Origin of the sequence: Grimontia marina (assembly GCF_900060185.1) — a bacterium.
In the GTDB taxonomy this organism is placed as follows: domain Bacteria; phylum Pseudomonadota; class Gammaproteobacteria; order Enterobacterales; family Vibrionaceae; genus Enterovibrio; species Enterovibrio marinus.
Map to the genome: position 1 here is coordinate 1 of NZ_FIZY01000016.1, position 57,671 is coordinate 57,671.

50 protein-coding genes, 1 tRNA gene, 2 pseudogenes and 1 riboswitch (1 of these 54 running past the window's edge) are annotated in these 57,671 nt (G+C 45.8%); of the genes and pseudogenes, 25 read left to right on the top strand and 28 right to left on the bottom strand.

The genetic code is table 11. The annotated features are described in order from the left end of the window. Nucleotides 1–1,349: pseudogene (locus tag GMA8713_RS27685) on the top strand (hypothetical protein); the annotation flags it as partial. 458 nt (nt 1,350–1,807) lie between these two features. Here GMA8713_RS27685 and GMA8713_RS10135 read toward each other — a convergent pair. The 3 genes from GMA8713_RS10135 to GMA8713_RS10145 form a co-directional block, all read right to left on the bottom strand. Then, the gene (locus tag GMA8713_RS10135; RefSeq protein ID WP_062708815.1) at nt 1,808–2,050 is read right to left on the bottom strand and encodes a hypothetical protein; all 243 of its coding nucleotides are present in this window, start codon (nt 2,048–2,050) and stop codon (nt 1,808–1,810) included. A 684-nt stretch (nt 2,051–2,734) separates the two neighbouring features. Further along, the gene (locus GMA8713_RS10140; protein ID WP_062708817.1) at nt 2,735–3,889 is read right to left on the bottom strand and encodes an amidase family protein; all 1,155 of its coding nucleotides are present in this window, start codon (nt 3,887–3,889) and stop codon (nt 2,735–2,737) included. Between the two features lie 62 nt (nt 3,890–3,951). Further along, nucleotides 3,952–5,079 carry a hypothetical protein gene (locus tag GMA8713_RS10145; RefSeq protein WP_062708820.1) on the bottom strand — a complete coding sequence of 376 codons (1,128 nt, stop codon included), beginning with the start codon at nt 5,077–5,079 and terminating at the stop codon, nt 3,952–3,954. Between the two features lie 386 nt (nt 5,080–5,465). Beyond that, nucleotides 5,466–5,578, top strand: a riboswitch (glycine riboswitch). A 129-nt stretch (nt 5,579–5,707) separates the two neighbouring features. Here GMA8713_RS10145 and GMA8713_RS10150 point away from each other — a divergent pair. Then, nucleotides 5,708–7,096, top strand: coding sequence for an alanine/glycine:cation symporter family protein (locus GMA8713_RS10150; RefSeq protein WP_062708822.1), 1,389 nt, complete (start codon nt 5,708–5,710; stop codon nt 7,094–7,096). A 58-nt stretch (nt 7,097–7,154) separates the two neighbouring features. On the opposite strand, the gene GMA8713_RS10155 is transcribed toward GMA8713_RS10150, so the two are convergent. From GMA8713_RS10155 to GMA8713_RS27305, 3 genes are all read right to left on the bottom strand, one after another. Next, on the bottom strand, nt 7,155–7,835 hold the full coding sequence (locus tag GMA8713_RS10155) for an HAD family hydrolase (protein WP_062708825.1): 681 nt from the start codon (nt 7,833–7,835) through the stop codon (nt 7,155–7,157). A gap of 270 nt (nt 7,836–8,105) precedes the next feature. Beyond that, the gene (locus GMA8713_RS10160; protein ID WP_062708828.1) at nt 8,106–8,363 is read right to left on the bottom strand and encodes a DUF6482 family protein; all 258 of its coding nucleotides are present in this window, start codon (nt 8,361–8,363) and stop codon (nt 8,106–8,108) included. A 116-nt stretch (nt 8,364–8,479) separates the two neighbouring features. Next, a tRNA-Cys gene (locus GMA8713_RS27305) sits at nt 8,480–8,549 on the bottom strand. A 348-nt stretch (nt 8,550–8,897) separates the two neighbouring features. Here GMA8713_RS27305 and GMA8713_RS10165 point away from each other — a divergent pair. The 4 genes and pseudogenes from GMA8713_RS10165 to GMA8713_RS10175 all read left to right on the top strand — a co-directional run bounded on the left by GMA8713_RS10165 (nt 8,898) and on the right by GMA8713_RS10175 (nt 12,968). Next, a complete protein-coding gene (locus GMA8713_RS10165; RefSeq protein ID WP_062708829.1) occupies nt 8,898–11,054 on the top strand; it encodes an adenosylcobalamin-dependent ribonucleoside-diphosphate reductase in 2,157 nt (718 codons plus the stop codon). A gap of 64 nt (nt 11,055–11,118) precedes the next feature. Further along, nucleotides 11,119–11,817 carry a TSCPD domain-containing protein gene (locus GMA8713_RS10170; RefSeq protein WP_062708833.1) on the top strand — a complete coding sequence of 233 codons (699 nt, stop codon included), beginning with the start codon at nt 11,119–11,121 and terminating at the stop codon, nt 11,815–11,817. Between the two features lie 170 nt (nt 11,818–11,987). After that, nucleotides 11,988–12,230 (top strand): annotated as a pseudogene (locus GMA8713_RS26735) (NAD(P)H-dependent oxidoreductase); the annotation flags it as partial. 261 nt (nt 12,231–12,491) lie between these two features. Next, nucleotides 12,492–12,968, top strand: a complete 477-nt coding sequence (locus GMA8713_RS10175; protein WP_062708837.1) for a hypothetical protein — start codon at nt 12,492–12,494, stop codon at nt 12,966–12,968. A 103-nt stretch (nt 12,969–13,071) separates the two neighbouring features. Here the strand turns inward: GMA8713_RS10175 and GMA8713_RS10180 are convergent, their stop codons facing one another. Both GMA8713_RS10180 and GMA8713_RS10185 read right to left on the bottom strand, forming a co-directional pair. Continuing rightward, complete coding sequence (locus GMA8713_RS10180) at nt 13,072–14,427, bottom strand: MipA/OmpV family protein (RefSeq protein WP_157515561.1); 1,356 nt, start codon at nt 14,425–14,427, stop codon at nt 13,072–13,074. A gap of 159 nt (nt 14,428–14,586) precedes the next feature. Next, a complete protein-coding gene (locus tag GMA8713_RS10185) occupies nt 14,587–15,222 on the bottom strand; it encodes a 2OG-Fe dioxygenase family protein (protein WP_062708840.1) in 636 nt (211 codons plus the stop codon). A gap of 337 nt (nt 15,223–15,559) precedes the next feature. On the opposite strand from GMA8713_RS10185, the gene GMA8713_RS10190 reads away from it, so the two are divergent. Continuing rightward, complete coding sequence (locus GMA8713_RS10190) at nt 15,560–16,318, top strand: nucleotidyltransferase family protein (RefSeq protein WP_062708843.1); 759 nt, start codon at nt 15,560–15,562, stop codon at nt 16,316–16,318. Nucleotides 16,319–16,348: 30 nt separating this feature from the next. On the opposite strand, the gene GMA8713_RS10195 is transcribed toward GMA8713_RS10190, so the two are convergent. From GMA8713_RS10195 to GMA8713_RS10230, 8 genes are all read right to left on the bottom strand, one after another. Continuing rightward, on the bottom strand, nt 16,349–17,119 hold the full coding sequence (locus GMA8713_RS10195; protein ID WP_062708848.1) for a class II glutamine amidotransferase: 771 nt from the start codon (nt 17,117–17,119) through the stop codon (nt 16,349–16,351). Nucleotides 17,120–17,211: 92 nt separating this feature from the next. Next, nucleotides 17,212–18,399 (bottom strand): NnrS family protein, encoded by a 1,188-nt coding sequence (locus tag GMA8713_RS10200; RefSeq protein ID WP_062709031.1) that lies wholly within the window; start codon nt 18,397–18,399, stop codon nt 17,212–17,214. 151 nt (nt 18,400–18,550) lie between these two features. Further along, entirely contained in the window at nt 18,551–19,492 is a 942-nt protein-coding gene (locus GMA8713_RS10205) for an ABC transporter permease (protein ID WP_062708851.1), read from the bottom strand. A gap of 2 nt (nt 19,493–19,494) precedes the next feature. Beyond that, on the bottom strand, nt 19,495–20,457 hold the full coding sequence (locus GMA8713_RS10210) for an ABC transporter permease (RefSeq protein ID WP_002540561.1): 963 nt from the start codon (nt 20,455–20,457) through the stop codon (nt 19,495–19,497). Continuing rightward, nucleotides 20,454–21,470 (bottom strand): ABC transporter ATP-binding protein, encoded by a 1,017-nt coding sequence (locus GMA8713_RS10215; protein WP_062708854.1) that lies wholly within the window; start codon nt 21,468–21,470, stop codon nt 20,454–20,456. The genes GMA8713_RS10210 and GMA8713_RS10215 overlap by 4 nt, the downstream gene beginning before the upstream one ends. Nucleotides 21,471–21,480: 10 nt before the next feature. Beyond that, nucleotides 21,481–22,428 carry an ABC transporter ATP-binding protein gene (locus GMA8713_RS10220; RefSeq protein WP_062708857.1) on the bottom strand — a complete coding sequence of 316 codons (948 nt, stop codon included), beginning with the start codon at nt 22,426–22,428 and terminating at the stop codon, nt 21,481–21,483. An 8-nt stretch (nt 22,429–22,436) separates the two neighbouring features. Then, on the bottom strand, nt 22,437–24,095 hold the full coding sequence (locus GMA8713_RS10225) for a peptide ABC transporter substrate-binding protein (protein ID WP_062708860.1): 1,659 nt from the start codon (nt 24,093–24,095) through the stop codon (nt 22,437–22,439). Nucleotides 24,096–24,909: 814 nt separating this feature from the next. Then, nucleotides 24,910–25,752: a TauD/TfdA dioxygenase family protein gene (locus tag GMA8713_RS10230; RefSeq protein WP_062708862.1), complete on the bottom strand. Its 843-nt coding sequence runs from the start codon at nt 25,750–25,752 to the stop codon at nt 24,910–24,912. Between the two features lie 419 nt (nt 25,753–26,171). Between GMA8713_RS10230 and GMA8713_RS10235 the strand changes: the two genes are divergently transcribed. The 9 genes from GMA8713_RS10235 to purT all read left to right on the top strand — a co-directional run bounded on the left by GMA8713_RS10235 (nt 26,172) and on the right by purT (nt 36,226). Continuing rightward, nucleotides 26,172–27,440 carry a GGDEF domain-containing protein gene (locus GMA8713_RS10235; RefSeq protein ID WP_232314408.1) on the top strand — a complete coding sequence of 423 codons (1,269 nt, stop codon included), beginning with the start codon at nt 26,172–26,174 and terminating at the stop codon, nt 27,438–27,440. Between the two features lie 104 nt (nt 27,441–27,544). Continuing rightward, nucleotides 27,545–29,500 (top strand): sensor domain-containing phosphodiesterase, encoded by a 1,956-nt coding sequence (locus GMA8713_RS10240; protein WP_062708865.1) that lies wholly within the window; start codon nt 27,545–27,547, stop codon nt 29,498–29,500. A 108-nt stretch (nt 29,501–29,608) separates the two neighbouring features. Next, nucleotides 29,609–31,033, top strand: a complete 1,425-nt coding sequence (gene sbcB, locus GMA8713_RS10245; RefSeq protein WP_062708868.1) for an exodeoxyribonuclease I — start codon at nt 29,609–29,611, stop codon at nt 31,031–31,033. A 121-nt stretch (nt 31,034–31,154) separates the two neighbouring features. Then, nucleotides 31,155–31,664: a winged helix-turn-helix domain-containing protein gene (locus GMA8713_RS10250; RefSeq protein WP_157515564.1), complete on the top strand. Its 510-nt coding sequence runs from the start codon at nt 31,155–31,157 to the stop codon at nt 31,662–31,664. A gap of 136 nt (nt 31,665–31,800) precedes the next feature. Continuing rightward, nucleotides 31,801–32,145, top strand: coding sequence for a CidA/LrgA family protein (locus GMA8713_RS10255; RefSeq protein WP_062708875.1), 345 nt, complete (start codon nt 31,801–31,803; stop codon nt 32,143–32,145). A 3-nt stretch (nt 32,146–32,148) separates the two neighbouring features. Further along, the gene (locus GMA8713_RS10260) at nt 32,149–32,838 is read left to right on the top strand and encodes an LrgB family protein (RefSeq protein ID WP_062708878.1); all 690 of its coding nucleotides are present in this window, start codon (nt 32,149–32,151) and stop codon (nt 32,836–32,838) included. Between the two features lie 149 nt (nt 32,839–32,987). Continuing rightward, nucleotides 32,988–33,875 carry a cytidine deaminase gene (gene cdd / locus GMA8713_RS10265; protein WP_062708881.1) on the top strand — a complete coding sequence of 296 codons (888 nt, stop codon included), beginning with the start codon at nt 32,988–32,990 and terminating at the stop codon, nt 33,873–33,875. Nucleotides 33,876–33,996: 121 nt separating this feature from the next. Then, nucleotides 33,997–34,881 carry a DMT family transporter gene (locus GMA8713_RS10270; protein WP_062709037.1) on the top strand — a complete coding sequence of 295 codons (885 nt, stop codon included), beginning with the start codon at nt 33,997–33,999 and terminating at the stop codon, nt 34,879–34,881. A gap of 169 nt (nt 34,882–35,050) precedes the next feature. After that, nucleotides 35,051–36,226, top strand: a complete 1,176-nt coding sequence (gene purT, locus GMA8713_RS10275; RefSeq protein ID WP_062708884.1) for a formate-dependent phosphoribosylglycinamide formyltransferase — start codon at nt 35,051–35,053, stop codon at nt 36,224–36,226. 62 nt (nt 36,227–36,288) lie between these two features. Here the strand turns inward: purT and GMA8713_RS10280 are convergent, their stop codons facing one another. Next, on the bottom strand, nt 36,289–36,930 hold the full coding sequence (locus GMA8713_RS10280) for a thiopurine S-methyltransferase (RefSeq protein WP_062709040.1): 642 nt from the start codon (nt 36,928–36,930) through the stop codon (nt 36,289–36,291). Nucleotides 36,931–37,131: 201 nt separating this feature from the next. On the opposite strand from GMA8713_RS10280, the gene GMA8713_RS10285 reads away from it, so the two are divergent. Both GMA8713_RS10285 and GMA8713_RS10290 read left to right on the top strand, forming a co-directional pair. After that, a complete protein-coding gene (locus GMA8713_RS10285; protein WP_062708887.1) occupies nt 37,132–37,632 on the top strand; it encodes a hypothetical protein in 501 nt (166 codons plus the stop codon). Nucleotides 37,633–38,105: 473 nt separating this feature from the next. After that, complete coding sequence (locus GMA8713_RS10290) at nt 38,106–39,515, top strand: basic amino acid/polyamine antiporter (RefSeq protein ID WP_062708890.1); 1,410 nt, start codon at nt 38,106–38,108, stop codon at nt 39,513–39,515. Between the two features lie 31 nt (nt 39,516–39,546). Here GMA8713_RS10290 and GMA8713_RS10295 read toward each other — a convergent pair whose 3' ends face one another. Continuing rightward, the gene (locus GMA8713_RS10295; protein ID WP_062708893.1) at nt 39,547–39,948 is read right to left on the bottom strand and encodes a hypothetical protein; all 402 of its coding nucleotides are present in this window, start codon (nt 39,946–39,948) and stop codon (nt 39,547–39,549) included. Between the two features lie 355 nt (nt 39,949–40,303). Beyond that, nucleotides 40,304–40,681 (bottom strand): hypothetical protein, encoded by a 378-nt coding sequence (locus GMA8713_RS10300; protein ID WP_062708896.1) that lies wholly within the window; start codon nt 40,679–40,681, stop codon nt 40,304–40,306. 392 nt (nt 40,682–41,073) lie between these two features. Here GMA8713_RS10300 and GMA8713_RS10305 point away from each other — a divergent pair, with 392 nt between their 5' ends. Continuing rightward, nucleotides 41,074–41,763 carry a DUF2982 domain-containing protein gene (locus tag GMA8713_RS10305; RefSeq protein WP_062708899.1) on the top strand — a complete coding sequence of 230 codons (690 nt, stop codon included), beginning with the start codon at nt 41,074–41,076 and terminating at the stop codon, nt 41,761–41,763. 18 nt (nt 41,764–41,781) lie between these two features. Here GMA8713_RS10305 and GMA8713_RS10310 read toward each other — a convergent pair whose 3' ends face one another. Next, nucleotides 41,782–42,435 (bottom strand): MBL fold metallo-hydrolase, encoded by a 654-nt coding sequence (locus GMA8713_RS10310; protein WP_062708901.1) that lies wholly within the window; start codon nt 42,433–42,435, stop codon nt 41,782–41,784. A gap of 279 nt (nt 42,436–42,714) precedes the next feature. On the opposite strand from GMA8713_RS10310, the gene GMA8713_RS10315 reads away from it, so the two are divergent. After that, nucleotides 42,715–43,539, top strand: a complete 825-nt coding sequence (locus GMA8713_RS10315) for a UDP-2,3-diacylglucosamine diphosphatase (RefSeq protein WP_062708904.1) — start codon at nt 42,715–42,717, stop codon at nt 43,537–43,539. 37 nt (nt 43,540–43,576) lie between these two features. Further along, entirely contained in the window at nt 43,577–45,313 is a 1,737-nt protein-coding gene (gene olsF / locus GMA8713_RS10320) for a bifunctional ornithine lipid synthase OlsF (protein ID WP_062708907.1), read from the top strand. A gap of 57 nt (nt 45,314–45,370) precedes the next feature. On the opposite strand, the gene mepK is transcribed toward olsF, so the two are convergent. The 6 genes from mepK to GMA8713_RS10350 all read right to left on the bottom strand — a co-directional run bounded on the left by mepK (nt 45,371) and on the right by GMA8713_RS10350 (nt 53,065). Then, entirely contained in the window at nt 45,371–45,925 is a 555-nt protein-coding gene (gene mepK, locus GMA8713_RS10325; protein WP_062708909.1) for a peptidoglycan L,D-endopeptidase MepK, read from the bottom strand. Between the two features lie 567 nt (nt 45,926–46,492). Further along, nucleotides 46,493–48,130: a L,D-transpeptidase family protein gene (locus GMA8713_RS10330; protein ID WP_062708913.1), complete on the bottom strand. Its 1,638-nt coding sequence runs from the start codon at nt 48,128–48,130 to the stop codon at nt 46,493–46,495. 101 nt (nt 48,131–48,231) lie between these two features. Then, nucleotides 48,232–49,320: a DUF1513 domain-containing protein gene (locus tag GMA8713_RS10335; protein ID WP_198159485.1), complete on the bottom strand. Its 1,089-nt coding sequence runs from the start codon at nt 49,318–49,320 to the stop codon at nt 48,232–48,234. A gap of 3 nt (nt 49,321–49,323) precedes the next feature. Further along, a complete protein-coding gene (locus tag GMA8713_RS10340; RefSeq protein WP_062708917.1) occupies nt 49,324–50,337 on the bottom strand; it encodes an imelysin family protein in 1,014 nt (337 codons plus the stop codon). Nucleotides 50,338–50,348: 11 nt separating this feature from the next. Further along, nucleotides 50,349–51,725 carry a di-heme oxidoreductase family protein gene (locus GMA8713_RS10345; protein WP_062708920.1) on the bottom strand — a complete coding sequence of 459 codons (1,377 nt, stop codon included), beginning with the start codon at nt 51,723–51,725 and terminating at the stop codon, nt 50,349–50,351. 83 nt (nt 51,726–51,808) lie between these two features. Further along, complete coding sequence (locus GMA8713_RS10350; RefSeq protein WP_062708923.1) at nt 51,809–53,065, bottom strand: imelysin family protein; 1,257 nt, start codon at nt 53,063–53,065, stop codon at nt 51,809–51,811. A gap of 448 nt (nt 53,066–53,513) precedes the next feature. Between GMA8713_RS10350 and GMA8713_RS10355 the strand changes: the two genes are divergently transcribed. Continuing rightward, on the top strand, nt 53,514–54,005 hold the full coding sequence (locus GMA8713_RS10355; protein WP_062708925.1) for a MarR family winged helix-turn-helix transcriptional regulator: 492 nt from the start codon (nt 53,514–53,516) through the stop codon (nt 54,003–54,005). 39 nt (nt 54,006–54,044) lie between these two features. Here GMA8713_RS10355 and GMA8713_RS28070 read toward each other — a convergent pair whose 3' ends face one another. Next, nucleotides 54,045–54,398, bottom strand: a complete 354-nt coding sequence (locus GMA8713_RS28070; protein ID WP_232314409.1) for an EamA family transporter — start codon at nt 54,396–54,398, stop codon at nt 54,045–54,047. Beyond that, entirely contained in the window at nt 54,313–54,936 is a 624-nt protein-coding gene (locus tag GMA8713_RS10360) for a DMT family transporter (protein ID WP_232314410.1), read from the bottom strand. Before GMA8713_RS10360 ends, GMA8713_RS28070 begins: the two co-directional genes overlap by 86 nt. Nucleotides 54,937–55,239: 303 nt before the next feature. Here GMA8713_RS10360 and GMA8713_RS10365 point away from each other — a divergent pair, with 303 nt between their 5' ends. The 3 genes from GMA8713_RS10365 to GMA8713_RS10375 all read left to right on the top strand — a co-directional run. Beyond that, nucleotides 55,240–56,466, top strand: coding sequence for an EAL domain-containing response regulator (locus tag GMA8713_RS10365; protein WP_062708928.1), 1,227 nt, complete (start codon nt 55,240–55,242; stop codon nt 56,464–56,466). A gap of 422 nt (nt 56,467–56,888) precedes the next feature. After that, on the top strand, nt 56,889–57,584 hold the full coding sequence (locus tag GMA8713_RS10370; RefSeq protein WP_062708931.1) for an aspartate/glutamate racemase family protein: 696 nt from the start codon (nt 56,889–56,891) through the stop codon (nt 57,582–57,584). Between the two features lie 9 nt (nt 57,585–57,593). After that, nucleotides 57,594–57,671, top strand: partial view of a GNAT family N-acetyltransferase gene (locus tag GMA8713_RS10375; RefSeq protein WP_062708933.1) — the beginning only. Its footprint extends 420 nt past the window's final position; the window shows 78 of its 498 coding nt (coding positions 1–78); the start codon lies at nt 57,594–57,596; its stop codon lies beyond the right edge, outside the window.

The window sequence follows — 57,671 nt, forward strand, 5'->3', positions numbered from 1 at the left end:
GCGACCTGAAAGTGGACTCAGTAAATCTCCAAGGCACTGTCGACCCTGCCCCGGATTCCGACGGTGACGGCATCCCGGACTACCTTGATTTGGAAAGCCAGAACGCCGCCAATGACGGCACGGCCTTCGACATGCATGGCTATGACTTTGCTGCATTCGACTCGAACGGCGATGGCAAACTCGATAGCAATGATGAACTTGGCGGTAACGATGTCAACGGCAACGGTATCGATGATCGTGCGGAAGATGCGGACGGCGATGGCTTATCAAATCCAAACGATGATGACGACGATAACGACGGCACACTTGATATCTACGATGCGTTCCCATTTGATTCGAATGAAGATACTGATACAGACGGTGATGGTGTAGGTGATAATAGCGATGCATTCCCAACGGATGCTTCTGAAACCACAGATACTGATGGCGATGGACTGGGCAACAACCGAGATATGGATAGAGACAACGATGGTATTTCTAACAATCTCGAATCCAATATCAATATGAATGTCTCCAGTTGGCCACTTCTAACGGGTAACACCAGTTTTACCCAAGGCTCACTAACCGGAAACGGCGGATACTGGCAGTCTCAGGCAAACTCTGAGCGTTTTTCTGAGTATGGTTTCCGCTCACACTATCAGTTGAGCTTTGTCATAGACAGCCTCGGCACCTACAACATGATTGGACTGGGCAAGGAAGAATCCTCTGCCAGCTATGGCGATATAGATTACGCCTTCTATATCGTAAGCAGCACGTTGTATATCTATGAAAGTGGAGCATCTAAAGGCACATTTGGACGTATCTCTGTTGGAGATACCCTCTCCATTCAAATTGCCGACCGGGTGATTGCCTATTTCCGAAACAACGAATTGTTGCGCACCATTGTTTATGAGGGGGAGACGCCGGACTTCTATATCGACTCCAGCTTCTATAGTGGCGTGATTGAAATCAGCCGTTTCTTACTGTCTCCATTGCCGGGTACGCAGTTTGTTGCCGACTCAGACAACGACGGCATCCCGAATGATTTAGATCTGGACAGTGACAACGACTTAGTCCCGGACATTATTGAAGCGGGCTTTAAAGATGTAGATAGCAACTTCATGATGGATAACATTGATATTGGTAAATCAATTGCGACTATTCCGGACTCTGACGATGATGGTATTCCTGATTTTGTTGACTCAGAAAGCCATAACTCAGGTAACGATGGATCTGATTACGATATTGCAGACACCAACTTTGCAAACTTCGACACTAACGGTGACGGAACGCTAAACCAGTTGGACGAATTTGGTGGTTATGATACCAATTACAATGGAGTTGATGACCTGATTGAAGCGCTCGAATAACACCAAGCCAGACTGAGAGACATCAGTCTGGCTCGCTTTTTGTAACCCACCACTAATAATGAAATATTGGGATTGAATGGGATCGTTTGGGATTTCGTGGGGCAGCCCTTTTATAGCGCGGGCTAATCAGAATCTGGAGAGCTAGCGCTGCAATCGCCGAATGTGGGACAAATCTAGCGAAAGACTATGTACGCATTCATTTGAGGAGAAATAAGGTCGTCACAGCCTTTTCGGCTCGTACCATTACCTACTTTGACTTGAAAGCTTTCTCTTGTGACAAATTTCCAAGTTATCCGCTTTGCGAATCGGATCTGATCTCATACCCTGTTTGCAACACTACCAGTGTTTAAACATACCAACATAAGTAAATTGAGAAGAGCCAATTACACAAGACCTAGGTGATTTAAAATCACTAGAATCTCCTACAGTTATGTGTGTGGCACACAATAAATGAGGTTTCAAGGCATCAAGTATTGGTTTTGATTTTCCTCAGGAATACCTGCACTTAGGAAAAAGTCATCAATGCCATGAGAAAGGCCTTCAATATAGAAAAAGTCATGGTCGTAAAACAGTTCATCTTGTTGGCGAGCAAACTCATTGATTGGAGAGTCATCGTCACTATATGTCTCTTCGAAAATCACGCTGATATCGTTGAGGCTTGTTTTTGCCACCCAGAAATGCGCGTTTTGTAATTCTGACATGACACGTAACCTATTTTGAGTTCGCTTAAACCTAAGTTAGCTCTCTACTTAAAATCCTTCCCAAGCCACACTACCCGGTCCAGGACTTCGATGTTCTGCATCTTTTCAGGCCCAACGTCTTTGCACAGAGAAGCCGCTTAAAATGGGATGCCAGACACTTTTCAAAATAAACGGTTTCATTTTTCAGTTTTCCCGGCGGGCTACAAAATATCGGTTGGTTTTAAAACAATTTAAAACCCAGAGGTTAAAAAGATAGTAACAAACCTCATTCACAGCTATACGCCGAAATCCAAATCGACCTAAGAGAAGAAATTTAACCTTATATTTCATTGAGTTAATTTTTTCATCGCCCAACTAATTCACCTAGTTATCCACAGATTCTGTTGATAGGTTCATCACAGGTCAATAGGTAATTTTTCCTTTATTATCTTATAGTTACTATGAAATTAAAGAAAAAATAAATTTTTCTTGACCTAATGTTTAAAAATGAAGTCGAAACGAGTGGTTGAAGTTCGTCAAAAATAGTTCGTTAGATGACGAATAAACTGTTTGCACATCACCATGTTACATGTAGGTCAAAACGGTGAGACAAAATAAGACTAGCTGTTGACAACTCCGTCGAAAACGGAGTTGTCACAGAGAAAATACTGAGGAAATCAAGAACGTTTCAATATACCAAGCCGGCTACATGTACCAACGCGAAGCTGCTTCAAACACCAACCTATCCTCACCAGGATAAGCTAACAGAGAAACGCCCATTGGAACGCCGTCGACCATTAACAAAGGTAATGTGAGTTGCGATAATCCAGCGACCTCTGCGATAGCGTAGAGACGTCGCTGATTAGTAAGAAATGATTCATCGACAGATTCACCTTTGGGAGGTTGCCCTGGAGAAGTCGGGATCATCAAAACCTCTCCAGGCTTGAAAAATCCTTGCAAACTGTCACTGAAAAACTCACGTTTTTTCTTAGTTTCGACGAACTCTTTAAAACTCTTACCCCTTATTTGCTTCAGATGCTCTTCCGTTTCATCTGAGAATTTTGGCTTTTGTTCGTCAAGCCACTGTCCATATTGCAAGTCTACTTCCCGGCCTAGTATTACCGAATGGATGTTGTGAGCCTGAGTTAAGGTGAGCTTACTGAGACTAGGCATGTCATTGCGGAAGATCTTGGATTTAGCTAATTTTTCTTCCCATTTCAGCAAAGCTTCAGCCGAGAGCAACTCGTGAAAGAGGGAAGAGGCATTGATTATGGCCCCAAGCCGAACCGCCTTGGGAGGCTTAGTCCAGCATTTCTCGGCGATTTGCTCCAAAGTTGATAGATGCTTTGTCATAAAGCCAACGGCATCAAATGAAGGCGAAATCGGTGCGATACCCCTCAGGTCAACCATCCCTTGTGAAGGGCGATAACCAAACAAGCCACTGTAAGATGCTGGGATCAGCACCCCCCCGCAGCAATCATTACCTATCCCGATGCTTGCGCTACCTTTGGAAACGGCAATTGCTGCTCCGGAAGAAGACCCACCTAGACGGGCAAATGGAGAGACAGGGTTTTTGAGTCTAGCCAGGAAAGGGTTCTTCCCACTAATACTGATGCCGAATTCATCAACTTGAGTTTTCCCAATCAAACGACACCCGGATTGCATCAATGTAGATACTACATGTGCATCATTATGGGCTGGCGCGTGGCCATCAGACCATTGCGGCACACCGATGCCTGTTACTGTGTCTTTCAGACCAACGCTATCGCTAACGACTAACTTTTGGCGTGCAAGCACACCAGAAGAAATGTCTTGTCTTTCAGGCTTAAACTCATTGATGAGGTAGTTATTCTTGGCCATATACTTCTACTTCTTTTCTTCTCCTATTCATAAGGTTATAACTAAATTCTCAAATATGAGAACTAAGAATTACATTTTTTTAGTAACGCGGTACGACTTTCGCGAAAAGCTTCGCTTGTAAAGAACTCGTCGTTTATTTGAAGTTTCCGGCTCTGTAGCCAGCTTTCCGCTGATGAGCCTTGTCCATACGGAATTTTGTATACGTGAAAGTGTTGATTTTGGTGTAAATAGATTAGATTCGCAGCCACACGCAAAGGCCTAAAGGGTTCGTTAAGATAAAGCCTAAACTCACCGCTGCAGTCATTGACAACATAAGAACCATTGGCACTACGGATTGAAATATATGGCCCGTTTGATTCCGTGTAAGACGCTAACGACCAGACTCCTGTTTCAGTCGTAAGTTTCAGAAACGGCAGACGCAATGTTTCCTTCATCGTTGGTTCGGTTTCTTCGATGGTAGGAACATTATCCGTAGTGGTTTGATCTTTCGGTTTGGCATGTACTACACGCACTGTCGGTGGAATGACTTCCGGCTCTTCGGTATTGAACCAAGCTGATATGACAGACCAATTCAGCATGCTGGCGCCAAGAAACAAAACCACAACCAGTGATGACGTCGCCATGGCCGGTAACCAAAATTTTTGTGCCCACTGAATAGCACCCGGCATTTTTCTCCCTGAACTTCGCTCCAGCTCAGTTTCCAGAACTTCATTTTCTGACAGCGCACGGCGCAACTCACCCGCCAGCTTACCCTGTTCTCCAATGGCTGCATCTTTCTGATTTTGTAGGCGATTACGCTCATCTTTGAGGAGCGCAATCTCGCCCTCAAGCTGGGTAATTTTACGCGAATAATCGATACCACTGCCGCTATTGCTTGCCTTACGAGATTGACTGAGTTGGACCTTTAGTAGTTTATTGAGCGCAGATAGCTCATCCCTTTCTTTTTTTACAGCAGCTAATTCACGCTCCAAAGCTGTATTGTTGCCAACAGTAGAAACAGAAGGGATTAAGATTGGGTGCTCGCCCTTTCCTTTTACAATATTGTCGTAGGAATGACGGACGAGATGCATCAGAGCCTTGGAACCACCTTTGTCCGGGTGCACGCGAACAGACAGCAATTTATAGCGCTGTTTTACAGTGGATTCAGGATCTCCCGATTTGGTGCCTAATATTTCATTAAACGTGGTCATTGACAGTTTTAAATACAGTTGAGATGAAGTTATATCGGCTCTTTAGGGACATTCTTGAGTTAGAAGGTGTCTTAAAATCAAGATAGAGCAAAGCACACTTCTCTGTTCGAGCAATCGTCTAAGGTTTGTTCAAGCTCTACTTTTCCTTACAAACAAAAGAAACGTTTCATTAACATAGAATCATCTTTTTAAGCCTTTGTGTTCAATTTTATACCAAACACTCCATTTTCAATTGCATTCACAATTTTGCGATCTATGATACATACGAAAATTTGAAGACCCGGTGAACGCTGCTGGAGAGAGATGGCATTGGCCATCCGCCGAAGAAGTAAATCTTTCAGGCACTCATTAACACTGAATTTGGTGTTTGAGTAAGGACAGTAGTGGGAGGGAACTCTGGAGAGAGGTAAGCACGACTTACCCGCCGAAGGAGCAAGCTCGCCCATCTTTAAAGATGGATTCGAGTGAAACTCTCAGGCAAAAGGACAGAGGAGATAACCGCATTAATTTTCGTTATTACCAAATAACCTGAAGATACACGATTCAGCGAGCATATTCAGGCCATTTGGTTATACATACTGCTATCTTTCTGCGGCTACTCTCCTCCTTTTAATCTAAAGGGGGATAAATGAACCATTCGCTTTACGACTTTCTACAAATCATAGACAACCTCGTATGGGGTCCACCACTTCTGCTGCTGCTTGTCGGCACTGGTATATATTTCACTTTCCGTCTTGGCGCACTTCAGTTTTCTAAATTGCCTTTAGCGCTATCTTACGTGTTCAAAAAAGAAGAAGGTGTCACTGGCAAAGGCGATGTTTCTAGCTTCGCTGCGCTTTGTACTGCCCTTTCTGCCACTATTGGAACCGGTAACATCGTTGGTGTTGCTACCGCCTTGAAACTGGGTGGTCCGGGCGCTCTGCTCTGGATGTGGATGGCGGCACTTTTCGGTATGGCAACCAAATATGCTGAGTGTCTACTTGCGGTGAAATACCGTGAAAAAGATGCCCAAGGAAACATATTGGGTGGACCCATGCTCTACCTGGAAAAAGGTGTAGGCCAAAAGTGGTTGGCACGCCTGTTTGCCTTCTTCACTATTGGGGTGGCTTGCTTCGGTATTGGCACTTTCCCACAAGTGAATGCGATTGTGGATGCCAGCCATATTGCATTCAACGTTCCCAATGAAATCACCGCGATCGTGCTTACTTTATTGGTTGCTGCCGTGACTATTGGCGGTATCAAGTCCATTGCAGGACTAGCTAGCAAGATCATTCCTACCATGACTGTGGTTTACGTAACCGCTTGTATCGGCATTTTGGTGAACAATGCAGGCGCAATTCCTTCAGCGATTAGCCTAATTTTGGAGTCTGCGTTTACTGGTCAAGCTGCAACTGGCGGTTTCGTTGGTGCCTCTATCATGATCGCTATTCAAGCGGGTGTCGCCCGTGGCGTATTCTCAAATGAATCGGGTTTGGGAAGTGCTCCGATGGCAGCCGCTTCTGCGCAAACAAATTCATGTGTGCGTCAGGGTTTGATCTCCATGGTCGGCACCTTTTTGGATACCATTGTCATCTGTTCAATGACAGGCCTGGCACTGGTACTGACTGGTGTTTGGTCAATGGACATTGAAGGTGCAAGAATGACCACTGAGGCATTTTCGATAGGCCTAGATAAAGGTTTTGGACCCATGGTTGTTGCTATAGGTCTTATGTTCTTCGCTTTCACTACAATTCTTGGTTGGAACTATTACGGTGAGCGTTGTGTGGTGTATTTGTTTGGCCAACGCGCGGTGCCGACTTATAAGATTGTTTTCTTGACGCTGATTTTGTCCGGTGCATTTATCAAACTGGATATGATTTGGCTGATTGCAGACATTGTTAATGGACTCATGGCTGTACCAAATCTGATCGGTTTGATCCTACTTCGCCATGTTGTCGCGGAAGAAACCAACATCTACTTTGAAGCGTTGAAAAATACTATCCGCTCATCGGCTGACTCAAACGCTACCAGCGCTTGAATCTGCCAGTTATTGAAAAAAACAGCGCCAATTGGCGCTGTTTTGTCTGGGTAGGTGATTATGCAGTTTTAGCACTTAGCATATCGCTTAGGCCCAGTTTGCCGAAGATCGCATCATAATGAGCGAAATTTGGAATACGGGTATGGTGCTTAACCTTAGTGCCCACCGCGACGAACTCATAGCCCAATGTGCTAGTTGCCATTTTGTCCCACTCTCCATCACCGAAGTAAACGCGGCGGGTAAATACTGCACCAGTGTCCTGCTTAGCACGAAACGCCGCTAATGCCATGATTTCACTACGTGTCATCGCATCTGAGCACGAGGCAAAACTCACACCAGTCACATCAAAACCAGCTGCGCTCAGCTTCATTTTTGCGGAGTCTTCCCACCCACCAGTCGCAATCGCCAACACCACATTTGGGTGTGCTTTCATGTCATTCACAAACTCAATCGCACCAGGAGTTGCAGTCAAATCATTTTGATTTGATGAGATATACTCACGGAGTTTCTGCAAAAACAGTGCTTTCACTTCTCGTAGAATACGCATTCTGTCCTGGCGTAATCCTTGTTTTTCAATTAATTCTTCTAAGATGCCGACATCCGTCACGTTGGTAAACGCGCCCCAATCATCGGTAAGTTCAATTCCCACGACTTCCTCTACTGCAGAGCGAAAACAATCGGAATCAAAATCGTAGCTGTCGATCAACGTCCCATCGACATCCAACATAAACAGGTTCATTAACACCATTCCTCAAATCTAGGATACAGACACAACCCTCAAGGCTGATTTGAAATTGTGCTCGGCGGTTGGCCCCGCGCAAACCGAACATTGTATTTACAAATGTAACGTATGAGCAACATTCTTTACTCATATTTACAGATAGTAGACCTACATCAAGATTGACGCATACGCTAGAAAAGAAATGTGACAAAGTGATGGCTACTAACATTTTGTAACCATCACTTTCAAAGATTGTGTGATGTGGGCGACGCTGATGTTTAGCCGGATCTATAGCGAAATAACGTGACTACTGGTTTCGCTCACTTCTTCGCCAATCATTTCATCGTAAGGGTTGTCCATTATCAGTATTGCTGATGTGAACCCCTGCTGTGTGAGAGCTTCTTTGGCAGTGTTAAGGCATTCGAAGAACATCAGGTCTCCATCCCTGCCCCGCTTGTACGTCACTGTTCCTTTTCCCGCGCTGGTTCCGATGAGGTATTTGCTTGTATCGCCACAACTCACAATGATTGCTTCCGCGTTAGACATTGGTATCCCCTCTTGTTTTGGTTGAAGAGAGTTACGCAAAGAAAAGCCACTGCGATCAAAAAGCGCTGTTTCAGACAATGTGAAAAATGAGTACAGGAAGATTCTGGGGGAGAAAATGGAGGCGCGTCCCGAAGTCCGAGGTCCACGGATTTGCAATCCGCTGCATAGCCACTCTGCAAACGCGCCTTTTGAGTATCAGAGAGTGTCTTTACTGACTACAGGACGGAAATATAGAACGCCGAACGTGCAACGCAACGGTTTTTCACCTTTCATCTGAGTGTTTCTCATTTGATCACTTTCGGTAAATATGCTGCTTGGCAACCTTCATCACTCTCAACATGAGAGCCTTTAGATCCATAACACACTATCCTTTATGTAGAATTGAAAATTATGCCGAAAAGAGTGTTTGTCAAGACTTGAAGATCACAGGATATAGTGGTTTGATCTGCGCCCTTGTCGATCAGAGACACAATATAGTGTTTCTGACCAAGCTCCGCTCAACAAGACGGCAATACTTTCGAGGTGCAATTCATAATGGCTAAAACCAAGTCAGCTTCTGATATCGAATCCACTGGCGTACTCGCTATTCCTTACCAAGATACATCGATTGAAATTTGGGACAGCAAATACCGCCTGAAAAGCAAACACGGTGACGCTATCGACGCGACACTGGATGACACTTTCAAACGTGTAGCTCGTGCACTTGCGGATCTCGAAGAAAAATCAGTACGTGAAAAGTGGTATGACGAATTCCTGTGGGCACTTCGTCACGGTGCAATTCCGGCTGGCCGTATTACGTCTAACGCTGGGGCTTTCGAGCACAAGCCAGCAACCTCAACCATCAACTGTACCGTTAGCGGCACCATTGAAGATTCAATGGACGACATCCTGGGTAAAGTACACGAAGCTGGCCTGACCCTGAAAGCGGGCTGTGGTATCGGCTATGACTTCTCTACCCTGCGTCCACGCGGTGCGTTTGTTTCTGGCGCCGGTGCCTACACCTCTGGCCCACTGTCGTTCATGGATATCTACGACAAGATGTGCTTCACCGTTTCTTCAGCAGGTGGTCGTCGCGGTGCGCAAATGGGCACCATGGATATCCGCCATCCAGACGTGATGGAGTTCATCCGTGCGAAGCGTGAAGATGGCCGTCTGCGTCAGTTCAACCTGTCTCTATTGATCACTGGAGAGTTTATCGAAGCCGTTAAAAACGATGGCGAATGGCAACTGATCTTCCCTGTGACCGCGAAAGAAGCGCGTCAAGACGGTACCGATCTGCAGAACGATGAAAGCATCGTATGGGCAGATTGGCCGAGCAAAGATGGTCTGGTTGAAGATGATAAAGGCCGCGTAGCGTGCAAAATCTACCGCACCATGCCGGCGCGTAACCTGTGGAACGTGATTATGTCGTCAACTTACGACTACGCGGAACCAGGCTTTATCCTGATCGACAAAGTTAATCAAATGAACAACAACTGGTTCTGCGAAGACATTCGTGCAACCAACCCATGTGGTGAACAGCCGCTGCCTCCTTACGGCGCGTGTCTGCTGGGTTCAGTGAACCTGACCAAGTTCGTTCGCGACCCATTCACTGAAAATGCCTACTTCGACTGGGACATGTACCGTAAAGTCGTAGCGATCTTTACCCGCATGCTGGACAACGTGGTTGAGATCAACCAACTGCCGCTTGAGAAGCAACGTGAAGAAATCGAAACCAAACGCCGTCATGGTATGGGCTTCCTAGGTTTGGGTTCTACCCTGACGATGCTTCGCCACAAATACGGCAGCGCAGCATCTATCGCTTTCACTGAGCAAGTTTCTCAGGAAATGGCGATCACCGGTTGGGAACAAGCTATCGAACTTGCTGCAGAGAAAGGCGCAGCACCCGTGATGGACAAAGAATTCGATGTTACTCCTAAGATGATGCGTCTGCGCCCTGAAATGGCGAAAGACGGCATCAAAGTGGGCGACAAAGTGAAAGGTAAAGTGCTGCACGCGAAATACAGCCGTTATATGCAGCAAATTGGCGAAGTACGTCCAGACCTGATTGAGAAACTGGCGGCGAACGGTGGTCGTTTCACCCACCACAGCTCTATCGCACCAACAGGTACCATCTCTTTGTCACTGGCAAACAACGCAAGTAACGGTATCGAACCAAGCTTTGCTCATCACTACACCCGTAACGTGATCAAGCCAGGTAAGAAATCAAAAGAAAGCGTTGATGTGTTCAGCTTTGAGCTGTTGGCATACCGCGAACTGATCAACCAGAAAGCAATGCCATACAGCACGAAAGAAGACGAGCAACTGCCTGAGTACTTCATCACTGCCGATGACATTACACCAAGCCAGCACGTTGAAGTTCAGGCTGCTGCTCAGCGCTGGATTGACTCGTCAATCTCGAAGACAGCAAACGTACCGACTGACTTCCCGTTTGACAGCTTTAAAGACATTTACATGGATGCGTATGACAAGGGTCTGAAAGGTTGTACCACCTTCCGCTTCAACCCAGAAGTGTTCCAGGGTGTTCTGGTTAAAGAAGAAGATCTGGAAAGCACCACTTACGTATTCACGCTGGAAGATGGCACCACCTTTGAAGCCAAAGGCAACGAGAAGATTGAGTATGACGGTGAAGAACACACCGCAGCTAACCTCTACGACGCCCTGAAAGAAGGCTACTACGGTAAGTTCTAACCGCAGACAGACAAATAAAGGGGTGGCGATTGCGCTGCCCTTTGTGAGAAAGAAGTAATTCGTTATGACACGTAAAATCGAAAGCAAAATTGTTGGCTACAAAGTAAAAAGTAAAGACGCGGTTCAGGAAGCGCCTGTTGCTCCTGTTGTTGAAGTACCAGCATTTGAAACCATGCATGAAGAAATGCCACGTCCAGAAAAACTGCTGGGCTCGACGTATAAGCTGAAGACGCCAGAACACGTTTCTGAGCATTCTCTGTTTATTACCATCAACGATGTTGTGCTGAACGAGGGAACTGACCACGAAGTGCGTCGTCCTTTTGAAATCTTCATTAACAGCAAGAGCCTTGAGCACTACCAGTGGATCGTTGCGCTGACTCGCATCATCTCTGCGGTATTCCGAAAAGGTGGCGATGTCACTTTTCTGGTGGAAGAACTGCGTTCCGTTTTTGACCCTAAAGGCGGTTACTGGAACAAAGGTAAATATGTGCCTTCTCTGATTGCTGAAATCGGCAATGTGATTGAACAGCACCTGATGGAAATCGGCATGCTGAAAAACCCAGAAATGGACGAACACCAGAAGGCGTTCCTGGAAGCTAAACGTGCTGAGAATGCGGCAAAAGCAGAAGTGAAAGAGGAAGAATCGGTAAACACGGGCTTTCCACCGAGCGCAACTCTTTGCTACAAGTGCCACAACAAAGCCGTTATCGTGAAAGACGGTTGTCAAACTTGTCTGAACTGTGGCGACTCTAAGTGCGGTTAATGTGCTGAATTTGATTATTGAATAGGCTTCCATCAGGAAGCCTTTTTATTGACTCTCACCTTCAAATTATTCGAAAGACAAATACAATTTTTCAACTTTTTACTTATAAAACAAAACCCATACATTTCTGACACGAAAGAAACTCGTAAAGACAATACTTAAAGAGGAAAATGGCGGCTAATTTACTGGCTCTTAAATCAAGTATTCTCGGTGAATACTCTTCTTCAAATAAGCTGATTGACGAAATTAGAGCGAGTGACACACTGCGTATCGCCGCTCCAATGTAAAATTTCAGCATCCCTACCCGGTTGAAAAACTGGATTGATTTTATCGCCCGCGCAGGCTTGACCTTCTCTTTCACTGAAAACGGTCCCAAAGGCCTACTAACCGACAAGAAAGCCGTTGTCGTCACCAAATACAACTTCAACAAAGCTTAAACGCTTAGAGTACGGGACGCGCAGTCGAACCCTTCGGGCAGCTAACGGTCTGTTGGCACTGGTTTCCTAATTCAGATTTCCATTTACTGCTAACTTAAACTTCTTTTTCATTTTGGGTGTCTGTGTGGACGCCCCTTTTTTTGTTCGATCATTGTCTCACCATTGCCTTCCCGGCATTTCCATATGATACATAATCCGTTCTTATGTGGCCTTTGATTTGCAATGCTGGAGCCTTAAGTGATTAAAGCAAATCCATTTTTAGGAAATGATGAAGACCGCACAGAGATCTGGGATATGCTGGTCGCAAAAGATATTCGCGCTTATACCCAAGCGGATTGGTCGATGGTAGAAAATGATTTCCTTGAGGACGAATTCTTTGCCGTCAACGCGGGTTTTGACAATGACCCAGGTAAATGGAACCTCGCCTTCTCACGTTTTGAAAACTACCGCGACTCCTGGCTGGAAGCAGCTCGCGCAAGTTTGAATACCGAGTATGCGGAGCCGTTAGAAGATGCTGTTCATAAGCTCACAACTCTCGAGCAGATTGAAGTGAAAGAGGGCAAAGCCATTGCGAGAAAACAATTTAATGGCACGATTCAAGTCGTCGGCAAAGAGCCTGAAGTGTTGAATTGGCAAACACTCTACTATCTGAAGAAAACGCCTGCAGGTTGGAAAATTGTCGGTTTCACTGGCTACCTTCCTTACACGCCATAACCCAATTAGAGCGCCGGGAAATTGAAAGTATCATATCCTTTCTCTCCAAATATCCCAGCGCTCGCTTGCTCCACAGCACTATTCGCTTTTCAACAAAATACCGCTAGAAATCGATCTGCAAATAGATCGTGTTGTAGTTACTGCCACCTTTGATACGGCCAAACTGGCTAGCTTTTTCGAAGATTGCTGAGCGGTGGTGAATCGAGTAGCCCAACCACATATTTTTCAGACTCTTCTTATTCACAAGGTCCCCAATATTGACATCCAAAGATATATCGAAGTAGTTCAGTAAATGGCTTGGCTCATAGCCTTTACGTTCCATTTCAGAACGCTCAATATGAGTAATGTTATTGATGTACGATAAACCTTCGGCTATTCCCAATCTCCATGTGGTAGGCCATTCGACCGTGTAATATGCCTTAATCGCCATAATATATTCTGGTGATGATGCCTGAACGTCAGATTTCCAATGCCATACGACACCTGGTGTCAGGTAGATATCCATTGGAATACCAAATAAGTCGTCAGAAAGAGGATGACCGTAAAACAGAGAAGTGAGTTTATTATCGTGAGGGTCTTTTTCTGTACTTCCTGTCAATATGTCACCAATGTTGGAAGGCGTGGCCCAGCCAAAAGCCACACGCCAATATGGTCGCGTTGACAGTTCACGTTCGCCAAACCGTCGGTTGTCATTGAAGAAGCCAAAACCTGCATAGACCTCACCCTGCCACTCACTATTTATCGTTGGGGAGTGACGAACATTTTCGTCAAAGTATGTCGCATAGGCAGCACCGACAAGGTATAAGTTGGAATAAACATGGTAACGCCCTTTCACCCCAGCTTTGAAATCAATGCCCGCACCAAGATCTGTGCCCCGCTCAGTGAACTCTGACAAACCGTAGTAATAGCTGTTGAAATTGGCATCTTTATAGCGTGCGGAAATGCTCGCATTCAGGTCGAAGCATTCACCTTCAATCTGCTTTCCTAACGTGGCGACGCCATGAAAACGCCCGCTTTTGTCAGAGAGAACATCCAGATTGGTATACCAGTTTTCATCCCATTGACGCTTGAGTTGTAAGCCGAAATCCCCGGAGTCTCCGCCAATGTCATTTTGCACTGCGGTAGGTAGGTCGATAAAACGCATGCGAAGAATGGTATTCAACCGCCACTCATCTTCTTCCCAAAGCCTTAATCCGCCTTCCGTGCCATCAATGAAAAAAGCTTCATCTTCATAGAACATCATAGGTACAAAGCTCGAGACGATATCGCTACCGCTGTCTGCATAAGGAATACCCGCGGAGCGAATGGTCGCCGCCAAACCCCAGTTCTCACTTCTTTTAAGGCGCAGCTTCTCAACACTCTCTGGTTTTTCAGTTGCTTCCGGTTTGCTTGATGCGTTTGAGGAGGCTGTAAAACAGAGCGATGCAGCGGCAATGATTAAGGGGAGCTGATATTTCATCCATCTTCTATGCATTAATCCAAGAGAGGCAATTGTAACGCATTCAAAGAAAAGTGTTTCTGGTTAATTCATGAAATCAGTCAGTTAAGATTGCATTAGAAAGGACTGGCAGCCAATCTGGCCGCCAGTATCTATAATTTTAGCGCTTTGCTTTTGGTATTAATGCTCTCTTGCAGTCAAAACAAAAAGATCCATATGACCATGCTCAGTGGGGTTAAGCGCCCTGATCGGGTTCGCATTGTGCCAAACTGCATGGTCATCCAATAATGCTACATCACCGTTATTCATGGCCAAAGAGAAGAACGGCTGTTCACTTCTGTCTTTGTAAACCAGGATTTCACCACCCTGGACGTTTTTCCTGTCTATTGCGGCAATGGCAATGTGGTCAAAGCCGTCCTGATGAATCCCTTCTGGAGAAACCGGCGTGATGTCATTGAGTGTTATCACTCTCATCTGGTGAATTTCAATATCCTGCTCGTCGTCCAGTTCATTGTTATCCTTGAATAAGCGACACAGTTCGAACAAACCTTCCGAGTGGAGCACTGCCGATGTCAGTTCTTCAAAATTTCGTACTACGCCACCCTGATGCTGGTTGATAGCTTCTGATTGGACAAAAGTGTGATGTTCCATTTGCCGGAGCGCACCGTCATGGCAGTGCACAATTGAGTAGCGTCTTAACCGATATTGACCATCTGCATAAGGGGTAGTTGGCAGATCATCAAACATAGGTTCAAGTTCTTTGACAGCCTGGTCGCTGATATGACAAAGCTGCATAAGGTAATCTGGATGGTACATGTTACGTCCTCCATATTGGTCCTCAATCGGGCACTCTGGGTAAGAGTTTCCCGACCACAGTTATCACTTAAAGTTAACGACAATACAGCAACTTTGACAAACTTATATAGATTATAAAATCACCATAAACTCCAATTACGCACAGATAGTTGGCTTATTTGCAAAATATCAGAGAATAATTTTGCATTATTTGATCCACAACTAATTGGTCAAATCTACTTTGAGAGGTTGAACGCGAACCTAACCCTTTCATTCAGCTAACATTCATGTTCCACAGATAAGATATCAATGTGGATGCAGTAGGGTCTGTTGACCCTAGGAACCAAGAGGTAAACAAATGGGAAGAATGATTAAAGCGCTGATTATATTACCAATTCTGGTGATTCGTGTTCCAGCCTATGCCAATCAACCTGACATTAAGCCCCTCCCTGAACACCCTATCCAAGCGTATAAGCAAATTCAGCCTCAACAAGCGCTGTCTGATTTACTCGCTATTCCTTCATTTCGCGCTCATCAAGTGAACCAACCCGTTAACGACTTGGATACCCTCTACAAGCTCGCCCCTGACGCGCAACAAGAGTTGGAAACACTTGCAGCAGGCATTGCCGATTCTGTAAGCGCAAAAGTGGTGAGTGCTGGTTTGAAGGGGCAGCATCGTGCTGCGGTAAAAGTGGATAAAGAACTGAATGGTGATGTGTCTAAGCTCACTGATATCGTGCGAATCACTATTGAATCTGACTCGATTGATTCTCTGAATCAGGCCTACGAAAAACTCGCAGCCCAAACCCAGACGCTTGAAGTGATTAACCGTTTTCAGGCCCCTCGCCCATCAGGATATCGCGATCTGAAAGTGCTAGTGACACTGCCAGAAAGTCAGTTGGTAGCCGAAGTACAACTGCACCTGAATGCCATCTCTAAAATCAAAAATGGCCCTGAGCACAGTATCTACGAGCAAATTCAGCGCATTGAACGAGATGCAGTAGACCGTGATTTAACCGAGTTTGAAGTGACTAAGATAGGCCAGCTCCGCCAACAATCCCGAAAGATGTACCAAATGGCTTGGGCGCAATATCAGCCATACAGCATGGCGGTATAACCAAGCAAAATTGTAGGGCGGTTCTCCGCCCTATCTCATCTCGAATTGCGTAATTTCCACCTGCTCGCCTTCAAGCGCAATGAAGCTCTGTGCAGGCACACTCTTCCAACCTTCTCTGTCTGTGTCATATGGCTCTGACGCCAGTACCACGCCACTGTCTAGATGCTTGTAGAACAACGTCGGAGGCACACCATGAGTGGCATATCTTAATCCCCAAAATTGTTTACCGTTACTGACGCAAATCGATGCTTTAAACGGCTCCGCTACCTCTTTGGCACGCATTTCAGCTTCCACTCTAGCAATGACTTTTTTGAGTGCTTCTTTCGGCGATGACTCCATGTTGTATTGCAGCAAAAGAAGGAAGATGAGTTCACTATCTGTTGAACCTTTCCGTTTCAGGTAGAAAGGCTCATCCAAATGCCGTTCAAGGTTGTAGCGCGTTTGGTCAAATTCAGGAATTTGACCGTTATGCATAAACAGCCAGTTCTCAACATTGAAGGGATGACAATTCTCTCGGGAAGTATTGGCACCAGTAGAAGCGCGAACGTGTGCCATAAATCGGTGGGATCGTGTGTGTTCAGCAAGTGATTTTAGATTGGCATCAGACCACGCCGGAAGCACTTCACGATAAAGCGCTGGCGTTGGTTTTTCGCCATACCACGCAATACCAAAGCCGTCAGCATTGACCGCCGTCACCGCTTTTGTGGCATCCATACTTTGCGACACCAGCGAATGGTTTGGCTGATGAAGCATTTCATCTAGATAGCAGGGCTTTCCTTGATACGCTAACCACCTACACACAGCAACCTCCTATTACTTCAGACTTTTTAAGTATGAATGAGTTATGGGAAATTGCCGTGCCAGACAGCGCATTTTTATGTTGGACAGTTAAATCAACCGGGGTGGCCGTCCGTTCTTGCTTTAGTCAGCATTGGGCCGAAAATAACAGCAAACGCCACAAAAGATAGCGACCATCCCACCGCTGCAATCACTATCCATGTACTCAAATACTCAGGCCAAATCGCAGGCCCAATTACTCGGATAAGGGTAGCGAATGCGAGGGAAAGAAAGGCAAAAGCAAACGGCGGGCCTTGATAAATTGCACGCCCGGTGTGCCCCATTGTCACCCTAGCAATCATCGCGAGAATAACGCCTGCTAAAGTACCCATAGCCAGTAGGTGGATCAAAGTATGAGATACCCAAGGGCTGCTGATTGCCATTGCTTTGGCAAACAGTCCCAACGGCAAAGCAAGATAAAACAGGTGCAATGACCAAACCAGAGGCTCACTCTTTGACTTAACACCACCCCAGCGGTAAAGGCGAATCAGTTGTGCACTACCCGCCACCAGCAGCAAAGTCAGAGTGACTGTCGAGCCCACAAAAGGAAAGAAACTCAGAATCGCCAGTAAGATCAGCGGGAGATTCGCAGCGACATCAAGCCACAGTAAGGCTTTTGGTGCTTCAAACTGAAAACGTTTTGCGGTGAAAAATGGAATCACTCTGCCGCCCATGATGGATATAAGCAGCATGAACCACCAAATCATCGCCTGCCAAAGTACATTAGAGGAAAATGGCGGCATTCCCTTCACCGTGGCATAGCTGGCGAAATTGGCGATAAGTGCAACGGTGAGCATTGGAATAAAAAACAAATTCCGCCAACGTTTCGTTTTCACCACCCGCATCCCCACTTCCCAGCCAACAGTCAGCAAAAATGCACCATCAATCAGAGCAATCACCGCCAGTGGTGTGTCAGTCCAGAATAGAGCCCGCGGTAATAACCAAAGCATCACAATGATTGCAAGTTTCCAACCGGATGTTCCCTTCACACCTGTCCATGTCTGAACAGCAGTCAAAAGGAAACCTGCCACCACCGCTATTGCAAAACCAAACAACATTTCGTGAGCATGCCACCAGAGTGGTGGGACACTGAGTGACGTCGACGCGCCAGTGGAGAAAATCCAGATCCAGACGGTCACGGTAAATACGGCATAGACAGAGGCCAGCAGGAAAAATGGCCTAAAGCCTAATCGTAGAACCGGTGGAATACGTTCTTCCTTTGCCTTATCGACAATGTTGATCATCATGGAAACGTCTCTTCAAAACTTAAAGATGCATTTATTATACACTTTAATTACTCATAAGAAAGTCAGCAAATTTTGTATCAACAAATCAGTATCTTGAGGAAAAGATAAAGCCGGCGATTGCCGGCTTTGAGAAGGTTATTAGGTTAAATCAGCTTCCCGATTTCGGGTCTAACGCATCTTGCAGTGCATCACCAAGGAAGTTAAACGCCATAACGGTGATCAAGATGGCAACACCCGGATAGATAGCCAGACCTGGCGACTGCCAAATCACTTCCTGCGCATTCTGCAGCATGTTACCCCATGATGGCATTGGCGGTTGAATCCCCAAGCCAAGGAATGACAACGCACTTTCCAACAGGATAACGCCACCCAGCGCCATGGTAGTCGCAATGATGACTGGAGACAGCACATTCGGCAGTACGTGACGGCGAATGATGCGCCAAGGTGAAGCGCCGTAGCCAATCGCGGCTTTTACGTAGTCACGCTCACGCACAGACAAGGTACCTGAACGCACCAGACGTGCAGTGGTTGGCCAACCAAACAGTGCAACAATCACAATGATGCGGATGAAGCTTGCATTCTCACCTTGCGCCCAGCTATCTGGCAGTCCCAATTTGCTCAGGTCTACCGCCGCCAAAACGATCATCAGTGGCAGTGTTGGCAGTGACAAAGTGAAATCTGCAATACGCATCAGTATTGAGTCCAATTTGCCGCCAAAATACCCTGCAAATACCCCAATCAAGGTGCCAAGAATCGCTGTTGCCAGCGCAGCCACTGCACCGACTGCCAGCGATACCTGACCGCCGTAAAGCAAGCGCAGGAATACGTCACGACCCAGTTCATCAGCACCTAACCAGTGCGTGCTGCTTGCAGGTTCAAAGCGGGCAAAGAAATCCACTTCAAAAGGGTCATGCCCAAACCACGCCGCCAGTAACGGCGAACTGAAACACAAGATAGTCAGCAGTAGAATGAATACCGCGCTCACCAGTCCCGCTTTGTGCTGGCAGAATCGTTGCCATACCAGAACCCACGGTGAAGAAGCCTTACGTTTTGGTGCTGCAGGAGCAGCGTTAGTCACTTGTTGTGTCATGCTTATGCTCCTTTGGTCAGACTGATACGTGGGTCAAGCTTGGCGTAGGCAATATCTGCCAACAGGTTGCCAAGCAATGCTGTAAAGGTAATCACCATCAAACCGAGCAATGCCAGGTTATAGTCGTTACCCATGATGGCGTCGAAAATCAATTTACCCATGCCTGGCCATGCAAACACAGTTTCCGTGATCAGTGCACCTGAAAGCAGGAAGCCGATATCCAAAGCAATGATGGTCACCAGAGGGATCATGGCGTTACGCAAAGCGTGCTTCCAGATAACGCGGGTTTTCGATGCGCCTTTGGCAATCGCTGTACGAATATAATCCTGACGCATCACTTCCAGCATGGTGCCGCGCACATAACGGGAATGGCTCGCAACATTCAGTACCGTCAGCGAAATCACTGGTAGAATCAGGTGTTTGGCTTGAATCCAAAAACCACCGCCTTCGGCTTCACCTGTGCCACCAGCAGGTAACCAACCCAACGTCACAGAGAACACCAGAATCAGCATCAGTGCTAACCAGAACGCTGGCGTAGAGAAACCCACAAAAGCACCAAAGCTAATCACATAGTCAGCCCAAGAACGGTGTTTCAGCGCGGCAATCACACCAACTGGAATCGCAATCAGCAATGACAGCAGAGTCGCGATACCTACCAGCTTAACGGTGTTCCAAACCGCAGGAATCAACACATCTTCAGCTGGTTTGTAGTAAAGGCGCGAGTAACCAAAGTCACCCTGTAACGCTGCAATCAACCAGTTGCCATAACGCTCCAGTAACGGTTTATCCAACCCTTGTAGCGCTTTAAGGCGAGCCACGTCTTCTGCGGTCATGTTTGGATCGGATGTCGCCATCAAATCGATCGGGTCACCTGGCATCAGGCCAATCAAAGCATAAGAAACGAACGAAACGAGGAGCAGAACAAACAGACTCTGCAGCACCCGGCTTATCAAAAATTGCGTCATACCGTGGCCTCCTCAGATTCCATCTTTTTTACTTCGATCACTTCACCTGGATAGTGACAGGCAACCATGTGCTTGCTGTCGTCTTCATAGACAGAAGCAATCGGCGTTTCCTGCTTACACTTCTCTGTTGCTTTGGCGCAACGGGGATGGAACGCACATCCGCTGGGAGGATCGATAGGACTCGGCACGTCACCTTGAAGCGCCAGACCACGTTTACGTTTGCCCTTCCCTACCTCGGGGACTGCAGCAAGCAGTGCCTGGCTGTATGGATGAGCTGGTTTCGAGAAGAATGCGTCGCGCGGCGCTTGCTCAACCACCTGACCGAGGTACATAACCACAATGGTGTCGGCAAGATAATCAACCACCGCCATGTCATGGCTGATGAAGAAGAAAGAAAGGTTACGTTCGCGCTGAAGTTCAGCAAACAGGTTCAAAACCTGGCTTTGCACCGACACATCAAGCGCAGACAGAGGTTCATCGGCAATGATCAGTTTAGGATCGAGCACCAGAGCACGGGCGATACAGATACGTTGACGCTGACCACCTGAAAATTCATGCGGGTAACGGTCAAGTGCATCTTCGCTCAGGCCAACGGCTTTCAATGCCTCAATCACTTTGGCTTTGCGCGATGCTTTATCGCCTACGTTGTAGACTTCGAGTGGTTCGACTACCAGCTCAGAGATAGGCAATCTTGGGTTGAGTGCAGAATACGGGTCCTGAAAAACCAGTCCCAGTTTTCTACGAAGATCTTTTAACGTCTGCCCTTTAAGTCCAGCAGTTTGGATGCCATCGATTTCAACCTTACCTTCAACAGGTGATTCGAGCAGAGCGACCATTCTGCCAAGTGTTGACTTTCCGCATCCAGACTCACCAACAATAGCTAGCGTCTCTCCTTTATCCAGGGAAAGTGAAATTTTGTTAACCGCTCGCAATTCTTGCGCTGGCTTCCCAAACCACCCTTTCTGGCCGATGGGATAGCGCTGACAGACGTTGTCTAGTTTTAATAATGTCATGAGTCCGTCCTTAGATATGGTGGCAGGCCACGGTGTGTAACGCGTTAAGCTCCACCTCTTCAGGCATGGTTGCCACACAGGTTGGCGTTGCTTTTCCACAACGATCCGCAAAAGGACAACCCTTTCCACGTTGTTCAAGTGGTGGCACGGCACCGGGAATAGCAGGTAATACATCACGTGCACCACCAATACGGGGCAGTGTCGCCAATAAACCTTGGGTATACGGGTGTTGTGGATTAGCAAAAAGTTCTTCTGCGGTCGCCTGTTCCACAATACGTCCGGCGTACATCACGATAACGCGCTCAGCAAGTTGTGAAACGACGCCAAGGTTATGACTGATAAATTGTACCGCTGTACCTGTGGTATCCCTCAGTTCCTCAAGTAGATCCAGAACCTGCGCTTGCACAGTTACATCAAGCGCGGTGGTTGGTTCATCGGCGATAATCAGTTCTGGTTCACATGCCAATGCCATAGCAATCATTACACGCTGTCGCATCCCGCCGGAGAGTTCATGAGGGTAGGCTTTAGCGCGTCTAACTGAGTCAGGAATATGCACTTTTTCCAGCATTTCAATAGCGCGTTCCTGCGCTTCAACTTTGTTACTACCGCGATGAAGTTCAAACATCTCAGCGATTTGATCACCAACCGTCACCACGGGGTTTAATGCAGTCATTGGCTCTTGGAAGATCATGGCAATGCCTTCACCACGCACTTTCTGCCAGTCTGAGTCTTTGTTTTCTAACAAGTTTTCGCCGTTGAATATCACTTCCCCACTGGCTTTCATCACCTTCGGTTGAAGGCCCATCAGGGTGAGCGCAGCAAGACTTTTACCGCACCCTGATTCACCGACGACACCAAGTATCTCGCCTTTTTTAATGTGGAAGCTGATATCGTTTACTGCTGGGTAATCTTTAAAGGCTACCTGCAGGTGACGAACATCCAGTATCGCCTGGTCCATAAAAGCTCCTACTTCTTGGCGCTATACCATTCTTCAACCCAGTTAGTGGACGGGAACATATGTCCAGTTGGGGTCACACCTTCCAGCCATTTTGGCATCACAAAACTGTCCGAGCGGAAGTAAAGTGGCAGTGCCGGAAGGTCTTCAGCATAGATATTCTGGATGTCACGGAAGATAGCTTCGCGCTTATCGTCATCCAACTCTGCTTCAACTTTATCCAGCAGCGCATCCATTTCGGGATTTTTGTAACCAATATAGTTCTGACCAGACCAGTTGTTCGCTTCAGTTGGAGTGCTGTTTGAGTGGAGCGTAGTGCGTGGTGGATTCTCTGGTGCAGAGTACCAAGCAAACATCGCCAAACCTTTGTGCTTGCGCTGAGTCAAGGTTTCGCCGAAGTAAACACGTGCAGGCTGGTTCACGATTGACACCTTCACGCCAATCTGCTTCCACTGAGACTGCAGCACCTGCTGAACCAGCTCACGGGTTTTATTACCAGCAGTGGTCATAAGCTCTAAATGCAGTTCATTTCCTTCGCCATCAACCATCACACCATTTTTCAGTGTGTAGCCAGCTTGCTTTAGGAGCTCTTTTGCTTTCTTAGGGTCGTATTCATACTGCTTGACCTCTTCGCTATAGCCGAAGTCACGTGGACTAGTGTTTGTGTGAGCAATAGGTTGTTTGCTCATGAAGAGTTTATCTACCAGTTGCTGGCGGTTCGCGCCATACATTAGTGCTTGGCGGACCTCTTTCTTGGCAAGGTGCGGGTTATCTATGTTGGTATCTAAGTGCTCATATAGCAGACCAGGTTCGAAGTGGAACTTGAACTTATCACCTTGCCGCTTTTGGAGTTGCAGCGCCTGATCCAGTGATAGACCCAGTTCACCTGGAATGTAGTCAGCGGAGCCAGACAGCAGGTGCGCTTCCAGTGCCGCCGTATTTTCTACAGTCTTAAAAATAATCTCGTCAAACGCTGGAGATTTACCTTTCCAATATGGATTGCGTTCTGCGGTAATAAAGCTGCCGGCACTGACTTTGCTCAGTACATATGGACCGTAGAACAAGCCCGGGTTGGTTGGCTCTGTGGAATATTTAGTTGTCTTGCTGTAGCTAGAAGGATCGGCACGATAGATTTCACCTTCGATATGCTCAGGCATTGGATCGGGGAAATAGTCTGTACGATATTTGAATGAAATCTTGTTAAGGTAAACTTCGAAGGTCTTATCATCCACCGCGACAAACCTTTCCATCGTTTGCGCTTCTTGTAACCCAGGATTACCAACACGCTCGTCACGTTCGATTTCCCAACCCAACTGCAGGTCTTTAGAAGTAACAGGTGTGCCATCGCCCCAATAGAGATCATCTTTGATAGAAACGGTTAGTTTGATGCCTTCAGAACCATCTTCACGCGAGTATCGCTCAGCTAGTCCATTCTCAAACGTTGGGATTTCAACACAGACGTTACAGTGCGGCTCCCATTCTTTGCCATAAATGACACTATGCCGCCAAGCTGTAGACAGAATATAAGACGCAGCAGAGTTTGATACTAAAACTGGATGCAAACCTTCAGGGTACTGAGACATACCAATTTTCAGTGTTTCGGCGTTTGCTGGTACTGCAGATAAAACCATTGGCGCTGCCATCGCCATGGCGAGGATTGTTTTTTTCATATTATCGGTTCCTTCATGAACAAGAGGGGAAAATCCGTTACCCAAAACTTGTGCGCAAAGCAGTTGTTCTTAACAGACACAAAACTAAGTACAGAGAAAAGTTGCGCATATACCCCATAATGTTAAACATATGTTTCATATGATGTCGACAGCATAATGCCTACAATCAATACAAAAGAAACTGGTCACCGCTATAAATATGAATATTGGTCACAATTTACTAAATTTAATATTTTAAAATTATTCAAATCAGACAGTTAGTACAGAGTAGCTAACAGTCAATCTGAATAGGTTTGCGAAAATTGTGATTTAAAATCCAGTCTTAATAGTAAGCCGAAGTACAAAATCACTTCAAAGCACACTATAAGCATTTAAAACTACTCTTTTATTAGAGAGTCCCATGACATAAGTGGTTTTACGAAAAATTTAGGGGAGGAATAGTTACGCTAAATAAATTTATTCAGCAGGAGCTTCGATTTCTTATCAAGTTCTTCCAGAAACCTTTTCGGCCAAAGATCTGACTATGGTATGTAACGACAACCACCAGTCGTATTGACTGCAATGGTAATGCTCTCGATCAATCAACCAAATTTGATGAAAGTGACAAACAAAGTCATTAAGTATGACTTTCTTTATCTCGTTAGCATACACCCAAACAACCTGAAAGTACTCGCATTCAGAGGTCATCAATGCGTTCAATTCGAGGCAAATTTTGCGAGGAATAGTCGTTACTATTTCCGTGGAATTTAACGATGAAGTGGGCGCATTGAAGGCCTCCCTTCGGGCGAGTTGACTGACGTCGTGCATCTTCAGGTTATTTGGGTATATAGGCTTGCGGCTCTGAACCTTTGACCACCACCCGGTGTAACTTCCTTGGTTTATCACCATAATCTGTCACTGCGAAATGCTGAGTGCAGCGATTGTCCCAAATGGCCACACTTCCTGTTTCCCATCGAAAACGCACCTGAAACGCTTCATTGTGGCTGTAGGTAAAAAGGTTAGCTAATGTCACTCCTTCCTCTTCCAATCCTTTATCATCGACCTGCTGGGTAAACTGCTCATTTAAATAGAGGCTGGGATTTCCGGTTTCCGGATGTTTAACAACAATGGGGTGATGAACCGCTTGTATGTCTCTGGAAATGTTGTCGACACGACTCTCTCCTTTATTGTTCAGCTCATCAAATCGGCTGCCGGCGAACCCATGAACAGCATGAGTCGTAGTTTTTCCGTCCAATTGTCGCTTAAGTTTCTCAGGCAACGACGCATAGACTTCTTCCATGGAAACCCAAATCGTGTCCCCTCCTTCATCGGGTAGATGCTGTGCACAAAGTACCGAACATTTTGGGGGAGCAGGCTGCCATGTCATATCAGTGTGCCAATAGCTCGTCCCTGGAGGGTTGCCCGGCGTGGTTTCAATTTCGCTGACTTGTGGGTGCGTGGAAACGTGAGGAAAGAAAGGATGCGGTGCTTCCAGTTCACCAAATCTTGCAGCGAGCTTAAGTTGCGATTCAGGAGAAAGAAATTGGTCCCGGAAGAAAATTACTTTGTATTTTAAAAACGCTTGGTAGATCTGAGCAAACTCGCTGTCATCAAAACTGACAAGATCAATACCTGAAATCATAGCGCCTATTGTCTTATTACAAGGTTTTATTATCACGCAGTCCTCTCTAAACCATCATTGTTTCTACAACGCTATCCACCATGTAGCTCAAGGGTGAAAAGCAACTAAATTATATGCCCAAACAACTTGAAGATGCTTGTATTCAGATTGTTGGGTATAGCTAGCTGAGTGTCTCCACCTACTCCATATTTTCTTCAATAGCTAAGACTAAGACCCGATCATCATCATTTACATTCCCCCATAACATACTGCTCATTTTTTAGACCAGCTTGACAAAATGTCTTTCATTCAAGTCATTTGCTAACACGATAAAAATTCCTCGTTGACCAAACGGTTAAAAAGATTACACTCGCCAAAAAAATATAATCCAGATCACATTCCAGAAACGTCAAGGCAACGTAGTCAGGCATAAATTGAAGATGAATTTCCGTAATCAGGTTAGGTACTTACATCTAATGTCTTTTGTAAAACTATTTACATTTACATTGGTGCTCGTTTCCATCGGTTATCAAGCCTACAACATGATGCACTCCAAACAACTCATCAAAATACTCGATGAGGATTACAGACATCTCTATTCAACCATCCGACGATTCGGCTATTTTTACAACAATTCATCTTCGGAAATGATGGAGGCAGGGATACATAAACATGGTGATATCAGTATCATTGTGCTTGAAAAACCAACAGAGGTTAAAAACCTGGCTCCCGGGTTGGATAAATTGAATGAAAGATTACAGCAGTTTGTGCCAGGATCAATTTGGTCTATTTCTATTTTAGAAAACGTTAGTAACTACGGCCTTTTTATGCCTTTACGCCCAGGCTACCAGGAGCTTTTCAGTAAAAATAAGAAAACGAAAAACTTTGAAAGGCTTATGACCCGCGAAAAACTCAACAACACATATCAAGAGTTTTACGGATGCAATACTCGCATGACAGAAGTCTATGTTGAATCGATAACCAATGCGCGAATCCGTACTATCTATTTTCCGATTCACAATCGAGAATCGTTGGACGCTATTGTTGCCGTTGACATCAAAGCATCTCTTACAGACACCCTAGTGGATAAGTATAACGATCAGAACAAAACGGTTTTGAGCCTGGATGATGCATCAAACATCTTTAAATCAGAGGGAAGACTCCCCTGTACGACTGATAAAAAAATTGAGATTGGCTCCAACTTTACGAATGTATTAAAAGCCTCCTTATGGCCATCTTTCTTACTTTCCGTTTTAACGCACATTATTTACTGCTTTGTGCACCGTCATGGTCAATTCATTAAAAAAGATGAAATGACAGGCCTTTATCGGCGGGATTACTATGAACCTAAGTTTAAACGTGTAAATAAATTTTCATTACTGGTTATCGACATAGATCATTTTAAAAATATCAATGATACATATGGACATACAAAAGGCGATGAAGTGATAAAGATATGTGCCCAGATAATAATGTCTCAAATTCGATCAGAGGATATAGCTGTTCGCTGGGGTGGTGAAGAGTTTATCGTAATGTTTAAAGATATGAAGCGGAATAGCCTATTTGATAAGGCAGAGCAGATCAGAGAATCTATTGCTCTTGATGATATTGCCGGTTTATCCGTAACCATATCAATTGGTGGATATACTGCGAACAATATTAGTTTTTCAGAAGCTTATAAAGCTGCAGATGGTGCACTTTACCAATCAAAGCATCGTGGTCGTAACAAAGTGACAATAGCGTGACATACTTTCAATCAATCCCTCGATATACGTCTGAGACAAAGGGGCGTTATGTTTTTTTGTCCTTTTTGTTTGTGATACTAAGTACATAGCTTTCTTGGTATCCAATGGAAAGCATAGTACGGGCGCAATTGTTCTCGATCACTGCTGGCGCTATGGTCGCTTCGGCTTATATGTATGGAAAAAGTGGAGTATTGGGTCAGTGTCTTGGTCTACTGGCTTTCTATACGTTTATCAATCAAATACCAAGTGGTGTGGGATATTTATATACACTTGCTATGACGATAACGCTTTACCTCGCAGTAGAGGTTCTTACTTACATTCGGAAAACCAAATATTCTCTTCGTGTAGCATTTTGTGTATTTATCTTTGTCGTACCTAGTGTTGGGTCCTTGTCTCTCGCAATAATGGCACCGAATCAATACTGCCTCGACGCCGCATTAAATGTATACCTAACAGATGCAATTGGTATATTAATTACCGCGCCTGTTATCGTCACTATTTTCTATTATATTAGTAACCCTTCAAGCATAAAGGTAATGTTTAGAAATCTACTTTCACTACCTAAATCGGAATGGATATACAAGGCTATTTTAGTGACCAGTATTTTACTTGTATTATATTTTACTGACACTAATTTCCAATCTGCATCAGTAACTTATATGATTTTAGCTCCTTTAGTCACCTTGGCGGTATTCAACTTCTCAGAGCTGACACAAATTCTACTGATGATTATTGGTTATGGACAAATTTTCCACCCAAATGCATATGATAATTTGCACACTTTGAATACACGATTATCTCTTTTTTTCATGTTTTCACTGATAATATATATTATGCTTGAATATAAAAGATCTTTACGCAATGAAATTAAAGGAAATTTACATCGTCTTTATTTTGACAAGCAGAGCAATTTTGGCACTTTCCAGAAGTTGGATGCCAACACTTTAGAGAAAGAGAACTTTATAGTTTCTGCAATAGATTTACGGCCTATTTTTAAGTATCCACTCGAGAAAAGAGATAACATCCTACGCCACATATCTCGTTTTTTCGAGAACAATACTTCACTCTATAATAGTTGCTACATTCTTTATGATGTCTCAGCACTAATTATTCTAAGTGATAGTGAGGAACTTGCTATTCAACAAATGCATGACTTACCATCTAAGCTTGAAAAGTATTTAGACCTTCGGCAAGAAAGCTTTTATCCTGAAAAAATTTATTACTGTCACTGCCGTAAAGGAATTCGTATAAATCAGGCTGTTAATCGGCTAAATGTACATATGCGATTAGGTTGCAAATCGTCATTAAACACAATGGTCGATTGCGACAAGTCAGATCTTGATGACTACATTGGTATGCTAGAAGAGTTTAACCCTTCTAACTTCCAGATATTACGTCAAAATTATCTAGATCTGGCTAATCCAGAAAAAGTAACTTTCGAGTTACTAAGCCGATTTCATTTTGAAGGAAAGGTCCTTAATACCGGCATTGTTTTTCAATGCGCCCAAAAGCTAGGTTATTTAGAGTCTTTAGAACATGTAATTGTTCATGCACAGTTAAAATATTTAAGTGGGTTACATAAAAATAGCTTTGAATATGGTTCCATCAATTTGACACCCGAATATTTAAGTGACGGCCGAGCAGTCTGCCAACTACTCGATTGGGTAGATAATCTCGAACTCGACATAAGTAAAGTCAATATTGAAATCGTAGAATCAGGGAACATCGATAACCCGGAGATATTGTTGCAAAGTCTGACCTATCTAAAGCAACGAGGATTTAAGCTTGCGCTTGATGACTTCGGTGCAGGTCATGCAATTTATAACCAGTTGCTCACTATGCCGGTTGACTCCGTAAAAATTGACGGTTCATTGGTGCGCAACTGTCTAGCCGACCCAATTAAGCAAGCTATCATTCAGGATCTCCTTTCCATAGCGACGACGTTAAAGATTCAAGTTGTCGCGGAATGTGTCGAAACGGAGGAAGAAGCAACCTACCTGAAGATGCTGGGTATCGACTACCTACAAGGCTATCTTGTTCACAAACCGACCCCAGTATAAAGAGTTTGAGCTAGGCCTCTATCGAGGCCTGTTTTTCTTATCCTTGGCAAGATTTCTCATCTAAATTACGGTAACATCCTCCTGCCTATCAAACCCTTGGATAACACCGTGACACAAGCCAACGAACCTACCTTTTTCTTCTTTGATTACGAAACCTTTGGAACCAGCCCTGCTCTTGATCGCCCATGCCAGTTTGCAGGCGTCAGAACAGACAAAGACTTCAACATCATTGGTGAGCCGTTGGTGATTTACTGTCAGCCGCCAAATGATTATCTGCCTCAGCCAGAGGCTTGCCTAATCACAGGCATTACGCCACAAACAGCTGCCAGTCGCGGCCTACCTGAACCGGAATTTATTGCCAAAATCCACGAACAGCTTTCAGTGCCGGGTACCTGCGCAGTGGGTTATAACAATATCCGCTTTGATGATGAAGTGACTCGCTACACCCTCTACCGCAACTTCTTCGACCCATATAGCTGGAGCTGGCAGAACGGTAACTCACGCTGGGATTTGCTTGATACTATGCGTGCAGCTTATGCGCTTCGCCCAAATGGCATTGAATGGCCGGAAAACAGTGAGGGCAATATCAGTTTCAAACTCGAACACCTTTCCGTTGCCAATGGGATCGAGCATAGCAATGCTCACGATGCCATGGCGGACGTCCACGCCACCATCGAAATGGCGAAGAAATTAAAAACTGCGCAACCCCGTTTGTTTGATTACCTCTACACGTACCGTAATAAAACCAAACTCACGCCTTTAATTGATGTGGTTTCTATGAAGCCACTGGTACATGTATCAGGCATGTTTGGTACTGAACGTGGCAATACCAGTTGGATTGTTCCTGTCGCTTGGCATCCTGACAACAAAAATGCGGTGATTACCATTGATTTAGGGCGGGATCCCTCACCTTTGTTTGATTTAGGCACAGATGCCCTTCGTGAGCGTTTATACACCAAGCATTCCGATCTGGCACCGGATGAACTTCCAGCCCCCATTAAGCTCATCCACATAAACAAGTGCCCGGTATTGGCTGAAGCTAAAACCCTTCGCCCAGAAGATGCTGCTAGGTTAGGTATCGATCGCCAACAATGCTTAGATAACTTGAGAGAGCTTCAGGCGCATCCGGAAATTCGTGAAAAACTTGTCGCGCTGTATGCTGAAAAGTCTGAATATCAGTCTTCCGATAACGTCGACGCCGCACTCTATGACGGCTTCTTCTCACCATCTGACCGCTCAACCATGGACATCGTTCGCCAAACCAAGCCGGAAAACCTGGCAGCATTGGATATCCAAGTCTCAGATGAACGTATCAAACCTCTGCTGTTCCGCTACCGTGCACGTAATTACTCATCTACATTGAGTGACAGTGAGCAAAAAAAATGGCATATGCATCGTCGTGATTACTTTGAGTCAGAACTACCCGCTTACATGGCAAATCTAGAAGCATTAGCCGAAGCCAACCAAGGTGATGACAAAAAATTTAATATTCTCAAATCGGTTTACCTTTACGTTGAATCACTGGTGTCATAGGGTTTCAACGTAGATCAAGTGTTTACCGTGTGACATTCTCTTTACGCACCTGCATTTTCAGGTGCGTTTCATTTGATATTTTGTGATTTGAGTCCACACTTTTCTTATAAGAGATTGCCATGTGGGAAATGAGATGGTCACAAAGGTCAACAGTCGCTGCTACCGATTTTCAGATGTGGATTTCGAACCCGAAAGCCGTTCCCTACGTTGGCGTGACAGCACCGTCACAACGCTGACCTTTGAAGAGTGTCGACTGTTGGAAATGCTTTGCTATCACGCGGGGGAAGTGCTGTCGGCAAGAGTGCTTTATGCCGCAACCTCTCTACCCGATTCTACATTTACCCAGTACCAAAACAGCATTTGCTCTTTGTTAGCCAAGTCATATCGTCAAGGCGATAAAGTTCTTCCTTTAGATATGGTGGGCGACCATGGTTATCGAATCGCTTTGCCTCAGAAAACCTATCAGAAACAGGAAGAATTGCCCCCCGATCCTTCGCTGCCCGATGAACTTGACATCAACATAGAAGAAGTGATTACCGATACTCGGTCGACGCCTAGGAAGGCACACATCTTTATCGGCACTGTCACTGCTCTGGTTGCTGTTGCAGCGAGTGTTGTTTACTTAATTTAAGCCGAAATACTCAACGGTAAACGGTAGCTAACGCTACCGTTTTTTGTTTTTCACATCACCTTCAACGAATTGAACAAGGTTTCATATCCAAACTCGTATTAGAATGTCGACATGTCTAACCATGCGAGCCTAAACCTTGAAATACCTGATCGGATTCCTGCTGATCGCTCTCTATTACGCGGTTGGTAGCATCATCACTACTCTTTTACATCTTCCTTTTCCAAGCAGTATCGTTAGTATGTTGCTGCTTTTCGTCAGTCTGACCACGGGTATCGTACCGGGACGCTGGGTAAAAGATGCCTGTACCTTGCTCATTATGGTAATGCCACTTTTCTTTATCCCGGCCAGTATGGGCCTGATGGATCACTTTACGCTGTTGATTTCTGACTCTCTGCCTTTATTAGGCGCAACGATAGTGAGCTCGCTGATCGTATTAGTGGTGATGGCGAAGCTCTTGGATAAAGAGAAGGAAGAAAACTGAACCATGTGGATTATCGCTACACTTATCGTTTATGCCATAACCAGACAGATCGCACTGAAACTTCGTCATCCTGTTTTTAACCCACTACTAATGAGCCTGATTGTGCTGATGCCAATGGTGATTTATAGCGGTGATACTTACCAAACTTACTTTGATCAAAACAAAGCTATCAACTTTATGTTGGGCTCCGCAGTGATAGCACTGGCCTATCCGCTTTACGAGCAGATGCACGTGATTCATCGACACTGGCGTACCATTCTAATCGCGTGCACCTGCGCTAGTATCGCCTCAATGATCCTGGGGTCACTGATTGCCGTTTTGGTAGGTGGCGATCTTCAAATTGCTGCCTCTGTTTTACCAAAATCTATTTCAACACCCTTTGCGTTAAGCACAGCCAGTCATATTGGTGGTATTCCTGCCGTCACCGCCGCGCTTGTCGTCGTAGCCGGATTGTTTGGCGCATTAATTGGCTATCCATTGTTGAATGCACTAAAAGTAAAATCCCCTCTGGCCAGAGGGCTTTCAATTGGTGCGGTCTCACATGCTATTGGCACCGCAAAGGCGGCAGAGAGCAATTATCAGGAAGGTGCGATGAGCTCGTTGGCCTTAGTGATTTGCGGCATCATTACAACGATTCTAGCTCCCTTTGTTTTTCCAGTTATTGCTTTTATTGTCAGTTACACAACAACATGACTGGCTTCAAATGAAATCGAATTCATGTGAGTTCACCCTAATTAATGCAATGAAAGAAACAGTTGCAATTTTTAAGTGATATAAATCACGTTAATTGGACCCGGATTCACTTTAAAATACTCTCCCATAACACGAGCATTGGAGCGAAAATGCGAGCTAGCGTTCAGGAAGCAATTGCTGCTTTACCTACTCCGTTCAAAGAAGCAGTGACTAAAATTGTCTCTGCACCAAAATTTGATGCCACGATCAGCGCTCAGGACTATGCTGAGCTGCTTGAAAAAGCCGGCCTTTCAGATGCCGAAGCGCGCGTTGCCTTACTACCGATTGCTGCCGCCTACTCTGTCGCCCCTATTTCAAAATTCTATGTTGGCGCGATTGCACGTGGTGAATCAGGTCGACTATATCTTGGCGCAAACATGGAATATGAAGGTGTTCAGCTGAACCAGTCTGTGCATGCTGAACAATCTGCAATCAGTCACGCTTGGCTGAAAGGTGAATCCCAGCTCAAAGACATCACCATAAACTACAGCCCTTGTGGACACTGCCGTCAGTTCATGAATGAATTAAAAGGTGCAGAATCACTGCAAGTTCAGTTGCCTGATCGCGAAGCTAAACTCCTGCACACCTATCTGCCAGAAGCTTTCGGACCTTCAGATTTGGGCATCGACCAACCGCTTTTGGCACCAGTGAACCATGGCCTCACTGTGCAAGAAGACGATGAGTTAATCAAAGCCGCAGTTGACGCAACAAATCGAAGCCATGCGCCATATACCCGAAATCTTAGCGGTGTTGCGGTTCGCGACAACCAAGGCAATGTCCACATGGGAATGTATGCTGAAAACGCGGCATTTAACCCGAGTATGCCTCCACTTCAGGTTGCCCTGAACTTGATGAATCTCGCTGACGTATCGCTTGCTGAAATTCAGGAAGTGGTTCTGGTTGAAACAGCCAATGCCAACAACAGCCATCTTCAAGACACGCAGGCAATGCTGGAAGCCTTGAATCCAGATATTCCTTTGAGCTACTTAGCAATCTGAGATTCGTTTGCCACTAAATAACGACAAAACGCCGGAAAATCCCGGCGTTTTTGCGGTTTTCCCTTCCCAAGCACAAATTTTTCGCTAGTATCGGAACACTTTTTCTCTTTCCTACATGCACATGAGCCAACAACATAATCCTATTCTTGGTGCCACTTGGATGCTGACCGCCGGGGTCTGCTTCGCAATGGTGAACAGCCTCGCGCAGTACGTAAGCTTTAAAATGCAGCTGCCTTCTACCACGGTTGCGTTCATTCAATACTTCATTGCGTTGATTGCCATGCTTCCTTGGCTGAAAAGCATGGGGATCCGACAGGCACTGAAAACCGAACATCTAGGCATGCACTGTCTGCGCGTCTTCTTCTCAGTGATTGGTATTCAACTTTGGCTTTGGGCATTAGCTTACCCGGTACCGATTTGGCAGGGCATCGCGCTGCTGATGACATCGCCGCTGTTTGCCACCATTGGTTCAGGCCTTTTCCTTGGCGAAAGAGTTGGTCCTGCACGTTGGTTTGCAACCTTGAGCGGCTTTATTGGTGCCATGATTATTTTGGAACCTTGGTCAGATGATTTTAGCTGGGCAACCCTCCTACCTGTCGGTGCGGCGTTCTTCTGGGCCACCTACTCGCTGATGGTTAAGAAGTTGTCGCACCATGATTCACCAACAACAATGGTCGTTTATCTTCTACTGCTGATTACTCCGTTTAACATTTTATTGGCTGCGCCAGAGTGGACGATGCCCAGCGGTCATAAAGTTTGGCTAATGTTGTTGGGAGCAGGCCTATTGACTGCATTGGCTCAGTGGGCGATTGCCAAAGCCTATGCCGTAGCAGATGCCTCGTTCGTCCAGCCTTTCGACCACGCAAAGCTGCCTTTGAATGTCTTGTTCGGCTTCTTAGTATTTGGCTGGGTGCCACCAGGCCGATTGTGGCTGGGGGCGGCCATCATTATCGCAGCTGTATTCTTCATTACCCATTGGGAAACGCGAAAGCCCACGAGCAAGTAGCTCCCTAGTTTTAAGCCGTTTAATTTGAACGGCTTTTTAGTCTCAACCTCTATCTTTACTCCAGCAGAATATCTGTTTTTCAGTTCCCTCATAATAGAAATAAACGTTTGCGCAAACGATTGCCCAAGGTAGAATTACGGCTGGAAATTTGAGTGAATGGAAGAAAATCATGATTGGTACTGCTACCCGTCCTGGCGCGATCCGCGTCCTGCTTTTAGGCTCTGGTGAACTTGGTAAAGAAGTGGCGATTGAATGCCAACGACTTGGTATCGAAATCATCGCCTGTGATCGTTATGCCGATGCGCCAGCAATGCAAGTTGCCCATCGTAGTCACGTTGTTGACATGCTCGATGGTGACGCTCTTTCCGCCGTGATCGCCCAGGAACAGCCTGACTACGTTGTACCAGAAATTGAAGCCATTGCTACAGATCGTCTGGTCGAACTGGAAAAATCTGGCCTCAACGTTGTGCCTACTGCTCGAGCTACACAGCTGACAATGAACCGAGAAGGCATCCGACGCCTAGCCGCAGAAGAACTGCAGATTCCTACTTCCCCGTACGCATTTGCTGACAATCAGGAAGCGTTTGAGCAAGCAATTAAACATGTGGGCTTTCCATGCGTTGTGAAGCCAGTGATGAGTTCATCCGGCAAAGGACAGAGCGTCGTCAAATCTGGTGGTGACATCCAGTATGCATGGGACTACGCACAAGAAGGTGGACGCGCCGGACGGGGTAAAGTTATTATCGAAGGCTTTGTAGAGTTTGACTACGAAATTACCCTGCTCACCGTTAGTGCGATCGACGGCATTCATTTTTGTTCTCCCATCGGCCACCGTCAGGAAGACGGCGATTATCGTGAATCGTGGCAGCCCCAAGCGATGAGTGAGAAAGCGCTCAAAGCCGCTGAAGAAGTTGCGCGCAAAGTGGTAACCGCTCTGGGTGGCTATGGCTTGTTTGGTGTTGAGCTCTTTATCAAAGGCGATGAAGTCATGTTCAGCGAAGTGTCCCCTCGCCCACATGACACCGGTATGGTGACATTGATCTCTCAGGATCTTTCTGAATTCGCTCTTCATGTACGCGCTTTTCTAGGCTTGCCTATCAACACGATTCGCCAGTCTGGACCATCAGCTTCCGCCGTTATCCTTGCAGAAGGTACGTCGGAGAACATTAGCTTTCGGGGACTCACTGAGGCATTGCGTTATAGCGATACCCAAGTGCGCCTTTTCGGCAAACCTGATATCAATGGACGACGCCGTTTAGGCGTTGCTCTGGCAAAAGATGACAATACCGACTCAGCCGTCAGTAAAGCAGTCAATGTTGCTGCTGCTGTTCAAGTAGACTTGTAGATCTGATTCTGAAATAAAAAACGCCACCGATTTGGGTGGCGTGTTTATCCATAAAGACAGAGCTACTCTGATTCTATCAACCAAACCTCTTCGGCAAAGAAGTCGGCAGCCTTGCCTTTTGGTGGTCTATCACTGTCCTCATCCCTATTCAAATGCGTGATCTGGTAACCATCAAACAATCGACGGACTTCATCGTCATCCACACTGAAAGGAGGCCCATCCATTTGCTCCTGAGGATAATGAAGCGTCACCAGTAAGATTTTCCCACCCGGTTTTAGAAGCGATAACAGCCTTTCGACATATTTCTGACGCATAGAATCCGGCATCGCAATTAATGCAGCGCGATCATAAATCAGCGAATAGGTGTCCAACGGGACAGTGAAGTAATCGCCAGCATAGATAGAAAGCTCATCAAACTGATACAGTTTCATCGTTGGGCTCATTGAAGTCACAGTCGGCGTATATAGATGCTCCGAGAAAAACGCACGGACGGCAATCTCACTCAGCTCCACCCCTACCACCTCATTGTGCTTGCTTGCCAACCAACTCAAGTCAATCGACTTCCCACACATAGGAATGAATACCGCATCCTCACGTTTTGGATTGAGCAAGGGCCAGTATTTCACCAGCAGCGGGTTGGTATCTGAAAGATGGAAACCGATGCGGTTTTCTGCCCAGCGTCTATGCCAGAATTCCTGATCCATAGTGTTGTTCTCGTTATCACTTTTCCACATTAGGGGGATATCTTAACAGTGTCATTCAGCCGGAAAAAACCATTTCTCCAAGGCGAAAAGGATCATATTCGTGATCAACTTCGCGATGTTTTCCACTTTTCTATTGTTTTTTGACCGATTTATAATTACTGTACACACATACAGTATTGGATATTCGTACAGGAAATCATGATGAAACAGTCGTTTGCGATCAACCAATCCGTTCACCATACACACATGACCCGTTCTGCCGTCCGTGAGCATTACGCCCGTCTTGCAGCTGGTGCGCGAATCTTTCACCAAGCGAATCGTTATCAAAATAATGATGCCATGGTTTCCAGCAATTTAGTCTCAGTGAATATCTACCAGAACAACATGAGTGAGCTGGCTTACCTATTGCGATTGGTAAAAAGTCTCGCAGAGAGCCATAAATGGATCACTCTGGTCGCGCCACCATCCAATTTTTCTCTCTCGCTTTTTACAAAGGCTGGTATTCAACAATCACAAATCCGTATTGCTCGTCCAACAGCAACCCACGATGCTAAGGCGCTAATGAATAAAGCTCTGGCATCTGACACATCAGCCGCTGTTATTGGCTTCGGTGAACTCAGTCAATTTGCAGAATCCGTGTCAGGGTCGGAAATCCACACACCGGGTTTCGTCATTTCAGGTGTACCAGAGCAATTCCATTAAGCTCCACCTCAAAACAATATCGAACACTGCCTCGCGGCGCTTGGAGTCATCATCATTTCAAGTGCCGCGAAACCTTTTTAGAGCCAAAGGCCTTTTGACCTTTGATGATGATTTTTGTAGTAGTTTGTGGGGACTTTATGCAAGATAGACGCTTTGATGTGTAGCTTGTCTGCATGAGAAGCCGATAACGCAGTAGAAAGACCTCTCAAACGCTACCCAAAGGATTCTGCAAAAAGCGTCTTATGCTTTGTTTGGCTCTATTTGCTCCTAATGCTAGACGGCACACACGTCATCTCGCCTAAAGCGCTTTTTGCTGGAACAAAATTGAACCTCAAAACGTCAATAGGCCCTGTATAAACATCGCGGTTTCAATAGCATCACTAAGCCGTAATTTCCCAATTCTGAAAAAATTGTCACGCTAAGTCCTTATCTATACTCAGCCTTCACGCAGTTAGAACTTGGAAAGCTTGGTTTTGAGCAATAAATTGGATTTAAAAGCACTGACCGCACTGGTCATCGGCTCGATGATCGGCGCTGGAGTGTTCAGCCTTCCCCAGAACATGGCTGCTGTTGCCAGCCCCGCAGCAGTATCCCTTGGCTGGTTGATTACCGGATTTGGCATGATATGTCTGGCTCTGACCTTTCAAGAACTCACTTTAAGCAAACCTGAAGTTCAAGGAGGAGTCTTTGGCTACGCGCAGGCTGGTTTTGGGGACTTATGCGGATTCTTCTCATCATGGGGATATTGGCTTAGTGCCGCTGTAGCGAACGTTTCTTATCTGGTGATTGTGTTCAGCACTCTCGGACTGTTCTTTGACACGCCAACCTTTAAACTATTTGGTGATGGCAACACACTCCTCTCTGTCGCATTGTCATCGATTCTGATTTGGCTGGTCCACACCTTGGTTTTACGTGGCGTCCAAACAGCCGCTATCGTTAACTACGTCACCACCATCGCCAAATTAATTCCGATTTTCGTCTTTATCATTGCTACGTTTATCGCCTTCAAGTGGAATACGTTCACGTTTGATTTTACAGGTGTGAGCATAGCGGATGAGCCAAGCCTGTTCGATCAAATAAAACAAACCATGCTGATCACTGTTTGGGTGTTTATTGGTGTGGAAGGTGCCGTTGTTGTCTCGAGCCGAGCAAAAAACACAAAAGATGTTGGCCGTGCGACCATCCTTGGCTTGCTGATTTGCCTGTTCCTGTATGTCTCTGTCACCCTGCTCTCTATGGGCGTGATTTCCACTCCAGAACTTGCCAAGTTACAAAACCCATCGGCAGCAAAGATCCTTGAAACACTGATTGGAGAAGTCGGCTCAGCTATCATAGGTATAGGACTGATAATTTCAGTCTCCGGCGCTTACTTAAGTTGGACCTTACTGGCAACAGAAACGCCTTACACTGCTGCAAAGATCGGCATGTTTCCCAAAGTCTTTGCGGAAACCAACCAAAACGGCACATCAATCTATTCACTTTGGTTAACAAGTTGCGCCGTTCAGCTATGCCTAATTCTCATGTTTATTATCGGTGGCGGATATGATGACTTACTTACCATCGCTTCTGAAATGATCCTCGTTCCCTACCTGCTTGTCGCGGCTTACCTGATGAAGCTGTCTTTCTCTGAGCTTGATACGTTCAAAGTTAAAACCATCTCATTTCTGGCTACCGTGTACGGCATCTGGCTCCTTTATGCGTCAGGTATTCACCATCTGTTGTTAGCAACGCTTCTCTACCTACCGGGGTTGGCTTTTTATATTCATACAATGCGGGAATCTGGTAAACCAGGCTTTAACGGGAAAAACAAGATCCTGCTTGGTGCAATTGTACTTGCCAGTATCTATGGCATCTATTTGGTCGCTGAAGGAGTCAAACTTTAGTTTGGTTCTGTTGCGAGCAATGCCACCAGGCTTATAGGTTGACTTGCAGAAAGTTCCGCTCACCTTCATGTTGGATGATCATGGCACCGGTTTTCCGTCGAATTTTATCAAGCTGTACGTCATCCAGTGCATAAGGAAGCAACACATTCAGAGCTTCAATGTGCTGTTTTTTAGCTTCTTCCACTTGCGTGACAAGGTTAGACACATCGCTGTAGAGAGATGATAGTGAGTGTGACACTGAAAGCGTAAACGCTTCGCTTGGAAAAAAACCTTGGTAGCTTTCGGCATGACGTCGCCTGAACCGGCTGAGCTGTGAAGTTATTGCCTCCAAAAACGTCCAGTGTTGGCGGCTGGATTCACACAGAAACTGGGTGTAATCGAAGCTCACGACGTGCGAATTGTGCTTTTCTGTACTGTCTAAATATCCCGTCATAGCAAATCCCGTTGCTTCTTATCATTATAGAGATATTCCAGGCGGCTTTCTCTGGTTCAACCCTTCGCTTTTTGGCTCCAGTATTGGCAAGCAAGGAATAAAGTGAATAGCCAGATGCGTTGCAGAAAGCCTGCTTGGTTAATGTTTAATTTATCACCCACTATATGCGTTTTTCGCGGTTAATCTCGCAAATAAACAAGAACTTTGGGGTTGATCGGCGAATAGTTTTTCTTGCCCAGAAAATCCACCAATCTTCTCTACAGCCCTTTAACACCATGTTAAAGGACGCCGAAAAAAGGCTACAAAAAAACCAGCCCTTGGGCTGGTCCTTTAAACGTATTGTCTTTAGTCGTAATTAAAGTGCTTTGTACAGAACTTTATTCCCAGATTGGATACGCTCTACAGCACCTTCTTCAGCCAGTTTCTTCAGCGCACCTGTCGCCCAAGAAGCCGCTTTAGATTCTTCCTGACCCGCAGCCAGACCGATACCTTTAGGATTGATACCTTCAGCGTTCTGACGGACGATATCCAGCACTTGCTGCTGTTTAGGGGTCAGTGAAACCTCTGCTACCACTTTTGCGGGTGCTTCAGGTTTTTGCTCAACTACCGGCTTTTCAGCTTTAAACGCTCTTACTGGCGCCTCTTTCTTCGCAACAACTGCTGATGCAGATTTTGCTGCTTTAATGTGTTTCTGAAGCTTAAGTTGAACTTTACGTTTGTGAGAGATCTTCATTAAATCGTCCTACTCCGACGTACTGCATTGAATATTACCGACAGTCTTCGAAAGCGAATACTCGTTCCAAAAGCCCGTTTGGGAAGGCAAAAGTGTTGTTTTACTTCCCTAAACTAGCCTTTTATAACCACTTCGGTATCAAGCAGAGTTAAAAACAAAGCGCGTTTTATATCAAAATTCACCCGCGTTTTGTAGCACTAACAACGATTGAGAACGAAAGTTGAGCCAAGTGTCGGAAACTACACTTTATTTTGTTTGGAATTCGACCGATAGTATTTATACCCAAACAAACTGAAGGTGCAGGATTCAGGTTGTTTGGGTTTGTCATGCAACGAAGCTTTGGTGATCGAACTAGGCTTTATTTTAGTAATGTATAAAAAGTATCAGACCAAGTGAATAGACGATTGCTGATTTACCCTCCCCACCAACAGGTAGGCAAATACTTCCGCATCGCTGTGTTAATACTGGCGATGGTGGTGGTGACCTCTATTTTGCTCAACCCTCAGGTAAAACCTGTACCCGCGTTCATAGGGTTATGCCTACTGGGTTCGTTAGGTGTTTACATTGGCTATATCATCGACCAACAATGTATTTCTTTCTCTCTTACTGACATGCATATCCAGCACCACACACCCAAAGGTGGTTGGAGTCTAAAATGGCGTAACATCTATCAAATCGGCGTCCCTTCTGTTTCCCAGGAAGGCTGGCATCAATCCCTTCCCTGGTTTGGTGTCAAACTGAAAGATTACGAACCTTTCCTTGAAGGCATCAGCTATCGCCTTGCTGGCCATATCATTATGGAACAACGTGGGTTGTTGCTCAGCGCTTACAGACGCGCAGAAGAGCCTGTGAGCAGCAAGCTGGAAGATATGATGTTCGACGATACGCCTTACATATCAAAAAGCGGCAGAGTCTATAAAGGGCTGGTTGCCATGCTGGCAAACAGGATGAAGTATACTCGGGAGTTACTTGGCTATGACGTGTTCGTCAGTGAAGACTTATTGGATAGGCCGCTAGAAGATTTTGTGGGATTAACAAGACAGTACTTGGCTTCTGCAGGCAGAACACCCGCAGAAAAATAAGGTATTGTTACTCGGCCATTACCAGATTGGCATGTTATCCGCGACATATGGATTTTGCTGACGCTCAATACCAAAAGTTGACGTTGGGCCATGGCCAGGCACAAACGTGATGTCGTTACCTAGTGGGAACAGTTTCTCTTTGATGGAGCTGATCAGCGTCTCATGGTCTCCTTTCGGGAAGTCTGTACGGCCTATACTGCCGTTGAACAGCACATCGCCCACCCACGCCATACGATCTTCTTCACTGAAGAGCACAACATGGCCCGGAGTATGGCCTGGCGTGTGGATCACTTTCAGAACGCTTTCACCCAGTGTGACTTCATCACCGTCTTCCAGCCATTGGTCAGGGTCAAATGCCTCAGTACGCGCAAAACCAAACATTTCGCTTTGTGCTGGCAGTGCCTGTAACCAGAATGCGTCCTGCTTTTCAGGGCCAATAACTGGCACATTGTAGGCATCTCGGATTTCTTCGGTACCGCCGACATGGTCCAAATGGCCGTGAGTCAGAAGCACTTTAACTACGTTCACGCCAAGCTCATTCACTTTCGCGACAAGCTTCGATACATCACCACCAGGATCGACCAAGGCCGCTTCATTGGTTTTATCACACCAGATGATGGAACAGTTTTGTTGAAACCCTGTTACAGGAACGATTTCGTACTTCAAAGACATAAGAAAATCCGTATAAATGCAAAAATCAGCGAAAGCATACCATGCACGCGTTCTCATTTTAACGAGAACCGTTCCATTAAAACTTCGCCGTTGTATTCCATATCATCAAATTCATGAAATTTAATATGATCAAAGGATTGGAGCAATAATTGTTGATTTTGTCATCAGTTTGAAAACTGTCTGACACCACTATGTCACCCATCTGACAACTCCCCTTCATCTAAGCGCATTAACTTTATCTTCGAAGGTTGATTTGTTTTTATCATCAGATGGATGCCTATGAACAAAATCTCAGTGCGTACCGTGTGGATTTCAGATCTACATTTGGGAAACAAGGATTGTAAAGCGCAATACCTGCTCGATTTTTTAAACCGACATACCGCAGAAACTATCGTTCTTGTTGGTGATATCGTCGACTTCTACTCTATGAAATCAAGCCATCACTGGCCTGAATCGCACAGTCAGGTGCTTTCGCTCCTGCTCAAGCATGCCCATGATGGCACACGCCTTATTTACATACCCGGAAACCATGACGCTGCCGTGCGTGATTACCTCAAGTTTGATTTTGGGCATATTGAAGTGCGCTCCCGCTTCGAACACGAAACCGTCACCGGAAAGCGTATTGTCGCCGTTCATGGGGACGAATTCGACAACGCAGTTTGCCACAACCGCCTGACTGAAATTGCGGGTTACATCGGTTATGACTTCCTACTGTTCCTCAACAGATGGTGGGAGAGAATTCGTCGTAAAGCCGGGTTCCAGTATTGGTCCCTCGCGTCTTACATCAAATCCAAGGTGAGCTCTGCGAATGTGGCCATTCAGCGCTTCGAAAATGCGGCAGTGCAGTTCGCGCGTCGCCGCGGTGCTGATGCCGTCGTGTGTGGGCACATTCACCATCCCGACATCAAGCAGTTGGAAGGCACTTTTTACTTCAATGATGGAGATTGGATTGAAAACTGTACCGCGCTGATTGAGCAGCATGACGGAACAATCCAACTCATAAGGTGGACAGAAAAAACCACATTGTTAGCTGAAACCGAAGCCTTTATTGATCCAGAAATGATCAAACTGCGCGAAGAAAAAGAATGTATTGAAGCCGCATGATTTCCAAATTTAGGATATCAAAGGCACAAGGACAGACATGTTTAACATTGAAGATGTAATCGCCCAAAATTACCCAAATATTGCTGACAAACGCTGGATTTCTCGCCCTGTCAGCTCTACACTCCGCCGTTTATTTCATGAAGAAGCTTTCCAGGATTTTGCTGAAAAATACCCTTATCTAAAAGGCTTCGAGTTTGTTGAACAGGTACTGGACTATTTTCACTTCAGTTATGCCACCAGCGATCGCGAACGAGAGCATATTCCTTCGACTGGCCGAGTTGTCATTATCGCCAACCATCCGATTGGTTCACTTGATGGACTGGCGCTATTAAAGCTGGTTCGCGAAATTCGACCCGACGTCAAAGCCGTTGCCAACAATCTGTTGATGCAGTTGGAGCCTATGCACAACTGCCTGCTGCCAGTGAACAATATGTCTGGCAAAACACCGAAAGAAAACCTGCGTAAAATCGATGAATGGCTCCAAAACGAAGGTGCACTTATCATCTTCCCTGCAGGTGAAGTGTCGCGTTTAGGTCCTACAGGTGTGAAAGACGGCGCCTGGCACCACGGCTTCTTGAAAATGGCGACTAAAGCCAAAGCACCTATTTTGCCTATTCACGTTGATGGCAGAAATTCCGCCGTTTTCTATGGCGCATCCATCGTTTACAAACCCCTTTCTACCCTGCTTCTGGTTAATGAGATGTTTGGGCAGGAGAATAACACTATCAATCTCACCATTGGCGAAGCCATTCCTTTCACCAGTTATCACGCCAGTGCCAACTTGCCTTCCAAAACCCGCGTCAAGCTCTTCAAAAAGCACCTCTACAGCATTGTAAAAGGTAAGCACGGAGAGTTCCCTACCGAATCAGCCATAGCATCTCCAGAGCCACGGCTAAAACTTGCGAAAGAGTTGGAACAGAGCGAATTACTAGGTGAAACGCCAGACGGGAAAGCCATCTACCTCTATCGTTACAAAGACGAATCTCATGTGATGCGAGAAATTGGCCGATTAAGAGAAGTGGCATTTCGCGCGGTGGGTGAAGGCACAGGACAGCGTCGTGACATCGACAAATACGATCAGCACTATTTTCATTTGGTGCTTTGGGATCCGAAAGTCATGGACATCGTCGGTGCTTATCGCTTCTGTGATACACAGGCCGTTATTGCAAAGCATGGCCTGAAAGCTGTGTATACCCATACTTTGTTCGACTATGGTGATGGCATGTCCAATGTGCTTGATAAGGGTTTGGAGCTTGGCAGAAGCTTTGTACAACCAAAGTACTGGGGTAAACGTAGTCTGGATTATCTTTGGTTAGGAATAGGCGCATTTCTGGCGAAGCACCCTCACTACCGTTATCTGTTTGGTCCAGTCACGATTAGCAATGCTCTGCCTCAGGCAGCCAAAGAATTGCTAATTTTCTTCTATCGAACATACTTTGGCACTCACGAGACTATCGCGCGTTCTAAACGTCCTTTCAATCTCGATAGCCAAAAAGAACACGAACTGCTCGCTCACTTCTGTGGTGATGACTACCAGAAAGATATTAAGACGCTCAAGATGCTGCTTGATAATCTCGGAACAAGTATTCCAACGCTCTACAAGCAATACAGCGAACTGTGCGAACCGGGTGGTGTGAAGTTTCTTGATTTCAGTATCGACCCTGACTTTGCCGACTGCATCGATGGATTGGTGATGGTCGATATCAACAAACTGAAAGAGAAAAAGCGATGCCGCTATATTTATCCACATATAAAAGAAGTCGAATTTGGATAAATAAAAGGAAGAGTAGAAGTAGAAAGGCGCCGAAGCGCCTTTTTTCTTAATCTGACACTATGACCAGCTCCGGATCGGGCCAGTATCAATATGGATAAAGCCACTGCGTGGATAATAACCCACTCCACCTGCTTTTAGTTCCAGCGCCGCATTACGTAGCTTCGACAATGGTACATCTTCAATAAAGAAGTCGATGGCTTGCCCTGTCATATGGTAACTCTTTTTAGCCTGACCACCGCCGTTTTTACGCAGCATTTCATTAGTGGCTGGCGAGCGATAGCCCGACACCATAGTGATCGGGTTTCTTGCATCTACTAAGTCGAAGATAGCGGCAAGTTGATCATAAAGCTTCGGATCCATATCGGTAGAAACATTGCGTCTGTGATCACGGCATAGCTGGTTCAACACAGCCAATTCTTTATCTACATACTGCTTACCGTTGAAATAACAAACATCTGCATGTTCGCCAGTATTAATGCTTAGCATGTCCAAATTTCGTGGTTTTCCGACTGCCAACGGCAGAGCGAGCGCCGTTTGAGGTAAGGCTGCCGCCACTAAACACGCCGCACCGCCCAAGACTAGGCGACGACGTTGGGTATCCAAACCGTTCATAACAACTAACTATTTCCCACAAAGTACTAAAAACAAAATCAGACTTGCTAACTACGCTGAATGTCGCGCTTTTCCTGTAGCAACTCTTAAAAACAATTGGAATCTATCGATAATGAAAACGTATATCAAACCCTCATCCGTCTCAAAATCGAGCAAAAAGGTGTAAAATTCAGCGTTTCCTGATGATTTTCAGTTGGTTTTTGAGATTGTCAGAGAAATGTAAAAGTCTGTAATTGTGGTATGAGTCACTAGGGGCTGTTGACCTTTGGTGGTTAAATTTTGTTCTCGCTGTAAGCGTTTTAGGCGCGGCGAGGTGTGTGCCGCCTAGTCATTCTAAGCAAATACACCTCAACAAAGCATAAAACGCTTAGAGTACGGGACGCGCAGTCGAACCCTTCGGGCAGCGTTTGTGGGGAATTTCTGCTGCGTTATCGGCTTCTCATGTAGGCTAGCTACACATCGAAGCCTCTACCTTGCATAAAACCCCCACAAACTGCTGCAAAAATCATCACCAAAGATCAACAGCCCCTAGGACACATACCACAAATCGAGTCTGAAAGGCGAAATCTACTGGTTTTGCGCAGTGAAAGAGAAAGAAGAGGAATTACGCTTTGGACGCGTGTCATAGTGGTAAACATCCTCACGAAATTGCACTTCACCTTCATCATTCACCCAAGCAGTTTGATAGATGGTATGTACTGGGATTTTCTTGCGCAACGATACCCATTTGGTTTCTGGAATTCGTCGGTAGTATTCGTAGTCACCAAACTTAAGGCCAGACCGCTTCAACAGAATTTGCGCCAATACTTCGGCTTTTTGAACACGGATACAACCTGAACTGTAAGCTCGGCGCGATTTGTTAAACAGCCCTTTTGCTGGCGTATCGTGCAGGTAAATCGCATTGCCGTTTGGTGTATTGAATTTATATCGACCCAGCGCATTAAAATTACCTGGTGACTGCTGAAGACGGTAAGGGAAGCTGTTGGGACTTACCGCTTCCCAATCAATCTCTTCAGAAGAAATCACAGAGCCATTTACCCAACTGCTCAGTACCGTATAGGAGTGCTTGTCCAGATACTCGTTATCCTGCTGCACTTTGGGCAGAATGTCCTCACGCATGATTTTCACAGGCACATTCCAGCTTGGGTTGAAAACGACAGAATCAAGACGTGATTCAAAAAGAGGCGTTCTTCGGCTTGGGCGACCTACGACGACTTTGCTGTCCAGAATAAGCTGGCTGTCCATCCACAATTCCATTTCATAATTTGGAATGTTTACCAGAATGATTTTCTCACGCTCCGTCGGCCAAAGGCGAAGCCGCTCCATGTTTAAGGCAAGGAGCTGGATGCGGGTATTTACCGACATATTGAGCCAGCGGCGTGTTTTATTCCCAATCACGCCATCACGCTTAAGACCATGCTGCGCTTGAAAACGCTTTACGGCTTCAACCAAAACAGCATTATAGAAGCCCACCCGTTCTATTTTCAGGCGCTGAGCATCGTAAGTGCTCAGAACTCCCTGACGTTCAAGGTTGGTAATCAGGTTGTCAGCATTTTTCAACTTGTCGCCATGGCGAATAAGACCGGTCTGGAGCACTTTTGGCCAGTAAGTCGACTCCTGATCCTGCAGCGCCACGATGGCTTTCGCCATCTCACGATATTGTTGCGTGTCAGGACGGAGATTGAATACATAGTCATACAGGTCATTCCTGCCCGCTGACACCGTCAGCTTATTGATTTGCGTTTGCGTTGGGCGAGGCAAAGCTGTATCAATATCAGTACCAAAATACCAGCTCTTACCAAATTCAAGCACTGACTCAGTGTAGCTGATAAGCGAGAGTAAACTGTCTGTCGCAAACACATCATAGGCTCGCCAATCTGCACTAGCCCTCAACTCGCGAAGGATCACTGCACGCCATTCGAAATCCTGACTGATTCCTGCAAGAGAAATGATATTGATTTGGGTTTCAAGTTCGTCTTTCGCTCGGTAATCGTGCCAGATGGGTGCGAAAGAGAAATACTCATAAATGTTAGCAAGGTCTTGAGAATACGTGACTAAACCGGGCTCTGACTCCGCCTGCTGCACCCAGAGCACTGCTTCTTGAGAAGCAGTTTTGGGTGATTCTACTGTTTCCAATGCGTTAGCCGCCAAAGGCATGGCAACACATACAAACAGTGTCTTGATTAGCGTACGAGCAGAAAACATGCGCTACCTCCAGTTAGAGATCATAGTATGGCAAATGGCGCAGTTTTCGTTGGCGGAATTTTTATGAATATTGGAAAACAATGGGTTAGAAAAGTACCAATCTAAAGCATGATCCAATGATTATCCCAAATCACATTAGATGATTGAAAGATCGTGCTTTTTTTATAATCTTGAATAACTACTCTTCCACTACCTGCACTGAGAGCAAAGTGATCCTTCGCCGCAGCCGCTCCGGAGGCATCAACCAGTGATCCCATCTCGATGAGTACGCCCGAAGCTAAGTCCCAAATTCCAAAACAATTTCCGCGTGGAGAGGTCGCAATGATCTGCGATTCTGTACACGCAACGCTGCCAATGTATTGCTGAAAACGCGTCCACTCTTCTCTACTGGCCTTCAAGGGCGAAATGTCACGTCCTTGTTGTTTTATTGCCAATAATGGAAGGATGTTCTCGGCATCTCCCTGATATTGCTGCGCGATAAACACAACTCCCTCTGGACCTGTCGCCAGATGACGAATACTCAGTTTTGGGTCTTCTAAGGTATATCTCTCAGTGACTAGTCCTGATTCGATGTCAATCATCACTAATGAAGGCTGCATCGAATCCAGATTCAGTTTCTTCCTGCCTTCAGTGCGAATTCCACCAACGGCTACCGCCATCGTGTTGCCATTAATCACCTTCATTTCATGGGGACCGACACCAAAGCCGGAAATTTCACGCATTCGCGTTAGTGAGCCGTCCCGATTGGTGTGATAAACACCAATACTCCCCTCACTACTTGCTATATCTCCTTCCACCACAAAGAGTTGGTTGCCAAGCACATCACCATGTCCGTAATAAAATTTTTCAGAAGGCGGATGAGTGATATTGCGCACGCCTCCTGTTTTCAGGTCAATGGTTTGAATGAAGTCACCAGGGCGCCGGGCAAACACATAGGCAAGTTGTTTGTTGTTACTGATTGCAATGCCGTGACCACGGCCAGGCAATGGTGTCTGAAAGCAAACCCCGCCGCTTGTATTTACCGCCGTCACCGCATAATTTCCATCCGTTGTTTTGGCACACCCGAGAAACGCAGGCTTCGCTCTTTCTGCTTCACTTTGATATACGCGCCATCCACCAGCCATGACACCTGCTGTAAGCAGCCCCACAGAAGACAACAACATGCGACGACGCTTCTGACTTACATTCACGGCTTAATCTCCATCCGTCGAGTTGAATCCAACCACCAACCCTAATGTTGGCCCTACCTCATCGCTCATTGCGGTTTGCAGGTAATTGATGTGGTTAGCAACAACCATCAGCGATTGATAGCCAAATTTGTCTGCCAGCAGCGGCCCCATTGCTGGCATAGTTGGCACGCTTTCAACTGCCATATCGAAGTGAGATTCCAGACGGGTAGCAAGTTCTACATGCCCTTTTTCGACTAAAAGCGGTTGAAGTGTTGATTCATATCTTTTCTGCAAAGAGACCAACCCAACTCTCAGTAATTCATTGGATTGACCTGAACGCCATGACTGTGCTTGATAGGGTTGTGGAAAGCCCGGCTTACCCATAGGCAATGACAAAGTTTTTGAGATCGCGTCAAGCTGAGAGGTCAAGCCACGAAGGGTTTGTGCTTCCAATTGCTTTCCACTCGCACCCCTCCAAGGATTAGATTGCCAGGCACTAACCAAAGCTTCTGAAGATTGTACAGTACGATTGACAACCGACACGGTCAGCGGACAGCGTGTTGCTGTTGTTGCCACATCGGCCTCATCAAATAGTAACCACTCGATTGCCCCTAGCCCCTGAACAGCAACACTTTGCCCTGAGAGTTCATCCGCTGTTGGAATCGCTTCTTTCTTCAATAGCTGGTTCAACTTACGACCAGTGGTATTTTTCTTATCTGGATAAAACTGAATATTCCAACTGACCGACATTGCAGCTTCGTTACCGGAGTTACCTCCCACAAAAGGCTGCCACGCTTTGATAGCTTCTAACCACAAATGCTGCGCCTGCATCAACTTTTCTTCAGTTGGCGCATCACATAGTGCCTTAACACTTTTTTTTAACGCTTGCGAGGCGTTGAGAAAGCGGTTAGCAGAGTGCTTTTGCAGCGCCCAAATGGCCAATTCCTTGTCATTCAATGCTGCTTCGCTGAAACAACCCGAAAAAAGTGACGCCGTCACGAAAAGTGTCAATATTTTCATTTTTACTTTAACAGACATGGCTGCCACTCCTAAAGCGAATCAAGAAAAGCGATTAACGCTTCACGTTGATTTTTATCAAACCCAAGCACTTGCTGTTTACTGTTCTCAGCTTCACCACCATGCCACAGAACCGCTTCCATTAAGTTTCTTGCGCGTCCATCATGCAGATATTCAGTGTGTCCGTTCACTTCTTCCGTGTACCCCAACCCCCACAATGGCGCGGTTCGCCATTCCAGTCCGTTAGCAATGAATTCACCGCGGTTGTCTGCCAACCCTTCGCCCATGTCATGAAGCAGCAAATCCGTATAGGGATGAATGGTTTGATTGCTCAAGGCTGGCCTATCAGCGCGTTCCCCGGTCTGAAGCGTTGATCGGTGGCAACTTTCACAGCCTGCCTCGGTGAAGAGCTTTTCCCCAAGTTGTACTTTGGGCTCGTCGAGATTTCGACGCATAGGGACTGCTAGATGCTGGGAATAGAACTCAACGAAATTAAGCACCTTTTCTGTTACTTCAGGGTTACCGCCATTTGGCAGCCGTTCACAGAGTGTTTGGGCTGAAGTGCAGTTCTCCGCTGGGAACAAAGCGCTGGTTAAGCCAAGATCGCCATTAAATGCAGCCGCGTTTTGCTGCATCAAGGTGGGCTGGCCAGCTTTCCACCCAAAGCGGCCAACGACGGTTTTTTCCTGCATAACATCCCACACCTCATTCGGACGCCCTGATACGCCTTTGCCCTCTTGGACTTGGGCTTCAGCAATACCCCTCATCGTTTGCTCAGTGACAGACTCAAGCAAACCAAGACCAATCATAGGTGGCGCGACACGAGCAGACTTCTCTATCTGAGGGTGCATGTCTCCGTAACTGAGAGCTTCGATAGTTACGACAGGTTTTCGAAGCTCTACCGAATAACCGTCTTTGAACGTTTCATTGTGCTTCTCGAAACGCAGGGCAATCCGGCCCTCTGGCTTCTCCCCCGGAAGTGCGAAGTCCTGGAGTTGGCCGCCATAAACCGGGTCAGGAATGTTACCTGACATGATCAGCGCCTTTTTCTGGGCATCTGTCATTGCCGGAATACTAAGGCGGATAAGCATAGATACGGCGTTGTCATCGCCCGGTTTGGGTAAATGACCGCGCCCATCTTTGATATGGCAGTTCTGGCAACCATTGGTATTAAACAGTGGACCCAGTCCATCCCTTGCATCCGTCGAAGCAGGCGCACTTACCCAAGGGTTTCTGAAAAAGCTGTTACCGACGCTGAAGTCGATTCGCTCAATCATAGGAAGATTAGTTGCGGGTTGAGAGAAGGCATTGACACCTTGCTTGTTGGTAGTCGTATCTCCACCAGACTTGATAGTAGAAGCGTTTACAGAACAAGCAATAACAGCAAATGTGAGTGGAATATATTTCATAACGACATTGAAACCAGCTAAACGACAGAAGCCTCCCCAAGGCCTAGACCCCAGGGAGGCTTAATAAAACATAAGAATCAAACTCAGAACTGATGATCAGCGCTGTCAGGGTTTAAGTTGGAAATCCCTAATTCCGCAGCGACCGTTTCAATGCTGCGGGTTTGTTGAACCAGTGCCGAAATGGCGTTGTTCACCAGTTTGTTACCATCGGCATTGTCGGACGCAATCAGTTGGTCAAAATGCACATTGTCTTTCTCAGCAGATTCTACGAGTTGGTAAACGGCAGTGCGGGCGGAATCGAAATCTGCTTTGATTTGTGCAGCCGCTTTATCGTTGTTCTTCTTCACCATATCCAGCAGTGATGGACCAGTCAGTTCAGAACCATCAATACGCTGATAAGTGCCAGTTAATACGTTGTAGATGCCTTGTTCGTTGTAGTAGTGAGAGTTGTGCGTGTTGTCAGAAAAACAGTCATGCTCATCTTCCGTCGAGTTTGCCTCTAACGCTACTTTCATGCGCTCGCCAGCCAACTCACCGAGTGAAAGAGAGCCCATACCAAACAGCATCTTGCGCAGACCGTTTGTGGTGTCTTCTTTCAAAAGAGTTTCGCGATAGTTGCCTGACTCGTTCGCAGACCATTGCTTTTCCATCCAAGTTAAATCTTCGATGAGCAAATCAGAAGCTGCTTTAAGGTACTCACGCCGGCGGTCACAATTGTTGTTGGTACATTCTTCGCCGTATGCGAAATCAGTATATGGACGTTCACCAGCGCCAGATTGTGTGCCATTCAGATCCTGCCCCCACAGTAAAAATTCGACCGCGTGGTAGCCTGTTGCCACGTTAGCCTCGGAGCCGCCAAGTTCGTTTAGGGAAGCTAGTAGATCGGGGGTAATCACCTTAACATCCAACTTCTCGCTGCCAACTTGAATATTAGTGTTGGAAACAATGTTCGCGACGGCACCACCATTGCCTAGCTCATACTGATAATCTGTAGCTACATAGTCGATCAAGCCTTCATCCAACGGCCACGCATTCAGTTGCCCTTCCCAATCATCAACAATCGCGTTGCCAAATCGGAAAACTTCAGACTGTTGGTAAGGTACACGGGCTGAAACCCAAGCTGCTTTTGCAGCATCGAGGTTGGCTTGAGATGGAGATTCTATGAGTACTTCAATCGCGGAATCCAATTTTACTGCTGATTGATGTGCATCACTGTATACGGCATGGGCTAAATTCGCGTAGTGGTTAACCACTTCGTCAGGCGTTGCTGCCGTCGCGGTGGCTGAAACTGTAGAAAGAACCCAAATAGAACAGGCAATCGCCAAAGGAGAGCGCTTCATAATCATTCCTTGAATGCGTGAGGTTGTAACAAATTGTTTCAAGCAACGACAATTATTACATTTCCATCATAGTAAATTCAAATGATATTGATAGTTTTTATCATTTAGATTGCTAAAGGCCATATTACTCTTTGAAGTTATAGGACTTTCACTATATTTCAAAGAAGAGTGAGAGGTTCAGGGGAGCTTCGTGTAACATCGCTTGAGGCTAATTACGCCTTAGGTGTAGGGTTGACCTAAAATTATCACTGATACATAGAGCATCGCAGGCGTTTTTATATGAAAGAACGACGGTACTTTCTGGTGTTATTCAGTGATGAAAGTCTCCGTCTTTTATGGTTATTGCACGATTAGCAATATTCCTGAGTAAAAGATCTTTAAATCTTGATCTTTTATGTCGATAATTCCCGCGATTTTTAACATCCTGCAGTCTAAAGGAGAGGCTTCTATGGAGAAGCACGAAGAGGTTCTGGTTGCACTACGACAAATCATCCGAGCTATCGATCTGCATTCTAGAAAACTAAATAAAGAAGCAGGTTTGACAGGACCTCAATTGGTTTTAATGCGTGCAATTCAGGAACTGGGCGAAGTCACCATACGTCAACTTTCCAATCACACGAACATGAGTCAGGCAACAGCGACTACAATTCTTGATCGTCTGGCAAATCGCAACCTGATTGTGCGTGTGCGAAGCAATCTGGATAAGCGCAAAGTTCATGCCCACCTGACAACTGAGGGCGTGAAGGCGTTGGAGCAAGCACCAAAGCCTTTGCAGGAAAGTTTCATTTCCCGGTTCCAGTCTCTTGAAGAATGGGAACAATCTCTGCTTATCTCTTCTGTTCAGCGCATTTCTTCGATGATGAACGCTGACAATATTGACGCGGCACCACTTTTGGAAGTTACACCTCTTACATCAGCAGAGCCTGTGCGTTCTGAGTGATTAAAAGCAGGATCGAAAAGAGCCCATTTGGGCTCTTTTTTATGCACGCTTTTCCCTTCGTCCAAAACTCACTATTCCCGTCGTTAGAGCTGTACCAGCAAAGATCGTTAAGCCCCCCGCCAACATTCTTGGCGTAATAATTTCCCCAAGAAAGATCCCCCCCCACATCACAGCAAAAAGTGGAATGAGAAAGGTAACCGCAATGGTATTCGTTGGCCCAACCCTGCTTATTAACCGGAAAAATAAGATGTAAGCAAAGCCCGTAGCTGCAATACCCAAAATGGCTGCGGCGATCCAGGCTGCAGAACTAGGTGGCGTATCTGGCCAAAAGAGAATGCCCAAAGGCAGCAGAATCATTGTTGAACCAACCTGACTGCCCGTTGCAGTTACCAAAGGCCGAACACCTGTAAGGAATCGCTTTAGTGTAGCTGGCGGATATTCCATACATCAGGGTTGCCCCCAATACAGCTATCACTGGCCACCCCAGCCCTTGGTCACCAAAATTGAGCTTACCCCAAACTAGAACAATTACGCCTAGCACACCTAACAACAGGCCAAAGATCCTGTTGCGATTGAGGGATTCGCCGAGCCAGAGGTAGGCAATAATCGCCCCCCAAATTGGCGTCCCTGCGTTGACAATAGAGGCAAAACTTCCGGTGACATCGACCATGGCATAAGCAAACAAAAGGAACGGAACCGCTGAACTGAAAAGCCCAACAGCGCAGGCATGGAACCAGTGCTTCCTGAAAGCTGTGGTTTGACCTTTCAACTGCAATAACGGAATAAGGAGCAAAGCACCAAGCCCAACCCGAACAAGAATAAGTGCGAAAGGGCCAAAGTCCGGTACCGCATAACGGATCAAAATGAAGGAACCACCCCAAAGCGCAGCGAGCAGCATCAACTCCATGACATCAAGTTTTCTCATTTTCATTCTTATTCTCTGTACTTCTCATTCGCCTAGAAATCTGTGCGAGATCACGCTATTGAACATTAGTGCATAATATATCTCGGCTGCCCGTAGCCTCTAGCCAAATGTGGCACTCTCTTCGAAACACTCCTAAGAGCATAATTTTTATATGTATTTAACTGACAGAAGTAACAATAACCTTATTATTTTTCAGGAAATCTGCTCTACTACTGAAATATCCGCCAAACAATACAACAAAGCGCATTTTATTTTTTCAAATTAAGCATCTAGTTTTATATCTGAGACACACACTTGGAGAGCAGATAGATGCCAGTGACAAGAAGGATTCTCGTCGTCGACGATTCTGACGCCATATTATTGATGATGAAGTCTATTTTATCGGATATCGGCATCAATAAGGTGAAGACCTTCAACAACCCCAAAGCAGCACTGGAAGAACTGCATCACTCGCCAACTAAATACGATATTGTGTTCACAGATCTGAACATGCCCGGCATTGACGGTATGGGCGTCATTCGAGAGCTAGGCAATATGAAATTTGGCGGGGGTGTTTGCATAATTTCAGACCTAGATGTCAGAGTCATCGAACTGGCGGCAGAAGTTGCACGACAACAGCAGGTATGTTTGTTAGGGAATATCGCCAAGCCACTGACCATAGAGACCCTACAACTTATTCTGGATAGAATGGACCAGTTTGAAGAGCGCAGGTTTCTGAAATTCAAGAAAATGACCAAAAAGGAGCTCATCACCAGCATCGTCCATCACCAGATAGTGCCCTACTACCAACCAAAAATGAACCCTGACAATAATCGTGTGGACAGCCTAGAGGTACTGGCACGCATTCAAAAACCTGGTGAGACCGATGCTATCCTCCCAGGCCGCTTCATCCCTACAGCGATACAGTATGACTTAATGGATTTGCTCACCATACAGTTGGCAGAAGCAACAGCCTTAAATATGGATATACTATCGCAAATATTTGGGGATAAAGTAAAAATCAGCATCAACCTCTCTCCACAGCAGTTAGCAGATTTGGAAATTCCAAATCGTTTAGAAGAGCTCTTCAAATCCCATGACATCGATAAATCCCGAGTGGTCCTCGAGATCACTGAAGAATACGCACTAAAATCGGCTGAGCAAATGGAGTCACTTAATCGATTAAGAATCCGTGGCTTTGGCCTATCTCTAGATGATTTCGGTACCGGATTCACCAACTTGCAGCAGTTGCGAAGCTTGCCATTTACTGAAGTCAAAATTGATCGCACGCTAATAAGCCAGATTCATCAAGACCAATTTAGCCAAGTGATCGTGCAATCTCTATCGGACATAACCAGTAAATTTAACGTAGATCTAGTTGCAGAAGGTATCGAAAATTTTGAAGAGCTGGATTACCTTTCAAGACAATATCCCGGTATTTTGCTTCAAGGTTTTCTGATTTGCCGCCCACGCCCGATTGAAGCCTTACAAAGCTGGTATACTAATTGGCTGAAAAGCGTTGGTGCCAACGCCAGTGCCGACGTAACCAATCGCTGACACATTCTTGAAAACACAATAGCCCCTATCGAACACCTGGGCCTTTACTGAAAGCCCAAATGCGATATCACTGTTCCCTAATCATCTCAACTGACATGGCCTGAGCTAGAGATACCAAACGTTTAAACTTGCCAGAAGCTACTATTGGCAAGGGTTTACTTGCATGGCAGGTAACAAAGGCATAAATCAGTTGTTCCATGATTACGCCCAACTCTTCCGCAATCTCACTCAGTCAAGGTCGCTCTCAAACAATTAGCTTTTTCTTACCTTGATGAGATGATTACACCAGCAAAGGAACACCACGATCACAACGCCAATCAATCTGGCTAAATCCTGCATCTTCATGTTGTTGGGGTATATTTCCGTAGGTTATTCAATATATATTCAGGGGAGGTACCTCAACATCGTTCAGGGATACGAACATGAAAACAATTGGCTTGATTGGCGGCATGAGCTGGGAGTCGACAGCGATTTACTATCGACTGCTGAACCAATATATTCGTAAGGCTGTTGGCGGCCACCACTCTGCCAAGATTCTGATGAGCAGTGTTGACTTTGCGGAAATTGAAGCACAGCAACGTGCCGGAGCCTGGGACCAATCGGCTGCGCAGTTAGCTGGCGAAGCCAAAAAGTTGGAAAGTGCAGGTGCGGACTTTATGTTGATTGGCACTAATACCATGCACAAGGTTGCCATCGAGGTTCAGGATGCGATTTCCGTTCCTCTGATTCATATCGCGGATGCAACTGCACAAAAACTCAAAGGAGACGGTATCAAACATGTTGGCCTGCTGGGCACGCGTTTTACCATGTCACAGCCATTCTATAAGGAACGGTTGGAGTCGCATGGTATTGAAGTGAGTGTACCGGAGGATTCGCATCAGAACATTGTCCACGAAATTATTTATCAGGAGCTGGTAAAGGGTGAGGTCAATACTCACTCCCGGAAACAATACCTTTCAGTTATCGACACACTCAAAGCACGTGGAGTTGAGGGCGTTATCCTAGGTTGCACTGAGATTGGACTCCTCATAAAACAACAACACACCCCCATCCCACTCTACGACACCACTGAATTACACGCTGAAGCAGCGGTTAAACTAGCACTGTCTGTTCAGTAAGGAAACAGTATGACAATTCGAGCAGCACAGGCCGGAGATCTTCCAGCTATTAATACCATTTACAACCACTATGTTCGCGAAACTTCG

Bases quoted from the DNA above. Each gene is read 5' to 3' on its own strand.
- GMA8713_RS10135 (WP_062708815.1), bottom strand. From the start codon at position 2,050: ATGTCAGAATTACAAAACGCGCATTTCTGGGTGGCAAAAACAAGCCTC.
- GMA8713_RS10140 (WP_062708817.1), bottom strand. From the start codon at position 3,889: ATGGCCAAGAATAACTACCTCATCAATGAGTTTAAGCCTGAAAGACAA.
- GMA8713_RS10145 (WP_062708820.1), bottom strand. From the start codon at position 5,079: ATGACCACGTTTAATGAAATATTAGGCACCAAATCGGGAGATCCTGAA.
- GMA8713_RS10150 (WP_062708822.1), top strand. From the start codon at position 5,708: ATGAACCATTCGCTTTACGACTTTCTACAAATCATAGACAACCTCGTA.
- GMA8713_RS10155 (WP_062708825.1), bottom strand. From the start codon at position 7,835: ATGAACCTGTTTATGTTGGATGTCGATGGGACGTTGATCGACAGCTAC.
- GMA8713_RS10160 (WP_062708828.1), bottom strand. From the start codon at position 8,363: ATGTCTAACGCGGAAGCAATCATTGTGAGTTGTGGCGATACAAGCAAA.
- GMA8713_RS10165 (WP_062708829.1), top strand. From the start codon at position 8,898: ATGGCTAAAACCAAGTCAGCTTCTGATATCGAATCCACTGGCGTACTC.
- GMA8713_RS10170 (WP_062708833.1), top strand. From the start codon at position 11,119: ATGACACGTAAAATCGAAAGCAAAATTGTTGGCTACAAAGTAAAAAGT.
- GMA8713_RS10180 (WP_157515561.1), bottom strand. From the start codon at position 14,427: ATGAAATATCAGCTCCCCTTAATCATTGCCGCTGCATCGCTCTGTTTT.
- GMA8713_RS10185 (WP_062708840.1), bottom strand. From the start codon at position 15,222: ATGTACCATCCAGATTACCTTATGCAGCTTTGTCATATCAGCGACCAG.
- GMA8713_RS10190 (WP_062708843.1), top strand. From the start codon at position 15,560: ATGGGAAGAATGATTAAAGCGCTGATTATATTACCAATTCTGGTGATT.
- GMA8713_RS10200 (WP_062709031.1), bottom strand. From the start codon at position 18,399: ATGATCAACATTGTCGATAAGGCAAAGGAAGAACGTATTCCACCGGTT.
- GMA8713_RS10205 (WP_062708851.1), bottom strand. From the start codon at position 19,492: ATGACACAACAAGTGACTAACGCTGCTCCTGCAGCACCAAAACGTAAG.
- GMA8713_RS10210 (WP_002540561.1), bottom strand. From the start codon at position 20,457: ATGACGCAATTTTTGATAAGCCGGGTGCTGCAGAGTCTGTTTGTTCTG.
- GMA8713_RS10215 (WP_062708854.1), bottom strand. From the start codon at position 21,470: ATGACATTATTAAAACTAGACAACGTCTGTCAGCGCTATCCCATCGGC.
- GMA8713_RS10220 (WP_062708857.1), bottom strand. From the start codon at position 22,428: ATGGACCAGGCGATACTGGATGTTCGTCACCTGCAGGTAGCCTTTAAA.
- GMA8713_RS10225 (WP_062708860.1), bottom strand. From the start codon at position 24,095: ATGAAAAAAACAATCCTCGCCATGGCGATGGCAGCGCCAATGGTTTTA.
- GMA8713_RS10235 (WP_232314408.1), top strand. From the start codon at position 26,172: ATGTCTTTTGTAAAACTATTTACATTTACATTGGTGCTCGTTTCCATC.
- GMA8713_RS10240 (WP_062708865.1), top strand. From the start codon at position 27,545: ATGGAAAGCATAGTACGGGCGCAATTGTTCTCGATCACTGCTGGCGCT.
- GMA8713_RS10260 (WP_062708878.1), top strand. From the start codon at position 32,149: ATGTGGATTATCGCTACACTTATCGTTTATGCCATAACCAGACAGATC.
- cdd (WP_062708881.1), top strand. From the start codon at position 32,988: ATGCGAGCTAGCGTTCAGGAAGCAATTGCTGCTTTACCTACTCCGTTC.
- GMA8713_RS10270 (WP_062709037.1), top strand. From the start codon at position 33,997: ATGAGCCAACAACATAATCCTATTCTTGGTGCCACTTGGATGCTGACC.
- purT (WP_062708884.1), top strand. From the start codon at position 35,051: ATGATTGGTACTGCTACCCGTCCTGGCGCGATCCGCGTCCTGCTTTTA.
- GMA8713_RS10280 (WP_062709040.1), bottom strand. From the start codon at position 36,930: ATGGATCAGGAATTCTGGCATAGACGCTGGGCAGAAAACCGCATCGGT.
- GMA8713_RS10285 (WP_062708887.1), top strand. From the start codon at position 37,132: ATGAAACAGTCGTTTGCGATCAACCAATCCGTTCACCATACACACATG.
- GMA8713_RS10295 (WP_062708893.1), bottom strand. From the start codon at position 39,948: ATGACGGGATATTTAGACAGTACAGAAAAGCACAATTCGCACGTCGTG.
- GMA8713_RS10300 (WP_062708896.1), bottom strand. From the start codon at position 40,681: ATGAAGATCTCTCACAAACGTAAAGTTCAACTTAAGCTTCAGAAACAC.
- GMA8713_RS10310 (WP_062708901.1), bottom strand. From the start codon at position 42,435: ATGTCTTTGAAGTACGAAATCGTTCCTGTAACAGGGTTTCAACAAAAC.
- GMA8713_RS10315 (WP_062708904.1), top strand. From the start codon at position 42,715: ATGAACAAAATCTCAGTGCGTACCGTGTGGATTTCAGATCTACATTTG.
- olsF (WP_062708907.1), top strand. From the start codon at position 43,577: ATGTTTAACATTGAAGATGTAATCGCCCAAAATTACCCAAATATTGCT.
- mepK (WP_062708909.1), bottom strand. From the start codon at position 45,925: ATGAACGGTTTGGATACCCAACGTCGTCGCCTAGTCTTGGGCGGTGCG.
- GMA8713_RS10330 (WP_062708913.1), bottom strand. From the start codon at position 48,130: ATGTTTTCTGCTCGTACGCTAATCAAGACACTGTTTGTATGTGTTGCC.
- GMA8713_RS10340 (WP_062708917.1), bottom strand. From the start codon at position 50,337: ATGTCTGTTAAAGTAAAAATGAAAATATTGACACTTTTCGTGACGGCG.
- GMA8713_RS10345 (WP_062708920.1), bottom strand. From the start codon at position 51,725: ATGAAATATATTCCACTCACATTTGCTGTTATTGCTTGTTCTGTAAAC.
- GMA8713_RS10350 (WP_062708923.1), bottom strand. From the start codon at position 53,065: ATGAAGCGCTCTCCTTTGGCGATTGCCTGTTCTATTTGGGTTCTTTCT.
- GMA8713_RS10355 (WP_062708925.1), top strand. From the start codon at position 53,514: ATGGAGAAGCACGAAGAGGTTCTGGTTGCACTACGACAAATCATCCGA.
- GMA8713_RS10360 (WP_232314410.1), bottom strand. From the start codon at position 54,936: ATGAAAATGAGAAAACTTGATGTCATGGAGTTGATGCTGCTCGCTGCG.
- GMA8713_RS10365 (WP_062708928.1), top strand. From the start codon at position 55,240: ATGCCAGTGACAAGAAGGATTCTCGTCGTCGACGATTCTGACGCCATA.
- GMA8713_RS10370 (WP_062708931.1), top strand. From the start codon at position 56,889: ATGAAAACAATTGGCTTGATTGGCGGCATGAGCTGGGAGTCGACAGCG.